Raw genomic sequence first — 55,883 nt, 5'->3', positions numbered from 1 at the left:
GCGGGCAACGCCATTGCGGTGCAGAACCTGGGCGAAAACGGCGCCATGCTGTTGATGCTGGCGCTCTACTCGCTGGCGGTGAAGGTCGGTGTGCCGGTGCTGGCGATCGGCGTCGGCTTCGGCGTGCTGTTCGCGCTCGCCATTGCCGGGCTGTGGGTCTGGGTGCAGGTCACCCAGTGGCGGCGTCGGCCGGAGACGGTGGTCACGCAGACCTCTGATGAAAGTGAATAACGGGAGGGGGGATGAGTCTGATTTGGCATGACTGGGGGGTGAAAGACCTGAACCCTTACGCGCTGTACGACATTCTGCGCCTGCGCAGTCAGGTATTTGTGGTCGAGCAGCAGTGCGCCTATCAGGACGCGGACGGTCTGGATCTGGTGGACGACAACCGTCATGTGACCGCCTGGCAAAACGGCAGGTTGATTGCCTGCGCGCGGCTACTGGCGCCCCATGACGGGCAGGACGCGGTGACCATTGGCCGGGTGGTGGTCGCCCCCGAGGCGCGCGGTCAACAGTTCGGGCATCAGTTATTGATGCATTCGCAGGCCGCCTGCGCGCGCCACTGGCCGGGACGGGCGCAATACCTGTCCGCGCAGGCGCATTTGCAGCATTTCTACCAGCAATTTGGATTTGTGGTGTGTGGCGATGGCTACGACGAGGACGGTATTCCTCACGTGCCGATGCGAACGGCGGGGTAATGGCTGTTCTGAAACGGTGGCCCCGCTGCCTGCGCGGCAAGCGGGGCGCCGGTCAACTGGCGGTATGGGAGATGGAACTGCCGAGTTTTTGCACGTCCTGACCAAATCCGCGAGCGGTGTTGCAGCCGCTCAACGCGGTCGCCATGAACAGGGTTGCGACCAGTAAAATAAGGGTTTTCATGGTGGTTTACCTTTTATAGCGGGGCAAATCCCGCCTTCACTTTGTCATAATCCCATGTAGGAATTCAACGTGTTGTCAGTCTGTTAAGCCAGATTTTTGTGCTGTGGCCGCATCTTCTCGCTACTCACTCCTCCGCCAGAAACAGCTCCAGCAACGAGTTGAGAAACAGTTTGCCGTGCTCGGTCACCTGCCAGTGCTGCCCGGTTTCGGTCAGATAGCCTTGCGCCAGCGCGGCGTCGATGTGCGGACGGATTACGCTTTCCGGCAACCCGGTATAGGCGGTGAAATCGGCGCGCGGCGCCGGCTCCAGCAGCCGGAAACGGTTCATAAAGAACTCGAACGGTCGGTCGGCCAGCGCTACCTCGCTGCGCTGCTGCAGGTAGTTGCCTTGCATATAACCGCGCGGGTGGCGGGTTTTTACCGTGCGCAGAATACGGCCGTCGGCGAAGGTGATTTTGCCGTGCGCGCCGCAGCCGATGCCCAGGTAATCGCCGAAGCGCCAGTAATTGAGGTTGTGCTGGCACGGGTAACCCGGTTTGGCGTAGGCCGAGGTTTCATACTGCTGATACCCGGCGTCGCTCAGCAAACGGTGACCCTGCTCGTAAATGTCCCACAGCGCGTCGTCGTCCGGCAGCACCGGCGGACGCGAACCAAACAGCGTATTCGGCTCGATGGTCAACTGATACCAGGACAGGTGCGGCGGGTTGAGCGCGATGGCCTGACGCAGGTCGTCCAGCGCCTCGTCCAGCGACTGCTCCGGCAGCCCGTGCATCAGGTCCAGATTAAAACTGCGCAACCCCAGGCCGGCGGCCAGCCGGGCGGCGCGTTTGGCCTCTTCCGGGCCGTGGATGCGGCCCAGCCGCGTCAGCTTATCCGGGCTGAAACTCTGCACGCCGATGGAAATCCGGTTAATGCCCGCCCGCTGGTAGCCGCTGAACCGGTCGGCTTCCACCGTGCCGGGGTTGGCTTCCATGGTGATTTCCGCCTCGGCCGGCAAGGACAATCGCGCCCGTACGCCATCCAGCAGCTGTTGCATCGCCTCGGCGCTGAGCAGGCTCGGCGTGCCGCCGCCGATAAAAATGCTGTGCAACGGCCGCCCGCCCGCCAGCGGCAGGTCGGCGTCCAGATCCGCCAGCAGGTGCGCCACGTAGTCGTCGTGCGGTACTTCGCATTTCAGCGCGTGGGAGTTGAAGTCGCAATACGGGCACTTCTGCACGCACCAGGGAATGTGGATGTACAGGCTGAGCGGCGGCAGATTAAGCATGTCGCAGGGCATCCAGCAACTGACGCAGCGCCTGACCGCGGTGGGAGAGGGCGTTTTTCTCTTCGCGGCTTAGTTCGGCGGCGGTTTTGCCGATCGACGGCACAAAAAACACCGGGTCGTAGCCGAAGCCGCCTGCGCCGACAGGCGTGCGGGCGATGACGCCCTGCCAGCTGCCGTGGCACACCAGCGGCGTCGGGTCGTCGGCGTGGCGTAGATACACCAGTACGCAATGGAAGCTGGCCTGACGCTGCTCGTCCGGCACGTTGTCCAGCGCCGCCAGCAGCTTGTCCAGATTCTGCCGGTCGCTGGCGTCTTCCCCGGCGTAACGGGCGGAATAGATTCCCGGCGCGCCGCCCAGCGCGTTCACCGCCAGACCCGAGTCGTCGGCGATGGCGGGCAGGCCGGTTTCACGCGCGGCATGGCGCGCTTTCAGAATGGCGTTTTCGATAAAGGTCAAACCGGTTTCTTCGGCGGAGTCGACGCCCAGCGCGGTTTGCGCCACCACGTCGAGACCGAAATCCGCCAGCAGACCGGCGAGTTCACGCACTTTACCGGCATTGCCGGTTGCTAAAACCACGTTTTGCATCTGTTGTTCCTGCAATTTGCTCAGGGTATTCGTTCAGAGAATAGGCTCAGGAGATGAGTTCCGCGACATCGGCCGGGATGGCTTGCGGGTTGACGATTCTAATCTGTTTGTGACGTCCAAGCTCGCCCTTTTCGATGGTCACCATGCCTTTGGCGACGCGAAACTGCCTGGCAAGAAATTTGATGAGGTGGGCGTTGGCCTGCCCATCCACCGGCGGCGCGGTGATGGCGACTTTAAGCTCGTCGCCATGCAACCCGACAATCTGATCCCGGCTGGCTTTCGGCTGAATATACAGCCGAATCACCAGCCCGTCTTCGCAACGGCTAACGGCACTCACAACAAGAACCACAGCCCCGGGAAAAAATCCATGCCGAGGTAGTTCAGCAGGTACAGCACCAGAATCACTATCATCGGCGAGAAATCCAGCCCGCCGGCCGACGGCAGAATGCGGCGCACCGGCCCCATCATCGGTTCGGTCAATTGGTGCAGCATGTAGTCCACCGGGCTGCGGCCCTGACTGATCCAGCTCATCAGCGAACGGATAATCACTATCCAGAACACCAGATAACCGGCGGATTTGACCAGCGCTAGCAGCCCCACCAGCAGGTTGATCGGGCTAAGCGACAGCGAGCCGACCTGAATCAGCAACAGTAACGGGTATTTCAGCGTGGTGAGCAGAAACGCCAGCAGCAGCGACGCGCTGTCGATCGGCCCCAGCGACGGGATGATACGGCGTAGCGGCCCGATGATCGGCTGGGTGAGCTTCACCACGAACTGCGCCAGCGGGTTATAAAAATCACTGCGCGCCCACTGCATCCAGATGCGCAGCAGCAACACCATTACGTACAGGTCAATCAGAGTTTTGACCAGAAAAGTCAGGGTCAGCATGAGACGGTCATTCCTTCAGTAAAAATCATGTTTCAGACGGCAATCAGAACAGCGATTCCATTTCCTTCGCCCGGTGCACGGCGGCCTGCATGGCGTCGGCCACAGTCTGGCTCAACTGGCGCTCGTTGAACACGCGCAGCGCCTCGGCGGTGGTGCCGCCTTTGGAGGTCACGTTTTCCCGCAATGTGGACAGCGGGGTATCTGGGCTGGCTTCCACCAGCGCCGCAGCGCCGCTGGCCGCCTGCTGTACCAGCAGCCGGGCGGTATCGGCGTCGAAGCCCTGACGCACGGCTTCCTGCTGCATGGCTTCCATAAACAGGAAGAAGTAAGCGGGAGCGCTGCCGGCGGCGGCAATCACGCCGTTAATCTGCGCTTCGTCGGCGACCCAACACAGCTTACCGACGCTCTGCATCAGGTCGGCGGCAAAGGCGCGGTCGGTTTCGCTGACCTCCGCCGGCGCGTACAAGCCGCTCATGCCCTGACCCACCAGCGACGGGGTATTGGGCATGATGCGCACGATGTTGAGCGAATCGCCCAGTAACTGACGGAAACGGGCCACGCTGACGCCGGCGGCGATCGACAGCACCAGTTTGCCGCTGAAATCCACCTGCTGCGCCAGCGCCTCGCAGACGCTTGCCATCAGCTGCGGCTTAACCGCCAGTACGATGACGTCGGCATCGCGGGCGCCGGCGGTATTGTCGCTCAGGCTGGTAACGCCATAACGGGCGGCCAGCGCATCCCGGTGGGTGGCGGACGGCGCGCTGACGCTGACGTGGCCGGCCGGGTAGCCGCCCGCCATCAGGCCGGCGATGATTGCCTGCGCCATATTGCCCGCGCCGATAAAGGCTATTTTACGGTGTTCCATCAGATTCTCGCTGTTCTCGTCTGTCCGTTAAGGTTAACTGGCCGGTGAACTGTAATCACGTACGCCAAAAATTGCGGTGCCGATTCGCACCAGCGTGCTGCCGGCCTCAATGGCGGCGGCCATATCGTCGGTCATACCCATCGACAGGGTATCCAAAGTGCCATAATCCGCTTTCAGTTGCAGGAAAAGTTCGGTCATCTGGCGAAATACCGCCAGTTGACGCGCGAGGTCCGTTTCCGGCGCGGGGATCGCCATCAGCCCGCGCAGCCGTAGATTCGGCAAGTGTGCCACGCTGGCGGCCAGTCCCGACAGGTCGCGGGCCAGAATGCCGGATTTGCTCTGTTCCTGGCTGATATTGACCTGCAATAGCACATTGAGCGGCGGCAGATGCGCCGGGCGCTGCTCGCTCAGGCGTTGGGCGATGCGCAGCCGGTCGATGGTGTGGCACCAGTCGAAATGCTCCGCCACCAAACGGCTCTTATTCGACTGCAACGGCCCGATAAAGTGCCATTCCAGCTGCGTATCCGGTTGAGCTGCCTGAAAATGGCGAACCTTGTCGACCCCTTCCTGCACATAGTTCTCGCCAAACGCGCGTTGCCCGGCGGCAATGGCTTCTTCGATCGCGCTCACAGGTTTGGTTTTGCTGACGGCAAGCAGCGTAATTTCTTCTGGCGCGCGCCCGCAACGTTCCGCCGCCGCCGAGATTCTCTGCCGAACGTCCTGTAGATTTTGCTGGACTACCGATGTAGTGACTGTCGATATCGTCATAATGGTTCAGGAGACCAATCAATGGATGTGAGTGAATGGGTGCGGTCTAGTGTAAAACAGAATGTGTCCGATCTGCACCTGTGCAGCGGTCATCCGCCGATTTGGCGTATCGACGGGCAACTGGTGGCGGATGCCGCGCAGCCGCCGTTGCACAACGCCGAACTGGAACAGTGGTGCCACAGTTGGCTGGAGCCGGCCTGCGAGCAGCAGCTACGGCAACGCGGGCAGACCGATTGCGCGCTGACGCTGCCGGAGGGCCAGCGGTTACGGGCTAATCTGTTTATGCAGCGCCATGGCCTGTCGGCGGCGTTACGTCTGATCCCGTCACACCAACCCGACCTGCGAACGCTGGGCGCGCCGCCGGTGGTGGCGGAGCTGGCCGAGCGCGCCGATGGCCTGATTCTGGTGACCGGCGCCACCGGCAGCGGTAAATCCACCACCCTGGCGGCGATGATTGCCGCGCTTAATCAACGCCGCGCGCGCCATATCATTACGCTGGAAGACCCGATTGAGTTCCTGCATACCAGCCAGCGCAGCCTGATCCAGCAGCGGGAGATCGGCCGTCACAGCGAAGGATTCGCCAGCGCGCTGCGGGCGGCGCTGCGCGAAGACCCGGACGTACTGCTGCTCGGCGAGTTGCGCGACAGCGAGACGATTCGGCTGGCGCTGACGGCGGCGGAAACCGGCCATCTGGTGCTGGCGACGCTGCATACCCGGCGGGCGGTGCAGGCGGTGGATCGGCTGGTGGACGTTTTTCCCGCCGAGGAGAAAGCGTTTGTCCGCGCGCAACTGGCCGCCAGCCTGCAGGCGGTGGTGGCGCAGAAACTGTTGCCGGGCGCGCAAGGCGGGCGCGTGGCGCTGTTTGAAGTGCTGCTCGCCACCCCGGCGGTCAGCAACCTGATCCGCGAAGGCAAAACCCACCAGTTGCCCAGCCTGCTGCAAACCGGCAGCCAGGTCGGTATGCAGACTTTTGAACAGAGTTACCAGCAACGGTGCCGGGAGGGGATGCTGCGGCCTGAGATCAATGCGGATTAACCCGGGCGCCAGTGAATGTCATGATGTGCTGCCGGAGACGGCAATGTGGCTAAAGAGACTTGGGTGGTTTCCTTTTGCTTTCAGGGCAGGATTACTTCATGCCAGGTTGCATGTATAATAAACGGACCAATATTGGGAGGACGATATGGCTGTCAACCAAAAGCGCCAGAACGAGCAGTATGTGATGCCTTCTCGCGAGCAAATCATTCGTACTGTGACGACATCGACGGCCATTGAAACCGGCCAGTCTTCCGGCAATATTGCCTCTTCTCTGGACGAGCAACGGGATAAGTTCGCTTACCTGAATCTGGCTGTTTATCCGCCTGTCAGTGCCTGATTAACCCAGTATTTCATCGGCTCATAATCCATTCCGATTCCGGCATGGATAGCACTGATGTATTGGTTCTTGTTCTGTTCCCATGGCTGATAGTCCAGTGGGGGATAACCGCCCTGAACGGCCATCACATCCGCTACCAGCCTTGATATACGCCCGTTTCCCTCACGAAAGGGGTGAATCAGTATCAACTCTACGTGGATAACCGCAATGGCTTCGACCAACCGATCGCGTGTCATGCCAGTGCAAGGTGTGTATCGGGGGAGGCATTTATCGTTGAATTTAGCAAGCAGGCTGGGGATTTGTGACGCACTGGCAAACAGGAATCCGCCTTTGCTGATATTGACGGACCTGTTCTGACCGGCCCAGTCATAGAGGTTGCCGAGCCAAAGCGCGTGCCATGCCCTGATCAGGTCGACACTCAACGGCTGGTTGGCGGGAAAGTGGTCTTCAAAGACGAAATGGTACAGTTTTTCCAGCAGCACCAGTTCAGCGCCGTCAATTTCATCAGGGGCGGCAATACCGAGTTTGTTTTTCAGCACCTGATCTTCCGAGCCTTGCGCGTACTGTCCTTCGCTGCTGAAAACATTATATCGTCCCATGATATCCTCCGACCTTCAGCATCACACCGCACTATTTTGTAGCGTGGAATGTATTGTAGCGTGGAATGTATAGCGTTGAATGAGCTCTATCTTGCGCGAGTGACGCGAAGAGCCTGCTTCAATAGGCTCTTCGTCACGCTCAGCGCGAATAGCGTTAAGCCGGTTGATAGCTCGGATACCGAATCAGCTCCGGTTCGCGCTGCATGATGATCTTTCCGTGGCGTATCGACAGGCGCGCTTTGGCCTGACGCCGCACCGCGTCGTAGTCGTTTTCCGCATCCAGAATCAGCAGGTTGGCGGGGCGGCCGACGGCGAGACCGTAGCGATCGCCCAGATGCAGCGATGTGGCGCTGTTGTCGGTCACGAAATCAAGGCAGCGCTGCAAATCCTGATACCCCATCATGTGGCAGATATGCAGCCCGGCGTCGAGGATGCGCAGAATGTTGCCGTTGCCGAGCGGGTACCAGGGATCTTTGATCGAGTCCTGCCCGAAGCAGACGTTCATGCCGGCACGGTCCAGTTCGGCTACCCGGGTGACGCCGCGGCGCTTGGGAAAGGTGTCGAATCGCCCTTGCAGGTGGATGCTTTCGGTCGGGCAGGAAATGAAGCTGAGGCCCGCGCGGCGCAGCAGGCGGAACAGTTTCGAACAGTAGGCGTTGTCATAAGACCCCATTGCCACGGTATGGCTGGCGGTGACGCGCGTGCCCATGTCCCGCACCCGCGTTTCTTCCGCCAGCACCTCCAGAAAACGCGAGTTTGGATCGTCGGTTTCGTCGCAGTGTACATCCACCAGACAACCGGTGCGTTCCGCCAGGTCCATCAGGAATTTCACCGAGCTGACGCCCTGTTCGCGGGTGTTCTCAAAATGGGGAATGCCGCCAACCACGTCGGCGCCCAGCGCGATGGCGCGTTCCATCAGTTGGCGGCCTGCCGGGTATGACTCGATGCCTTCCTGCGGGAAGGCGACGATTTGCAGGTCGATCAAACCCTTCGCCTCGTCTTTGACTTCCAGCATCGCTTCCAGCGCCGCCAGCGATGGATCGGTGACATCGACGTGGGTGCGAACGTGCTGGATGCCGTGGTCGCGCAACATGCCGATGGCGGTATGCGCCCGGTGCTTGGTGTCTTCGTGGGTGATCACGGCTTTGCGCTGGCTCCAGCGTTCGATGCCTTCAAACAGCGTGCCGCTCATGTTCCACTCCGGTTCACCGGCGGTCAGGACGGCATCAAGGTGAATATGCGGTTCCACCAGCGGCGGAATCGCCAGTTGCCCGGCGGCGTCAATGGTATCCGGCGCGGCGGGCAGTAAGGCAGGCTGGGGCGTTATCGCGGCAATCAGGCCGTCCTGCAGTTGCAGCGTGTGGAACCCGGCCTGATGACGCAGGGCGGCGTTGATAATTTTCATAATCACTCCTGTGATGTTGTCTTGACCGACGGCATGGCGGTTCCCTGCGTTTGCGAACCTGACAGGCGCCAGATTAATAGCGCGACGGAGGCGTTGAGACGAAACAGCGGATCGTTCAACGTGCCGCCCGACAGCTGTTCAATACGTTGCAGACGCTGATGCAGCGTATTGCGATGGATCGCCAGCCGCTCGGCGGCCTTGATCAGATTACCGTTTTCCTGCAATACCGCATCCAGTGTTTCAATCAGCAGATGGGGCGACTTGCGGTTATTCTCCACCAGATTACCCAGCGCATCGTGCATAAAGCAGGTGAGTAAGGCCGGGTCGCTGACGGAGGTCAGCAGTTGCAACACCCCCAGATCAGTGTAGTCGCACAGGCCTTTTTCCGGGCGCAGGCTTTCCGCTGCGTTAAGCGCCTGCCGGGCTTCGCTCAGCCCCCGTCGGTAGTGCTCGGCTGCGCTTACCGGGCCGGAGATGCCGCCAAACAGCGTCAGAGGCGCGATATCGGCGTTGATGGCCTGACGAAATGCCGTGAGCTTTTGGTGTCCCCGACTTAGCAACGGACTGTCGGTCGGCAGCACCAGCAGGCAGAGGTCGCCCAGCGTGACCGGCGGCAATTCCCCTGACATGAGCGCCTGTAGCTGTTGCTGCAACTGCCGGCGCGACTCGTGCAGTTGTGCTTCCGGGCAGCCGGAATAAGACGGAGAAAACAGCGACGGCATCCCGGACAGGCGCCATGCCGTCACCCGGTGCGGCCTATCCAGCGGCCATTGCAGATAGTCGGCACGCTGATGGAGGAAAGGCAGATCAGGACGATCGCAGGTCAGCAACTGGAGCAGAAAGTCGCTTCGCCACCGGTCCCGGTCACTTTCGGTATGATGATGAGGCCCGTTCCTGTGATGAAATGCCGTCATAGTGGTCCCTCTGGTTTCGCCCCGGCATGGGGAACAGCAATGTCCGTGGAATTACGTCCTTTGAACTACGTCCTTGAAACTACGCCTTTGAACTACGTCCTTGAAACTGCGTCTGAAAGAAACTACGTCTTTGAAAATACAGCAAGGAACGTGCCGCTTTTGCGGTTAGCGGTAGTAGGGTGGATAGGGGGATCTTGTGCAGGTTGCATGGTTTGGCGCCGAAAACAGGCATGCCGCGCCCGTTTGTTGTGCGTCATGCACTGAAAGCGTGAGCGGGCTTACCGGGCAGGAAAAGGCAGAACATTCGCTTAGGCAGGGAAGGCAGTGACCGGCGAGCGGTCACTGCCGAAGCAGGGATGAGAATCAGCGTGCCTGCAGCAGCGCGGTGTGGTCTTCGATACGGAACATGGCCATCGCCTGCACCAACTGGCGAGATTGCTCTTCCAGCGATTGGGTGGTGTCGGCGGACGCTTTAACCAGCGAGGCATTCTGCTGGGCTACTTTGTCTATCTGGGTGAAGGCGATGTTCACCTGTTCGATGCCGCGATGCTGTTCCTGAGAGGCGTAGGAGATCTCTTTCATCAGGCTGGTGATTCGGTTGATCTCTTCCGCCACGTCGTCCATGGTGGTACCGGCTTTGGCCGCCAGATCCAGCCCTTCCGACACATGGGACTGCGAATCCAGGATCAGGGTGCGGATCTCTTTGGCCGCCTGGGCGCTGTGCTGCGCCAGACTCCGCACCTCGCCCGCCACCACCGCGAAGCCTTTGCCTTGCTCGCCCGCACGGGCCGCTTCTACCGCCGCATTCAGCGCCAGAATATTGGTCTGGAAGGCGATGCCGTCGATAACGCCGAGAATATCGCTGATCCGTTTGGCGCTGGCGGCGATTTCACGCATTTTCTCCACCACGTAGTTAACGGATTCGTTGCCGCGATCGGTGGTGTCGGAAACCTGATTGGTCAACTGATGCGCCAGCTCGGCGTTGTCGGCGTTGCGTTTCACCGTCGCGCTCAGTTCTTCCAGGCTGGCGGCGGTCTGTTCCAGCGCCGCGACCGACTCTTCGGTCCGCTCCGCCAGATTGCGGTTGCCGCTGAACAACTCACGGCTGCCCTGATCGATCTGGTGGCTGGCGTCACGCACCTGGCTGACCGAATCCAGCAGAGCCAACTGCATGCGCTCAATGGCGTCGCTCAGCCGCCCCAGTTCATTGTTGCCCCCCTGGGTAATGCGGCGGGTCAAATCGCCGGAGGCCACGTGTTCCAGTTGTTCAATGGCGTGATCCAGCGGTTTGAGCAGCATGTGGCGCAACGCCAGCCAACCCAGCAGCACCAGCGATAGGGACAGCAGGCAGGCAAACGCGATCAGCATCAGCATCAGCCGTTCGTTGCTATTGGCCTGTTGGATATGTTGTGCGGAGAGTTGCTGGGAGTAGCTGCGGAAGTTCTGGATGGATTTATCAAATGCGTCGCTCAGGGGCGTCAGGTTGTTTTCCAGCAAGGTGTAATATTCGTCGGTGTACTGTTTTTTCAGGGAGTCCATCATCGGCTTTAGCCCCTGATTCAGGTAGTCCTGATAACTTTTTAACACCTGTTGCGCCAGTTTCTGCTCTTGCTCGCCGTTGGTTTCAACGCTGTTGAACTGACGAATATCCTTTTCCGACTGTTGCACATAGCCTTCCAGCTTTTCGGTCTCTTTGACGCCGACATCCAGCAAACCGATTTCGATTTTGCGCACCGCCAGCGTGGCGGAGGCTCTGGCCCGCAGCGTCAGGTTATAACCATTCATCAACGCGCCCAGTTGTTCTCCCTGAATCTGATTGAGCGCCGTCAGGGAGGCACGGCTTTTGTTGATGGCCTGAATCCCCATACCGCTGACCAGCAGTAACAATAGGGTGATGACGGTCAGCAATGTTAGCAGACCGGTGCGGATGGAGAGATTTTTCAAACGCATGGTTCATTTCCTAGTGTGTGCAGAGCAAAAAACCACTGACAGAGCCTGTTCCGGGCTCGCCGTACGTTAAGATGTTGTAGGGTTATTTTTGTTCAGAACATAACAGATGAAACAGCATGTTAGGAAGCACGATTCTCTTATCTTTTGTGAATGGAAATGCATGGACTCGGGGAATTCGGCTTTGGAAAGGATCGGTTGGCGCTAAATAAACTCGCCCGACGTTGATCACTGGTTTATCATCTGCTGATAAAAAATGAACATGATGGGCACGAATCAGGGCTAACGAGCGCCATCCCGGTTCCAGTCCGCGTTTTTTCGGGGCGGTCGTATGACTGTCCGGCAAGGTACCCAGAGGTTTCTGTGCAGTTAACAAGTTTTACAGATTATGGTTTGAGGGCGCTGATTTATATGGCGTCATTGCCGGAGGGCAAAATGACCAGCATCTCAGAAGTAACTGAAGTGTATGGCGTTTCACGTAACCATATGGTGAAGATCATCAATCAGCTGAGCCGCGCCGGGCTGGTTATGGCAGTACGCGGCAAAAACGGCGGTATCCGGCTGGGCCGTGATCCGTCCACCATTCGCATCGGGGATGTGGTGCGAGAGCTGGAGCCGCTGTCGTTGGTTAACTGCAGCAAGGAATTTTGTCATATCACCTCCGCCTGCCGCCTGAAGCAGGTGCTGCAGCAGGCCGTACAGAATTTCCTGAAGGAACTGGATAATTACACGCTCGCCGATATGGTGGAAGAAAACCCGCCCCTCTATAAATTACTTCTGGTTGAATAAGCTTGTTCAGCCGCCTGCTGATGACAACGGAGGAACCGCAATGTCACAAGATCCGTTTCTGGAACGCGAAGCAGAAAAATACGAATTTCCTATTCCCAGCCGCGAGTACATTCTTGAGCATCTGGCAAAACGGGACACGCCGATCAGCCGTGAGGAACTGGCCTCCGACCTGCAACTGACCAACGATGAGCAACTGGAAGCCCTGCGCCGCCGGTTGCGCGCTATGGAGCGCGATGGGCAGTTGGTGTTTACCCGCCGCCAGTGCTATGCGCTGCCTGAAAAGCTGGATCTGCTGCGCGGTACGGTGCTTGGCCACCGCGATGGCTACGGTTTCCTGCGGGTGGAAGGGCGTAAAGACGATCTTTACCTCTCCGCCGAACAGATGAAAACGGTGATTCATGGCGACGTGGTGCTGGCCCAGCCGTTGGGCGAAGACCGCAGAGGGCGCCGTGAAGGGCGCATCGTGCGTATTCTGGAACCCCGCACCAGCCAGATCGTCGGGCGTTATTTCACCGAGGCCGGCACCGGCTTCGTCGTGCCGGACGACAGCCGGCTGAGCTTCGACATCCTGATCCCGCCGGAATTTATCGCCGGCGCCCGTATGGGGTCGGTGGTCGTGGTGGAACTGACCCAGCGCGCGACTCGTCGTACCAAGGCTATCGGCAAGATCGTGGAGATCCTCGGCGACAACATGGGCACCGGGCTGGCGGTGGATATCGCGCTGCGTACCCATGAGATTCCGCACAGCTGGCCGCCCAAAGTGGAAGAGCAGGTTGGCGACCTTGCGGACGAGGTGCCGGAAGACGCCAAGAAAGGCCGGGTGGATCTGCGTTCTCTGCCGCTGGTCACCATCGACGGCGAAGACGCGCGCGATTTTGACGATGCCGTGTACTGTGAGAAGAAACGCGGCGGCGGCTGGCGGCTGTGGGTGGCAATCGCCGACGTCAGCTACTACGTGCGTCCCGGCACGGCGCTGGACCATGAAGCCCGCGCGCGCGGCACTTCGGTCTACTTCCCGTCGCAGGTGGTGCCGATGCTGCCGGAAGTGCTTTCCAACGGACTGTGTTCGCTCAACCCGCAGGTGGATCGCCTGTGTATGGTGTGCGAAATGACGGTTTCCACCCAAGGGAAACTGTCCGGCTATAAATTCTATGAAGCGGTAATGAGTTCGCATGCCCGCCTCACCTATACCAAGGTGTGGAGCATTCTGCAGGGCGACGAGGTGCTGCGCGAGCATTACCAGCCGCTGGTCGCGCCGCTGGAAGAGCTGCACCGGCTGTACAAGGTACTGGATCATGCCCGTGAGGTGCGCGGCGGCATCGCTTTTGAAACCGAAGAAGCCAAATTTATCTTCAACGCCGAACGCCGCATCGAGCGGGTGGAAGCGGTGGTGCGCAACGACGCGCACAAGCTGATTGAAGAATGCATGATTCTGGCCAACATCTCGGCGGCGAAGTTTGTCGAGAAGAGCGAAGAACCGGCGCTGTTCCGTGTGCATGACCAGCCCAGCGAGGATCATGTGCTGGCGCTGCGCAGCGTACTCGGCGAACTGGGGCTGACGCTGAAAGGCGGCATGAAACCGCAGCCAAAAGACTATGCCGAACTGATGGATTCCATCGCCGACAGGCCGGATCACGAAATGCTGCAAACCATGCTGCTGCGTTCGATGAAACAGGCGGTGTACGACCCCGAAAATCGCGGTCATTTTGGCCTGGCGCTGACCTCGTACGCGCACTTCACCTCGCCGATTCGGCGTTACCCGGATCTGTCGCTGCATCGCGCCATCAAGTACCTGCTCAGCGACCGCAAAGCCCGCTGGACGCACAGCGGCGGCTGGCATTCGGATTTCAACGAGATGCTGCAACTGGGTGAACACTGTTCGATGACCGAACGCCGGGCCGATGAAGCCACGCGCGACGTAGCCGACTGGCTGAAGTGCGACTTCATGCAGGATCATGTCGGCGAAGCTTTTACCGGTATTATCTCCAGCGTCACCGGTTTTGGCTTCTTTGTGCGTCTCAACGACCTGTTTATCGACGGTCTGGTTCATGTTTCGACGCTGGATAACGACTATTATCGTTATGACAATGTCGGCCAGCGGTTGATCGGCGAATCCCGTGGTCAGGTGTACCGGCTGGGGGACGAAGTGCAGATTCGCGTTGAGGCCGTGCATATGGATGAACGCAAGATCGATTTTGCGCTGCTGTCTTCCACCCGTAAGGTGCGCGGCGAAGGTAAAACCGCACGCGATCGGGCGAAGAAAGGCGGCGAGGCGGACGCAAAACCGCCGCGCCGTCGCCGTTCCGGTCAGCGCGCCAACTTTGAGCCGGATAGCGCATTCCGTAGCGAGGGTGACGGCAAGCGTCAGCCAGCCGGTGCCGGCAAGGGCAAGGATAAAGATAAAGCGAAAACCGGTGGCCGGAAGAAGACGGCAAAACCGCAAAAGAACGCCGAAAAAACGCGTAAAATTGCAGCCGCTACTCGCGCCAAGCGCGCCAGCAAAAAGAAGAAACCGGCGGAGCCCGCCTGATCCTCGCATCCGTATCATGGGCAGCCGGGCCGGCTGCCCCGTTAACCTGTTTGAAGCGTATTTTTGAAGAGTATTAATGAGCGAAATTATTTACGGCATCCATGCGGTGAAAGCGCTGCTGGAGCAAGACCCCCAACGTTTTCTGGAAGTGTTCACCCTTAAAGGACGTGAGGACCGCCGCCTGCAGCCGTTGATCGCTGAGCTGGAAGCCAACGGCATCGCGGTGCAGGTCGCCAACCGCCAGTGGCTGGACGACAAGGTGGAAGGCGCGGTGCATCAGGGGATTGTCGCCCGGGTGAAAGAAGGGCGTCAGTATCAGGAAAACGACCTGCCGGGGCTGCTGGCATCGCTGGATACCCCATTCCTGTTGGTGCTGGACGGCGTGACCGACCCGCACAATCTGGGAGCCTGCCTGCGCAGCGCCGACGCGGCGGGGGTGCACGCGGTAATTGTACCGCGCGATCGTTCCGCCCAGCTTAACGCCACCGCGAAAAAGGTCGCCTGCGGCGCGGCGGAAACCGTGCCGCTGATTCGTGTGACCAATCTGGCGCGAACGCTGCGTTTCCTGCAGGAGCAAAACGTCTGGATCGTCGGTACGGCGGGCGAAGCGGATCACACCCTGTATCAGAGCAAGCTCACCGGCCCGCTGGCGCTGGTGATGGGGGCTGAAGGGGAAGGGATGCGTCGTTTGACCCGCGAGCATTGCGATGAACTGATCAGCATTCCGATGGCGGGCAGCGTGTCGTCGCTGAACGTGTCGGTCGCCACGGGGGTTTGCCTGTTCGAAGCGGTACGCCAGCGTCAGGCGTAATCATGGCGCAGGCGCGCTAAAAGAAACCGGCATCAGGTATGGTGCCTGATTGACAGGGCAACCGAGGCGGGTTGCCCTGCTGCTATCAGGTGTCGGACAGGCGTTATTTTTTCAGGCCGGCGAGTTTCTGTTCTACGGCCGCGCACCACAGCACCGAATTACGCGATGGCCAGGACGCCGCAGGCAGTCGGCTTTCCACCGCCTGTTGCCAGACCAGCGAACCCACTTCGACATCGCCCAGCAGCCCGCGGGTATTCACCTGCATTTCGACCCAGACATTCCATTCCGGGCTGCGGCACGGGTATTCTGAGGCCGCTGCCACGCCGCTAGCGCCGGTTGTCAGCAGTAACAGGGCGATGGCGGCAATCTTTGTTTTCATCCTTATCCTCTCAATCTCTTTAGGGCACTGATTTGGCCGGTTGGTTCAAGGGGCGGTCGGCGGCAGGCTGCGGTCGATAGAAGATTGCATAGCCGCGCCAGCTATCCCGTCGCACATGTTCGTCTTCCGTCAGGCTGACCACCCGGTAATAAGGCATGCCGCGTGCATTGGCCTGACGTTGTATTTCCCGTACCGCATCATCCAGACTGCCGCGTACATCCACCGAAACCGAACCGGCTTTTTCCAGCAGATAGCTCTGTTCTCTGGACACTTCGACCGCCTGTTCCGCGGGCGGCGGCGGCGGGACCGGCTTACCGGCCAGTAGCGTACAGCCGCCGATCGACATCGACAGTACGAGGCTCAGCAACACTCGGTTCAACGGCGGAGCGCTTAATAGCCATGATGGGCGTGTCATAGGTGGTGTTCCGGTCAGTCCGGTACAGGGTAGAGGTAGTGTAACCCCTTGAGGCAAACAGGGATACTGCTGGCATGTAACGGAGGATAACCCGCCGAAGCGGACCTCTGCCGGCGGCCGGCAGAGGTGATGAAACGATCAGGGATGGATGCGGAACACGCTGACCACATCGCTCAGATGGTGGCCTTTTTCGCGTAACCCTTGCGCGGTGCTTTCCGAGTTTTGCACCAGCGAGGCGTTCTGGTTGATGGCCTGCCCAATCTGGTTGATAGCCACGTTAACCTGTTCGATTCCCAGCGACTGCTCGCGCGAGGCGATATCAATGTCATTGACGATAGTGCTGACCTGCTGGATGCGGTGCAGCAGATCGTCCATTACCGAACGGGTTTTTTCCGAGAAACGGTAGCCGGTTTCGATCTGATGCAATGATTCGGCAATCAGCGCCTCGATTTCCTTCACCGCCGAGGAACTGCGCTGGGCCAGCGAGCGGACTTCGGCGGCGACCACGGCGAAGCCTTTACCGTGTTCGCCGGCGCGCGAGGCTTCCACCGCCGCGTTGAGCGCCAGAATGTTGGTCTGGAAAGCGATAGACTGGATGGTGGTGGTGATATCGGCGATCTTTTGCGACGAGCGCTTAATTTCACTCATGGTTTCCACCGAGTCCGCCACCGTTTTGCTGCCGTTTTGCGCCGCGCTGGCGCTTTCCGCCGCCAGCCCTTTGGCGGAGGAGACGTTGTCGGCATTCTGTTTCACCGTCGAGGACAACTGTTCCATCGTCGCAGAGGTTTCTTCCACGCTGCTGGCCTGACGGGATATCTGCTCGCTGATGTTGCCGCTGTCTTCGGCCAGCGCGTCAGTCCCGGCGGCGATCTCTTCCGCGGCGTCGCGCACCTGAGACACCAGTCGGGTCAGGCCGTGGCCCATACTGTTGATGGCGTCCACCAGCCGTCCGACTTCGTCCTGACTGTTGGTGGTCAGCGTCGCCTGCAGGTTGCCGGCGGCGAACTGTTCCGCCACTTTAACCACTTCATCCAGCGGCCGGCTCAGCCAGCGGCGGGTCAGGTAGACAAAGAACACGGCAAACAGCACCACCAGCGCGATGCCGCCGCCCAGAAACAGATTGCGGATCGTCTTGATTTCCGCCAGCAGGCTGGCCTTGCTGATAGTGCCGACGACGACCCATTTCCACTGCGGTACGCTGCGATACACCATCACCTGGGTACGGTCATCGCCGCTCAGGCTGTTATCATCGTATTCCAGCCTGCCGCTGTCGTTTTTCAGCACCTGTTGCAGCACATCGCCAGACCAGTCCGGTTTTTGCCCGGCCAGCGTCGGGTGCACCAGATACGCGCCGGCCGTCGCGCCAGCTTTGCTGAGCACGACAAAGTGGCCGCTGTCGCCGATACGCTTATCCAGAATACGTTTTTGCATCTGGGCAAATTCTTTGCTGATATCAATCCCCACGAACAGAATGGCGATCACGCTGCCGCTGGCATCGGTGACCGGTTTGTACTGGGTGATGTATTGTTTGCCGAACAGCACCGCTAAGCCGCTGAAGGACTTGTTGCCGGAGACGGGAGCGAACGCCGGGCTGGCGCGATCCAGTTTGGTGCCGATGGCGCGCGAGCCGTCCTCTTTTTTGAGCGAGGTGGTGATACGCACGAAGTCGTCGCCGTCGCGCACGAAAATGGTAGAAATAGCGCCGGTGCGGCTGAGAAAGTCGTCGGTGACGGCGGTGTTCATGTTGAGGACGGTATCACCGGACTTCAGGGTCGGCGCGGTCGTGCCGCTGATGGGCAGACGTGCCTGATTGTCCACGGTAAAACGAGAAGGAAGAAAGCTGGCAAACAGATTGGTATAGCTGTCGACGCTGGCCTGCAGGCTGGTGTCGTACATGCCGATCATATCTGTAATACCCGTAACCTGACTTTCCATGTCATGCATTGTCAATGATTCCAGTTTCTCACCGGCCGAGCGCGTCAGGCTGAGGCTGAATGCGATAAACAGCACAGCCACACTCAGGGAGGCGATAACTGAAAGTTTGACACCGAGGCTCCAGCGTCTAAAAGCAAGCTGCATGATAATTCTCTTTATTGTGGGACATTATTAGGGAGTGACTAATGCCGTTAACGGCAAAAAAGTGCGAAATTTTACACTAATTGATGCTTTTGTAACTAATTTGATTGAGATCATTGCGATATATTTTTTTGTGTGTTGAGTGTTACTGATGGTTAAATGATATACAGAATAATTGTAGGCGTTTTTTACGGTTTTACCTGTCAATCAACAAAGGAAAGAGGGCGATGATGGTAGAAATGGGTAGTGAAAATGTTTCAGGGATAGAGGTGCTGCACGCTTTTCCATCCGGCGGCAGAACGCGACCGTTGCCAACCATTTTCTTCTTTCATGGCTATACCTCGTCGAAGGAGGTTTACGCGTATTTCCCCTACGCGCTGGCGCAGGCCGGGTTCCGCGTTATCGCGCCGGATGCGTTGATGCATGGCGCACGGTTTGACGGCGATGAGGCACGCCGCTGGCGCTGTTTCTGGGATATTTTCCTTAATAATGTTCGGGAATTGCCAGGCTATCTGGACTGGTGCCGTGAACAGGGATTGATTGACGGAGATAGGGTCGGGATTTGCGGCGCGTCCATGGGCGGCATGACCGCGCTGGCCGCCATGACGCAATATCCCTGGCTGCGGGCTACGGCCTGCTTTATGGGCTCCGGATACTTTTCATCGCTGTCGCAGACGCTGTTTCCACCGGTAACGCCGGAGGAACCGGGCGCACAGGCGCAGTTACAGGCGCTGGCTGAGCGGGTCGCGCCCTTTGATGTGCGTCATCAACTGGACACCGTTTCCGACCGCCCGCTGTTGCTCTGGCACGGCCTGGCGGATGAACTGGTGCCGGCGCAGGAGAGCGAACGATTGTACCGGGAACTAACCGCCCGCCAGTCCCATCAGCGCCTGACTTACCTGACCGAAGCCGGCATCGGCCACAAAATCACCCCGACCGCTTTACAGGCCGGTGCGGATTTCTTCTCGCGCTCGCTTTGATTTACCCGCTTCTAACCCGCTGCCGGCGGGCTATTTCTCCTTTTTCTGTCCCCTTTATCTGTTTCCTCATGGTGGAAATCGGCGATACGGCTTGTTTTCCCTTATGGTGGTCATTATAATTACGCGTCATTTTTTTCAGCCGTACACACAACACGTTCCTTGCTTCCATGGGCCGCGGCTGACCCTGACAGGAGGCTGAATAATCCGTAAGGAGCAATTCGATGCGTCATTACGAAATCGTTTTTATGGTTCATCCTGACCAGAGCGAACAGGTTCCGGGCATGATCGAGCGTTACACTGGTGCCATCACTGGTGCAGAAGGCACGATCCACCGTCTGGAAGACTGGGGCCGCCGTCAGCTGGCTTACCCGATCAACAAATTGCACAAAGCTCACTACGTTCTGATGAACGTTGAAGCCCCGCAGGAAGTGATCGATGAGCTGGAAACTAACTTCCGCTTCAACGACGCCGTTATCCGCAGCATGGTTATGCGCGTTAAGCACGCGGTAACTGAAGCATCTCCGATGGTGAAAGCGAAAGACGAACGCCGTGAGCGTCGTGACGAATACGCTGAAGCCGATGATGATGCTGAAGTTGGGGATTCTGAAGAGTAATTGTTGTGGTGACGGCGAATCGGCTGGAGTTGTCGGGCACAGTGTGCAAGACGCCCATTCGAAAAGTCAGTCCGTCGGGTATTCCTCACTGTCAGTTTGTGCTTGAGCACCGCTCAGTGCAGGAAGAAGCCGGACTTAGCCGACAAGCATGGTGCCGTATGCCCGTGATTGTCAGCGGACACCCGTCACAGGCATTTACCCACAGTATAACGGTCGGTATGCAACTCAGGGTTCAGGGGTTCATTAGTTGCCACCAAGGGCGCAATGGCCTGATCAAAATGGTGCTGCATGCCGAGCAGATTGAATTGATTGATTCTGGAGACTAGCCAAATGGCACGTTATTTCCGTCGTCGCAAATTCTGCCGTTTCACCGCGGAAGGCGTTCAAGAGATTGACTATAAAGACATCGCAACGCTGAAAAACTACATCACTGAAAGTGGTAAAATTGTACCGAGCCGCATCACCGGCACCCGTGCAAAATACCAGCGTCAACTGGCCCGCGCTATCAAGCGTGCGCGCTACCTGTCTTTGTTGCCGTACACTGATCGTCATCAGTAATCGGCCACTGTCCATTAACGAGACTTTGAGAGGATAAGGTAATGCAAGTTATTCTGCTGGATAAAGTAGCAAACCTGGGCAGCCTGGGTGATCAGGTTAACGTTAAAGCGGGCTACGCTCGTAACTTCCTGGTTCCGCAGGGCAAAGCTGTGCCGGCAACCAAGAAAAACGTTGAGTTTTTCGAAGCCCGCCGCGCTGAACTGGAAGCCAAACTGGCTGACGTTCTGGCCGCTGCTGAAGCCCGCGCTGAGAAAGTCAACGCGCTGGCTTCCGTGACCATCGCATCTAAAGCGGGTGACGAAGGCAAACTGTTCGGTTCCATCGGTACTCGCGACATCGCTGACGCGATCACCGCTGCTGGTGTTGATGTTGCCAAGAGCGAAGTTCGCCTGCCGAACGGCGTTCTGCGCACGCTGGGTGAGCACGAAGTGAGCTTCCAGCTGCACAGCGACGTATTCGCTAAGCTGAACGTCGTGGTTGTTGCCGAGTAAGTTTTACTTCGGTTGACCACAACAGGTAAAACGCTGGCCTTGTGCCAGCGTTTTGCATTGGTAAGCCAGCCAAAGCGGCCTATCATCAATTGTGTGTATCACTGAGCGACATACGAGATGAGCAAGCCTGTCCAACTGATGCGTGTCTATGATGCGCAGCCCCCTTTTTCTTCCCCCACGTTTCTGGTCGATCGACTGTGGCCGCGCGGCATCGCCAAAAGCCGTCTGCCCGGCGTCGTCTGGCTTAAAGACGTCGCGCCAGGCCATGAATTACGGCGCTGGTTTCACGCTAATCCGGTGGAATGGGAAACCTTTGTCGGGATGTACCGTGCGGAGCTGAGCCAGCATACCGAGTGGCGGCCGCTGGTGGCGTTACTGCGTCAGCCGCAGCCGATAACCCTGCTGTATGGCAGCCGGGATACGGAGCGGAATCATGCGATGGTGTTGCGTGATTTTCTGATGGAACAGGCGGCGCTCAGCGAATGCGAATGAAAGAACCGTCCTGCTGGCGAACGAACTGCACCTGTTGACCGTCCGGGGTGTCGATCTCAAGCTGGCTCACCATACCTTGCGTATTGAGCTGCAACCGGACCTTTTGCCCGGTCCGCAGATTGCTGAGCGGCTTGCTTTGTCCCTCCACCTGCGCCATGGCGAAGACATCGTTGACGGGAAGGTTGTTGTCGCGGAATAGCTGGGCCAGCGTCTGGCCGGACGCGATCTGATAGGCTTGCCAGTTGGCGCCAGACGTCGCCGGGCGCGGCGTCTGGCTGGCGGTGGCAGCGGGGTCCACCAGTTGCGCCTGTATCGGCGCGGTCTGCGAGCTGAGCGGCACGTCCACCTGACGGGAAGGCGCGGGAGCTGGTGGGGACACCGGCCACAACAGCACCAGCAACAGCAAACACAGCAAAATCAGAATACAACGACGGTGAAAATAGGGCAGCGGTTCCATCCAGCTGAAATCATCCGGCAGATGCCAAAGCGCCCGCAGCCAGGATGACTGTCTGCGATGCCGGCGGCGTGGCGCGGGGTCCGGGGTAACCGTCTCCGCTTCGTCTGCGCTTTCTTCCGGTTCACCGGGAATGTCCTTGCGTCGGCGCCATTGGGCCAGCCAGTTCTGGCAGGATTGCCATAGCGTCAGGTGATTCCAGGTGGATTGCTTTCTCCTGGGCGCGATTCTGCCCATGGTGACCTCTCTTAGAACCGTATAAAGGTGAAAACAACCTAATTATATCGGTAATCAACGGCAGATAACCAGTTAAGGTCATCGTCATTGGGTTCCGACGCCGCAAACATGAGCGATTTGACGCACCGCCGGCCGGCGAGGCGGCGAGATCGCGACAGAACGTTTTACCCTTAACCGACTCACTGCTATGCTGCGTTTTCGTATTTTACAGATTAAAGGAACATTCATGACAACGCCTTCTTATGACAGCGTCGAAGCGCAGGCAAGCTACGGCATTGGCCTGCAGATTGGTCAACAACTGCAGGAATCCGGCCTGGAGGGGTTGATCCCCGATGCGCTGGTGGCGGGTCTGTGCGATGCGCTGGCAGGAAAAGCGCCTGTGGTGCCGGTTGATGTGGTACATCGCGCGTTGCGTGAAGTGCATGAGCGGGCGGATGCGGTGCGTCTTGAGCGTCAGCGTGAGCAGGCGGCGGAAGGCCAGAACTTTCTGGAAGCCAATGCCGGTAAAGACGGCGTTAGCAGTACCGAAACCGGCCTGCAGTTCCGTGTGTTGACGCAGGGCGAAGGTGCGATCCCGGCGCGTCAGGATCGGGTTCGGGTTCACTACACCGGTCGCCTGATTGACGGCACCGTGTTCGACAGCTCGGTGCAGCGCGGCCAGCCGGCGGAATTCCCGGTTAGCGGCGTGATTCCGGGGTGGATTGAAGCGCTGACGTTGATGCCGGTCGGTTCGAAATGGGAGCTCTATATTCCTCAGAATCTGGCGTATGGCGAACGTGGCGCAGGCGCATCTATCCCGCCGTTCAGCACGCTGATTTTTGAAGTGGAACTGCTGGAAATCCTGTAAGTTTCCCCGTCGGGTCACGTTGTGGCCCGGCACGCTTTTTTCTGATCCCACATACTTTCTCCCGACCCATATACTTTCTCCCGACCCGTATGCTTTCTCCCGACCCGTATGCTTTCTCCCGACCCATATGCTTTCCCCTGACCCGTATGCTTTCTCCCGACCCATATACTTTCCCCTGACCTGTCATAGAGTTAGCCGCATCGGCTTCATCGTTTTTTATCAGCCTGGCACGCCGTGCCGGTTTGTCGATCCCGTGTTGTGTAACCAGTCGATACACCTGGTAAAGGCGGCCTGACGATTGCTCCGTTATGCTGACTTCGGCAAACGGCGCCAGACCTGAATTGCTTTCCTGAAGGTATTAATATTTAGCCATTTTCTGATAGCGGCTAATGGCGGCGCGCCGTATAAGTGAGTCATCCGCCGCATCGCGGTGAAGCAGAGGTTAGCATTATGATTAAGCCACTTTTATTAGGTGCCATTATGACGGGCGTACTGGTGTCGGCGATGCCCGCCGCGCAGGCCGACAGTCTGAGTCTGGCGCTGCCGGGTGTGTATCTTCACATCGGTGATCGTGACGATCGTGGCTATTACTGGGACGGCAACCGGTGGTGCGATCCAGATAGTTGGTATGAGCGCCGCCACCATCATGCCCGCCAGGTTTATTACTACGCACCGCCACCACCCCCGCCACGTGTTGTCGTGGTTGAACCACAACCGGTTTATGTTGTACCCGGTCCCGGACCGGGCGGCCCTGGCCCGGGATGGGGCTGGGGTCACCATCGCGGCGGTCCGCGTTGGTAACCAGAGGGTTGATGGCAAAGAAGCCAAACGGAAACCGCGCCAGTACGGCGCGGTTTTTTATTGTCAGCCCTAAACCATCGCCTCGGGAGGTGGTGATTGTTGCTGTGTATGCGATGACGACCAATCGGCAACGGACAACGGTCGTTACTCGCCTCGCAGCGCCCGTGGGAACAACTGGTTGTTTTCCAGATGGATATGCTCCATCAGGTCGTCGATAAACTCGTTGATGCCGGTATACAGCGCCCGCCAGGTGGTGCAGGCATTGTCTGGCGGTGTCACGTTGTTGGTGATGGTTTTGACCACTTCCAGTTGCTGACCGGCGTCATCATGTTCGTGTTCCATCATCGAAATCGGTCCGCCAGCTTGCGCACCCATACCGGACTGAATCATCGGGAACAGGATCCGCTCTTCTTTCATCATGTGCTGCGCCAGATCGTCGTGAATCAGCATCAGTTGATTAGTCAGTCCGTGCGGGCAGGCCGGTTTGTCGTGGTGCACGCGCTCTACTTTTTCGGCCATCCGGATCAGTTCCGGCAACTGCTCGCGGTGGCGATCGTGGAAGCGGCTGATGATGTGCTGGATCATCTCGCCCAGAGACGCCTGCTGCCAGTCTTTTTCCGTTGACGGTTGCGCCGCCAGCTCAGCCAGGCGAGATTCCAGTATCTCGATATCCAGCGCCTGTTTGCTGGCGGCACGCAGTAGCGTCTGTTTGCCGCCGCAGCAGAAATCGAGGTTGAATTCACGAAACAGCGCGGTGGCGCGCGGGATGGTGATGGCCAGTTCGCCTAATGATTGGTCGCGGTAATGCATGGTGGGTACCCCCTGAACGGTGTAATTTATAAAATGTATTTTAAATGCATCTTTTAGGATTAGCTATCCCTAAAAAGGATTACCGGGGAAGACGGCGAAAAAACCGCGCCGTGGAAGCGCGGTTGGATGGGGTTACTGTTTTTGTAGATCCAGACGGTAGACGGCAAAACCGATGTCGTCGTTACCCACCAGCGTTAGCGGGTACTGCGACTTTTCCTTGATGAACGCTGCCGCTTTCGGCGACGGTGATGTCTCGACCCGGATATCCAGCGGGGTATCGCTGACAATTTTCGCCAGACGCCAGTTGTTGTCCGCCGAGGGGGTTACCTCGCCGGCTTTTTTCGTTTCGGCGCTGATATAGGCGGCCAGCACCGCGCGGTTTTCATCCGGCGACGCAAACGCGACCTGTTTTTCACCGGTGCCGGCGAATTTCTCGCCGTAGGCGCGGTAGTTGTTGGTGGCGATCAGGAATGTGGCCTGCGGGTCGATCGGTTTGCCTTTGAAGGTCAGATCCTTGATGCGATGCGCATTGCCGTTGATCAACTGACACTCGCCGTCATAGCGGGCGGGCTGGGTGACGTCTATCTGATAGTTCACGCCGTCAATGACGTCAAAGTTGTAGGTGCGAAAGCCATCCCAGTTGATCAGCGACTGCGGCTCGCGTTTGTGCGCGTCAATCTGGTTGAACTGGCCGGCGGAACATTCCAGCCATTCCCGTACCTGCTCGCCTTTTACTTTTACCACCACCAGCGTGTTGGGATAGAGGTAAAGATCAGCGGCGTTACGGAAGGTCAACTGGCCTTTCTCCACTTCCACGTAGCTGGCCGGGTCGTTCTTGCGGCCGCCGGCCTTGAACGGCGCCGCTGCCGATAGCACCGGCAGCTCCGCCAGATCTGGGTCGCCCTGAATAAAGTGCTCGGCGTACGCGGTCTGCGCGTTGTTGACGATCTGGACCGTCGGGTCGTCCTGAATCAGCGACAGATAACTGTACATGTTGTCGGAAGCCTTGCCGATGGGCTTGCTGACAAACTCGCGGGTTTTCTGATGGGCGTCCGTCAGTACCTTAACCAACTGCGCATCTTCCGCCGCCAGCGATTTCTTCTGCGCTTTGTCGTAGATAGGGCGGGCTTCCGCCTTGCCTTCGGTTACTTTCCACTGGCCGCCGTCGTTGTTCAGTATCAGGTCCACCACGCCGAGATGGTCGCCCCACTGGCCGGGCATCACGGCGGGAACGCCGTTCAGCGTGCCTTTTGCGATGTCGGCGCCTTTGATGCCGGCGAAATCCTTGCTTGGGAACACCGCGTGAGCGTGGCCGAACATAATGGCGTCGATACCGGGGATCTGGCTTAAGTAGTAGACCGAGTTTTCCGCCATCGCTTTGTACGGTTCCGCCGACAGGCCGGAATGCGGGATGGCGATCACCACGTCCGCCCCTTGTTTGCGCAGTTCCGGCACCCATTTTTTCGCGGTTTCGGTGATGTCCGCCACCGTGACCTTGCCGCTCAGGTTGGCTTTGTCCCAGACCATGATTTGCGGCGGTACGAAGCCGATGTAACCGATGCGCAGTTCGTGGGGATTGCCGTCACGGTCTTTCACCGTTTTCTTTTCGATCAGGTAGGGAGTAAACAGCGGTTTGCCGGTTTTGGCATCCAGCACGTTGGCGTTGATATACGGGAAATGGGCGCCGGCCAGCGCGTTGTGCAGGTAGTCCAACCCGTAGTTGAATTCGTGGTTACCGATATTGCCGACCGCGTAATCCAACGTGTTCATCGCCAGATAGACCGGGTGCACGTCGCCTTTTTGCAGCCCTTTGGCGGCGACGTAGTCGCCCAGCGGGCTGCCCTGAATAATATCGCCGTTGTCCACCAGTACGCTGTTGACGGCTTGCTGTCGGGCAGCCTGAATCAGACTGGCGGTACGGACCAGTCCGAATTTATCCGTTGGACTGTCTTTATAGTAGTCATAGTCCATCATATTGCTGTGAAGGTCGGTGGTTTCCAGCACCCGTAAATCAACGGTGGCTGCCTGAGTTGCGGTAGCGATGGCTATCGCGAGCAGGCTCAGCACCAGCTTATGCTTCATATAAGGTCGCTCCTGTGAGAGGTATTGGCGTGGCGACGCCTGCGCAGTCGGGCAGTGGTCCGACAATGGCGGCGTGGCCAGAATGTATATCGCAGATTTTGATGAATATCGTGTTAAATATCAGCCTGAAGTGTGAAGCATGACATATACCCGTCATACTTCAAGTTGCAGGTGCGTTGGCTTTCTTGCTCGGCCCATCCATGGGCCACGCCCTTCGGGGCCAACGCGCTACGTTGTTCAACGCGCTACCAGCGTGTTGTCCTGCAACTTGAATTATTTTGGGTATAGAATTCCGGGGATAGACATAAAAATGGCCCGGTGTATGCGTTGTCGCGGTACCTGATACATGGCCTGTACGTATAACGAGGTGAAACGATGTTAGAACAGATCTGCCAACTGGCGCGTGAGGCGGGAGACGCCATCATGCAGGTTTATAACGGTCAGCAGCCGCTGAATGCGGCGCTTAAGAAAGACGACTCGCCGGTGACGGCGGCCGACCTGGCGGCGCACCGGGTCATTGCGCGTGGATTGGCCGAACAGTACCCCGAAACGCCGATGCTGTCGGAGGAGGACCCGCAGGCGTGGTCTGAACGTCAGCACTGGCAGCGTTACTGGCTGGTGGACCCGCTGGACGGCACCAAAGAATTTCTCAATCGCAACGGCGAATTTACCGTCAATATTGCGCTGATCGATAACGGCAAACCGGTACTGGGCGTGGTATACGTGCCGGTGACCGGGGTGATGTACGCTGCGGCGGACGGCAAGGCCTGGAAGGAAGAAGATGGGAAGCGCCGCGCCATTCGGGTAAAAGACGCTAGGCCGCCGCTGGTGGTGGTGAGCCGCTCCCACGCTGATGCGGAACTGGACGATTACCTGCGACAACTGGGCGAACACCATACCGTATCCATTGGCTCATCGCTGAAGTTCTGTCTGGTGGCGGAGGGCAAGGCCCAACTTTATCCGCGTTTCGGGCCGACCAACATTTGGGATACCGCCGCCGGACACGCGGTGGCGCTGGCAGCCGGCGCGCAGGTGCATGACTGGCAAGGTCGCTCGCTCTCCTATCTGCCGCGTGAATCCTTCCTGAATCCGGGCTTTCGCGTTTCACTATTCTGAGTTTCTTTCCGGCCGTTTTGGCCGGATTTTTCCTGATGATGGCAACGGCAGGCGATGAACCTGCCGTGCTCTTCCCGCTTTCCCGTTTTTATCTTTATGTCGCTGATGGCGCACTGTCGTTTTTTGGTCATATTTTCACGGTAGATTGGCGGCCGTTGATACGATCGACGCAGCGTGTGTGAGTTTGCGGCATATCGCACACACGGCAATAATTTGAAGGTTTATACTGATTTAGAAAGTATGGCATTAGTCTATTCGGTAAAAATATGTAAACGCCGTAAATAATTCTGTCATTGCGGGAACTAACCGCAGGATAAGGGCACTAACCAAGTGTGTGTGATCGATCAGTTGTGCATGATTGACCAACGGTACGTGATTGCCGCGCTGAGTATCATCCGATCCCCCAATTGGGAACGGGTAGCGTGGTGGAGAAAAAACGGGAGGAGAGAGGAAGACAATGAGGATCTTCGAACGTTATAACCCCTTGAAGGTCGCCAAGTATGTAAAAATCCTGTTTCGTGGAAGACTCTACATTAAAGGGATTGGCGCTTTTGAATTTGATCAGGGCCGCATTTTGTTGCCCAAAACGCAGGATAAACAGCATCTGGTGGTGATGTCCGAAGTCAACCGTCAGGTACTGAAGTTGCAGGCTGAATTGGGTTGAAGGAACATGCGCCCTGCGACAGGAAAACGGCCCGTTGACGGGCCGTTGCTATTTGTTGGGGTTTTATTATCTGTCGAGGTCAATGCGCGCAACGGCTTATGCCGGATGCGTTTCGGCGTTGGCCGCCGTTTTTTCTTCCAGCCGTGTGACCAGTAACTGGTCGATCTTGTAGCTGTCGATATCCACCACTTCGAACTTATACCCGGCGTAGCGCACAAAGTCGGTGCGTTTGGGGATTTTGCGCAGCGTGTACATCATGAACCCGCCGATGGTTTCGTAATTGTCGGAGTGGGGGAACTCATCGATGCTGAGCGCCCGCATCACGTCTTCTATCGGCGTGCCGCCCTCAATCAGCCAGGAATTCTCGTCACGGGCGACGATCTGCTCTTCCAGCCCTTGCCCGACCAGGTCGCCCATCAGCGTGGTCATCACGTCGTTAAGGGTGATAATCCCCACCACCAGCGCGTACTCGTTGAGGATCACCGCGAAGTCTTCGCCGGCGGTTTTGAAACTTTCCAGCGCTTCCGACAGCGTCAGGGTGTCCGGCACGATCAGCGCCGGGCGAATCTGTACGCCGCTGGTCAGTTCCAGACTCTGGTTGCCCAGTACCCGATTCAGTAGATCCTTGGAATCCACATACCCGACGATCTGATCGATGGTGCCGTTGCACACCAGAAACTTGGAGTGCGGTTGGTGCGCGATTTTCTCTTTGATCTGCGTTTCATCTTCATGCAGGTCGAAATAGACCACGCTTTCGCGCGAGGTCATTGAAGAAGGCACGGTGCGCGACTCCAGTTCGAACACGTTTTCGATCAGCTCGTGTTCCTGTTTACGCAATACGCCAGCCAGCGCGCCGGCTTCCACCACCGCATAGATATCGTCGGGCGTGATGTCTTCTTTGCGCACCATCGGCAGCTTGAACAGGCGGAAAATCAGGTTAGCCAGACCGTTGAACAGCCAGACTAGTGGGCGGAACACCAGCAGACAGAAGCGCATGGGGTTGATGATCCGAATGGCTATCGCTTCCGGGGCGATCATACCAATGCGCTTCGGCGTCAGGTCGCCAAACAGGATGAACAGGCTGGTAACCAGCACAAACGAGCAGATAAAACTGGCGCGAGCGACCATATCCTGCGGCAGAAAGCTGGCAAACAGCATTTCGAAGTAGGGCGAGAAGGCGGCGTCGCCGATGATACCGGCGAGAATGGCGACCGCGTTAAGGCCGATCTGAATCACGGTGAAGAAAATGCCCGGCGTTTCCTGAAATTTCAACACCAGGGCGGCGTTCAGGTCGCCTTCGTCGGCCATCAGCTTCAGCTTGATCTTGCGTGAAGCGGCCAGCGAGATTTCAGACAGAGAGAAAAACGCACTGATGGCGATAAGAAATAAAATAATTAACAGACTGTTTAACATGGTTTTTTCGCACAGTCGTCACGGACGGCGAACCTCTGAAAGGGAATAACATTATGGGTGCGGCATCGCCGCAAAAGGGGCCGGAAGCCGGCCCGTGGTCGCCCAGTATAGCAGGCGCGGTCAAATCGTCGCCAGTTTGGACGCAGGCGGCCTACAGACAACATACGACCCATGCTGGGTGGACAATCATCCGCCCAACCGCCCGTCCCTACAGGCAAGCGCAACGCGTACCCGTAATCGCCAGGGTAGCGGGCGTCGCGCTGGTCCAAAACGGCAAATAAAGTAGCCAGAGCGTTTAACCCTGCGGGGGCAGGCACACCCCGATGCCGCCCAGCCCACAATAGCCGTCCGGGTTCTTGTGCAGGTATTGCTGGTGCTCGTCTTCGGCGTAGTAAAACGGCCCGGCGGGCTGGATTTCCGTGGTGATGTCGTGGTCATTGCCCGCATCGCGCATGGCCTGCTGGAAGCGCTGGTAGCTCTCTTTCGCCGCGGTTTCCTGCTCTGTGGTTAACGTATAGATTGCGGAACGGTACTGCGTACCGATGTCATTGCCCTGTCGCATGCCTTGCGCCGGGTTGTGATTTTCCCAAAACAGTTGCAGCAACTGCGGGTAGCTCACCACCGCCGGATCGAACACGACGCGCACGGCTTCCGCGTGACCGGTCTTGCCGGTGCAGACTTCCCGGTAAGTGGGATTAGGCGTATAACCGCCGCAATACCCGGACGCGGTGCTGTACACCCCCGGCTGTTGCCAGAACAGACGTTCCACGCCCCAGAAGCAACCCATGGCGAAGATCGCCACTTCCATGTGGTCCGGCACATGGGTCATGGAATGCTGATTCACCACGTGCAGACGGGCGACCGGCATGGGGGTGGTGCGGCCCGGCAGGGCATCCGACTGGCCGATCGGCTGTGTCTTATCGAAATTCGCTATCACGTTTGGCTCCTGATTATCACCCTGTGTTTCATACTTTCAGAGCATAACCGAGTTAATGCGCTCTGTCTTTATGGCGAAATAGCATAGCAATATGACAGGGGTGTTGATGCCGAAACGTGTTTTACAACCACAGGTGCCGGCAGCAGAGAAACCGTCCGTTCGCTGGCGGACCATACTGTCATGAGCGATGGCGGTTTTCAGGGTGATAGCGTTGTCTGCATGACGACGACTATCTATAGTTAACAACAATAGTTAACAGCACCGTTACAGGCATACTTGTCTGTAGTTAATCAGAAAACACGTCGATTCTGCTGACACTGCCGGGAAGTTAAGTGACCATTTTTATCAGGACAAAAAACAGATTTTGCCGTCGTGGCGCCATGCTCTGCCGCACGTTGGGACTCGGAAGTCTGCTGCTGATGGCGGCGCCGGCGCTTGCCGCATCAAACGTGCGCCTGCAACTCACCGGACTGGAGGGCGAGCTGCAGAAAAATGTACGTGCCCGCCTTTCCACCATCACGCCGGATGAAGTCAACGCCGACGGTCGTTTCCGCGCCCGGGTCGATGAAGCGATCCGCAAAGGGCTGCGCGCACTGGGTTACTACGACCCGGAGATTCGCTTTGAGTTTATTCCGGCGCAGGGGCGCGGCCGCCCGGTGCTGAAGGTGACCGTCAAACCGGGGGAACCGGTGAAAATCGCCGGCTCCAGTATTGCCATCCGCGGCGGCGCGCAGAGTGATGAAGATTATCAAAAACTGGTGAGACAGCACCGTCCCGTTGAAGGCAGTATTCTCAATCACGGTGCTTACGATGATTTCAAAAGCCAGCTCAGTACCCTATCGATGCGAAAGGGGTACTTTGACGGCCGTTTTAATAAAAGCCAACTGGGCGTGATGCCGTCCACCCATCAGGCCTGGTGGGACATTGATTACGACAGCGGCACGCGTTACCGCTTCGGCAAGGTCAACTTTCGCGGTTCCCAGATCCAGTCGGCATATCTGCGGAATCTGGTGCCGTTTCAGGAGGGCGACGTTTACTCGGCGGAACAGCTGGGGGAGTTTAACCGGCGTCTGTCCGCCACCGGCTGGTTTAATTCGGTGGTGGTGGCGCCTGATTTTGAACAGGGTCGCCGGGGTAAAGTCCTGCCGCTGGATGCGGTGCTGACGCCGCGCACCCGCAACAGCGTGGAAACCGGGGTCGGCTACGCCACCGATGTCGGGCCGCGGTTGAAAACCACCTGGAAAAGACCCTGGGTTAATGCTTACGGCCACAGTCTGGAAAGCAGCCTGAGTCTGTCCGCGCCGGAGCAGCAACTGGATCTGAGCTACAAGATTCCGCTGCTGAAAAGCCCGCTGGAGCAATACTATCTGGTGCAGGGCGGCTTCAAGCGCGAAGACCTCAACGACACCCAATCCGACTCGACGTCGCTCAACCTGGCGCGTTACTGGGAACTGTCCAGCGGCTGGCAACGGGCGGTCAACCTGCACTGGACGCTGGATCACTTTACCCAGGCCAACGTCACCAACACCACCATGCTGATTTATCCCGGCCTCAGTTTTAACCGCACCCGGCAGCGGGGCGGGCTGATGCCCGACTGGGGCGACACCCAGCGCTATTCGGTGGATGTCTCCAATACCCTGTGGGGCTCGGATATCGATTTTGCGGTGTTTCAGGCCCAGAACGTCTGGATCCGATCGCTGGCGGAAAAACACCGCTTCGTGGCGCGCGCCAATCTGGGCTGGATCGAAACCGGCAGCTTCTCTCGCGTACCGCCGTCGTTGCGTTTCTTCGCCGGCGGTGACCGCAGCATTCGCGGCTATAAATACAAGTCCGTTTCTCCGCGCGACAGCGACGGCAAACTCACCGGGGCTTCAAAACTGGCTACCGGTTCGCTGGAATACCAGTACAACGTCACCGGGAAATGGTGGGGCGCGGTGTTTGTGGACAGCGGCGAGGCCGTCAACGATCTGGCGCGTACCAACCTCAAAACCGGCGCCGGTATCGGTATTCGTTGGGCATCGCCGGTAGGGCCGATCAAGCTGGATATCGCCCGGCCGATTGGGGATAACGACAAACACGGATTGCAGTTTTATATCGGGCTGGGGCCGGAGTTATGAGCAGGATGAAAAAAGCCGGAATTGGCCTGATGACCGGCGTGCTGGCGTTGTTGCTGGCGGTGGTTTTGCTGGTGACCACGACGCCGGGGTTGCAGCTGTTGCTCAGCGCCGCCGTGCGCTGGGTGCCGGGGCTGGAAATCGGGCAGGTCGAGGGCGGCTGGCGGGATTTGACGCTGAAAGCGCTACGCTATCAAATGCCCGGTGTGACCGTGCAGACGGACAATCTGCATCTGGCGCTGGCGCCGGATTGTCTGTGGCGCAGCCAACTGTGTCTGGACGACCTGTCGTTGCAGAACCTGACGGTGGCAATCAATACCGGCGACATGCCGCCGGCTGAACCCGAGCCTGCGGTGCAGGCGCCGCCGGTGGCCGAAATCAGCGCGCCCGTGGCGCTGGCGTTGCGTCGGTTAAACCTGAGCAACAGCCGTATTATTGTCGATGGCACCGATGTGTCGCTGTCGCTGCTGCAAACCGGCCTGAGCTGGCAGGGGCGGTCGCTGACGCTGCTGCCGACGCAGGTGTCGGGCCTCACCGTGGTGCTGCCTGCCGCACCGAAAACGCCGCCTACGCCGCCAGTTACGGCCAGCAAACCACCACCGCTGGGCGAAACGTTGCGCGCCCTGTTTGCCGCACCGTTGTTGCCGGCGATGCCTGAGTTTACGCTGCCGCTGGATATCACCATCGCCGATTTACGCGGCGAGTCCTGGCAGATTCAGGGCGACCAGCCGGTGACCATTTCCCGCTTTCAGTTGCAGGCCGTCACCCGGCAGCAGACGTTGACGCTGCAACAACTGACGCTGCAGTCGCCGCAGGGCGCGTTGTACGCCCATGGCGACGCCCGGCTTGCAGGCGACTGGCCGGTGACGCTCAACGTTAACGGTATGGTGAACATCGACCCGCTCAAAGGCGAACGGCTGCGGCTGACGGCCGAAGGCAGCCTGCGCCGGCAGTTGCGGCTGGCGGTGAACCTGTCAGGCCCGCAGCGGGCGCAACTGGATATCCAGACCGCGCTGGCCGAGCCGGGCCTGCCGCTGAACGTCAGCCTGCACAGCCCGCAACTGCGTTGGCCGCTGACCGGCGAGGCACAGTATCAGTTCAACGATGTGCAACTGAACATCGGCGGTAAAGCCACCGATTACTCGCTGTCCTTACGGGGCGATATTCGCGGCCGCGAGTTACCGCCCGGCACGCTGACGCTGGAGGGCAGCGGCAGCGAGCAGCAATTCGCGCTGACGCGACTGCGGCTGGCCGCGTTGCAGGGCACGGCGGACATAACCGGTCAACTGGACTGGCGCGATGCGATCAGCTGGAACAGCAACCTGACTCTGAAGGGTATCAATACCGCGCAGCAATGGCCGGAATGGCCGGCGCGGCTGGAGGGGACGTTGAGCACCCGCGGCAGTCTGGCGGGCGAGGCGTGGCAACTGGACGTGCCGCAGCTGGCGCTGGACGGGCAGGTAAGGCAGAACAAGGTGATGGTCAAAGGGGCGCTGAGCGGCAACGCCAGCGGCCAGTGGTCGATTCCGGGGGTTACGCTGGCGTTGGGGCGTAACCAACTGACGCTACAGGGCGAGCTAAGCGACCAGTGGCGGCTGAACGGCGATATCAACGCGCCGGCGCTCAACGGAATTCTGCCCGGTCTGGGCGGGCAGGTGATAGGCAAATTGCGACTGAGCGGCAAGCGTGATGCGCCGCAGTTGCAGACGGAAATCAATGCCACGGCGCTGCGCTGGCAGGAACTGAGCCTTGGCAAACTGACACTCAATGGCGATGTGCAGTCGGATAAGCAGGTGCACGGCACGCTGACATTGCAGCTACAGCAACTGACGCAGGGCAGCCTGCGTCTGGCGTCCCTGAATGTGCGTGCAGCCGGTGACGAGAACCAGCACCAGTTGCGTTTGACCATGAACGGCGAACCGGTGGGCGGTCAGCTGTTGTTGAGCGGTCATTTCGACCGGGGGCAGCAGCGCTGGCAGGGAGAACTCAGCGATACGCGGTTTGACACCCCAGTCGGCGAGTGGCGGCTGGCGCCGGCGATGTCGTTGGTTTATCAGGCGGCGGCGCAGAAGGTCACGGTGGGGGCGCATTGCTGGCGTAACCCGGATGCTGAACTGTGCGTACCACAGCCGATCGAGGCGGGAGCCAGCGGTAACGCGAGCGTCAATCTGAACCGGTTTAATCTGGCGATGCTGAAACCCTTTATCGGCCAGCAGACGGCGGTGAGCGGCACGATTACCGGTAACGCTCAGGTTAGCTGGCAGGCGAACGGCGGTCTGCCGGAGGCCCACGTCACGCTGGCCGGCAACGGCGTGACCGTGCGTCAGCAGGTGCAGGGCGGCACGCTGCCGGTGGCGTTTGATACGCTGACGCTGGAAGCCGGGTTGCAGCGAGGACAGGCGCGGCTGGCATGGCTGATGGGGATTCAGGGCAATGGCCGTTTTCGGGGCGACGTAGAGATTGCCGACCCGCAGCGACGCCGTAGCCTAAGCGGTACGGTGACGTTAAACGCCTTGTCGCTCGATCTGCTGCGGCCGATTCTGCGCCAGAACGAGAAGGCGGCCGGGGTGGTGAATGCCGACTTGCGGCTGGGGGGCGACTTGCAACGCCCGCAGGTATTCGGGCAGATGACGCTGGATAATCTTGACGTGGACGGCAACTGGATGCCGGTGGATTTGACCAGCGGACGGCTGGCGCTGTTGTTCAACGGTATGTCGTCGACGTTGCAGGGAGTATTTCGCACCACGCAGGGGCAGATTAATTTGGCGGGGAACGCCGACTGGTCGGTGCCTGAGGCCTGGCGGGCGCGCATTGCCGTCAACGGCGACCGCATGCGGGTGACGGTGCCGCCGATGGCGCGACTGGATGTGTCGCCGGATATCGTGTTCGAGGCGACGCCGCAGTTGCTGACGCTCAACGGCACGGTGACGATCCCCTGGGCGCGAATCGTGGTGCATGACATGCCGGCCAGCGCGGTGGATGTGTCGTCGGATGAGGTCATTCTGGATGAACGGCGACGTCCGATGTCGACCGCCGCCAGTTCGATTCCGATTGCCAGCAACCTGATCGTGCGGGTGGGCGATGACGTCTGGCTTGACGCCTATGGCCTGCGCGCCCGGCTGCGCGGCGATTTGAAGGTCACGCAGGACACGCAAGGGCTGGGTCTTAACGGCCAGATTTCGATGCCGGAAGGACGTTTCAAGGCGTATGGTCAGGATCTGCAGGTGCGTAAGGGACAGTTGCTGTTCTCCGGCCCGCCGACGTTGCCGATGCTGGATATTGAAGCGATCCGCAACCCGGACAACACCGCAGACAGCGTGACGGTCGGCGTGCGCGTAACGGGTACGGCCACCGCACCTAAGCTGGAAGTGTTCTCCGAACCGACTTTATCGCAGGAAGAAGCCTTGTCCTACCTGTTGCGCGGCCAGGGGCTGAACAGCAGCGGAACGGATAGTTCGATGATGACATCGGCTCTGATTGGTTTGGGGGTTGCACAAAGTGGTCAAGTTGTGGGTAAAATCGGCGAGGCCTTTGGCGTAAGCAATTTAGCTCTGGATACACAGGGGGTTGGCGACAAATCGCAAGTTGTTGTCAGCGGTTACGTCCTTCCGGGCCTGCAGGTCAAGTATGGTGTCGGCCTGTTCGATTCACTGGCAACGTTAACTTTACGTTACCGTTTAATGCCGAAACTATATCTGGAAGCGGTGTCTGGTGTGAATCAGGCGCTTGATGTGCTCTATCAGTTCGAGTTTTAGCAATGCGAATTATTGTCTACGGCAGTTTACGGCGCAAACAGGGAAACAGTCATTGGATGACCAACGCTCAGTGGTTAGGGGATTATCAGCTTGAAGGGTATGAGCTGTACGATCTGGGACACTACCCGGCGGCGGTTGCAGGCGACGGAGAGATTTACTGCGAAGTGTACCGCATCAGTTCGTCTATTCTGACCGAATTGGATGAACTGAAGCGGGGAGACGGCGTCTACCAACGTGAGCTTATCGCCACGCCTTTCGGTAGCGCCTGGATCTACCTGTATCAGCGCCCGGTCACCGGCCTACGCCGCATCGCCAGCGGCGATTGGTTGAAGCGTCAGGAATAACAGTAAAAAAAACACCGCCATCGGCGGTGTTTTTGTTGCTGGCCTTGCCGGTTCGCATTCGCTGCAAACGGCAGGTCGCCTTATTTATTTTTGGCGCGTTCGAAAGACGTCAGGATTTCAGCTTTCGCGGCGGCGGCGTCAGCCCAGCCGTCCACTTTCACCCATTTGCCTTTTTCCAGGTCTTTGTAGTGCTCGAAGAAATGGCCGATCTGGGCGCGCAGCAGCTCCGGCAGGTCGTTCACGTCTTTGATGTGATCGTACTCTTTGCTCAGTTTGGTGTGCGGTACCGCCACCACTTTAGCGTCTTCGCCGGATTCGTCGGTCATTTTCAGTACGCCAACCGGACGGCAGCGGATCACGGAGCCCGGCTGCAGCGGATACGGGGTCGGCACCAGAACGTCAACCGGGTCGCCGTCCAGAGACAGCGTGTTGTTGACGTAGCCGTAGTTGCACGGATAGAACATGGCGGTAGACATGAAGCGGTCTACGAACAGAGCGCCGGTTTCTTTGTCCACTTCGTACTTGATCGGATCAGCGTTGGCAGGGATTTCGATCACTACATAGATATCTTCCGGAAGGTCTTTGCCCGCCGGTACCGTATTCAAACTCATGTCGGTTTCCTTCTTCTTCAAACCAGAATGGAGTGGCGCTCATTATAGCCAACTGATGGCGAAAGTCGTGATTTTTTAGGCCGGGCGCATCGTGTCTGTCTGCCGGTTGCCATACCGGATTACCATAAGCCTAATCGATGGAAATTAAATAATTAATCTAATTAAAGAACAACGGCAGGATTCCGATAAACGTGGATCCTGAATCGTGTCACCCGGCGGGGTCCGCGATGCGCCGGCACGGTGCGTCGTACTGGACTGCGCCATCTTACTATTGGCTGTTTTTATTATTTTGAATCACAAGGGAGAGTACGGATGCTAAAGAACATTACGGTCAAGCATGGCCTGCTGGCGCTGGTAGGCATCATGCTGGTGCTGCTGGCGATTGTCGTTGGGATTGGCACCAGCGCCATCAGTCAGGGAAACCGTTCGCTGCTGTCTATCGATAAAATTCAGGGGAAAGAACTGAGCGCGCTGTCGTCAAGCTATACCGCTACGCTGCGTGCCCGTACCGCTGCGGCGCAGGCGGTCAGACTGTATGAAATCGGTTTGATCGACAAAGCGAAAGAAACCGCGGGGCGCGTGGCGAATTATGCCGAGGTGTCGCGCCGGGAGATGGCGCGGTTTCTGGCGTATGGTACCGTGACCAAACGCGGCGCTGAGCTGGCCGAACACATCAAAGTCGCCTATGACGCCTACGACCGTCAGGGAATGACGCCGATGATTGCCGCATTGAATAACGACAATCTCGATGACTACTATGCCCTGATGCAGGATACCCTGCCGGCGCTCAGCATCGGTATGGATACCGCCATCGCCGATTTCCGCGATTTTGCGCTGCAGGTGGGAGAAAATATGTTGCAGCAGGCGGACGAACTGGCTTACGGCCGTCTGTGGACGATGGGGATAGTATTTGCTGTGGCGCTATTGTTGGCGACGCTGGCATGGTGGGCGATCCGTCAGGTGGTTTTGCGCCCGCTGGACGGCGCGGTACAGCAGCTTGAGGTGATTGCGCAAGGCGATCTGTCCCGCACCATTGAAGACGGCGGCAACAACGAAATCGGCCGACTGATCCGGGCGATGAAATCCATGCAGCACTCCCTCGCCGTGGCGGTAGGGCGCGTGCGCGACGCTGGCAGCCAGATTGATATCGGCACCAGCGAGCTGGCGTCCGGCAACAGCCATCTGGCGGAGCGTACCGAAGAGTCCGCCGCGTCGCTGGAACAAACCGCCGCCAGCATGGAACAGCTGGCTTCCACCGTGAAGCTGAACGCCGATAGCGCCGATCAAGCTTATCTGCTGGCGCAGCGGGTATCCGATACCGCCACGAAAGGCAGCAAAGCGGTTGATCAGATGCTGGATAAAATGCAGATGATCTCCGCCACGGCGGCGCGGGTGGCCGACATTCTGACGATGATCGACGGTATCGCTTTCCAGACCAATATCCTGGCGCTGAATGCAGCGGTGGAAGCGGCGCGTGCCGGCGAGCAGGGCCGCGGCTTCGCCGTGGTGGCGGGCGAGGTGCGTAGTCTGGCGCAGCGTAGCGCCCAGTCGGCCAGAGAAATCAAGGTGCTGATGCAGGATTCGCAAACGCAGGTTGACGAAGGCGCCGAAATCGCCCGCGTCGCCGGGGAAACCATGAGTGACGTGGCGTCGTCGGTGTCGCAGGTGACCACCCTGATGCGTGAAATTTCCACCGCGACCCGTGAACAAAGCAATGGCATTGAGCAGGTAAATCTGGCGGTGTCGCAGATGGATTCGGTGGCGCAACAGAACGCATCGCTGGTGGAAGAGTCGGCGGCGGCGACCCGCTCGCTGGAAGATCAGGCGCGCGAACTGGCGGCCAGCATGGCTCAGTTCCGGCTGGAACAACAGGCTTTGGCGGCGCTGGGGCGTTACTGATCGTGACGTGAACGGTTCAGGTGAACTGGTGTGAGTACAAGACAAAGCGGCTCGTCGAGGCCGCTTTTTTTTACGCTCAGGAAGCGTCGTGTTTGTCTGGCGTATCGTCCGCCGAACGGCGTTTACGGCGCAGCTTTTTCCAGATCCTGCTTTCCTGACCACGCCACAGCCGCTGGATATTATCGTGATGCCGCATCAGGATCAGGCAGGAGAGCATAGCGACCGGAAAGGTGAACTGAGGCTTGAACCACCAGACGTAGAACGGCGCGATCAGCGCGCTGATAATCGCCCCCAGCGAGGAGTAGCCGCTCAACAGCACGGTCAGCAGCCAGGTGCCGGTCATCAGGCCGGTCAGATCCCAGCCGATAGGCGCGATGGCGCCAAACGCGGTGGCGACCCCTTTGCCGCCGTGGAAGCGAAAAAAAATCGGGTAAATATGGCCCAGACAGGCGGCGATGGCAGTCAGGCCGAGATACAGCGGCGAACTGCCCAGCGCATAAGCGCCCCATACCGGCAGCATGCCTTTAAGAACGTCAAAAACCAGTACGGCGGCGGCAGCGGTTTTACCGCCGATACGAAGCACATTGGTGGCACCGGGATTGCCGGAACCGTGTTCGCGCGGATCGGGCAAACCGGCGAGACGACAAATCAGAATCGCACTGGAGATCGAGCCACACAGATACGCGATGATAATCATTCCGGGCGCGATAACACTCATAAACGGCTTCCGTCCAATAAAGGTCGTTTTAAGTTCAGCATCTGTGGATAATACGCACTTTCTGTCGGAAGTGGTATCCGGCGGCGGCAAAAACAGGGGATGACGTGATGGATATCGTGTTTATTGAAGAACTGAGCGTAATCACCACCATCGGTGTTTATGACTGGGAACAGACCATCCAGCAGAAGTTGATGTTCGATATCGAAATGGCCTGGGATAACCGCCCGGCGGCGGCCAGCGACGACGTAGCGGATTGCCTGAGCTATGCCGATGTCAGCGAGGCGGTAATTGAACTGGTCGCCGGCGGGCGATTTGCGCTGGTGGAGCGGGTGGCTGAAGAGGTGGCGGCCAGGCTGATGCAGCGCTTCGGCATTCCCTGGCTGCGGCTGAAGGTCAGCAAGCCCGGCGCGGTGGCGCAGGCGCGCAGCGTGGGCGTGGTGATTGAACGCGGCGTCCGCCCGTCGGCATAAATCAGTTGGCGATCATTTCGGCGCAAACACAGACCCTTCTTAAGGTAATCAAAAGATAATATCTCTATTTTAAGCTGGTTCCTGAAAGCGTGGGACATCTTCGATGTGCTTTATACGTTGCGGCTTGCTGACAGCAAGGCCGCTTTTTTATGTGGCAGGTAGGGAGTTAACGGTCGATGGCGGATCTGCATTCGTTGCTGGTGGCGTTCATTCTAGGGGTGGTGGAAGGACTCACCGAATTTCTGCCGGTGTCATCCACCGGGCATATGATTATCGTCGGTCACTGGCTGGGGTTTGAGGGAGACACGGCCAAGACCTTTGAAGTCATCATCCAGTTAGGGTCGATCCTGGCGGTGGTGGTGGTGTTCTGGCGGCGAATGTTCGGGTTGATCGGCATTCACTTCGGGCAGCCGCCGCAGCATGAAGGGCGCGGCAAAGGCCATCTGACGCTGGTGCACATTGTGCTGGCGATGATCCCCGCCGTGGTGTTGGGGCTGGTGTTGCATGACTTCATCAAGTCGCTGTTCAATCCGGTTACCGTCACTTACGCGCTGGTGGCCGGGGGCGTGCTGTTGCTGCTGGCGGAGTGGTTCAAACCCAAAAAGCCGAAGGCGGAAGGGCTGGATGACATCAGCTATGTTCAGGCGTTCCTGATTGGCTGTTTTCAGTGTCTGGCGCTGTGGCCGGGGTTCTCGCGTTCCGGTGCGACTATTTCCGGCGGGATGTTGGTTGGGGTTAATCGCTACGCGGCGTCCGAGTTCTCCTTTATTCTTGCCGTGCCGATCATGCTGGGCGCAAGCGGGCTGGATCTGTATAAAAGCTGGCATTTTCTGTCGCTGTCCGACCTGCCGATGTTCGCTACCGGTTTTGTGACCGCGTTTGTGGTGGCGATGATCGCTATCAAAACCTTCCTGCAGTTGATTAAGCGCATCTCTTTCGTGCCGTTCGCCATTTACCGCTTTATCGTGGCGGCCGTGGTGTGGCTGGTGCTGATGTAATGCCGTCGGGATGAATCGATGCATCCCGACGATAACGGCGTTATGTGCTTATGACGACAGCCCGGCAGCTTCGGCGCGCCGGGCTTTCCATTCTTCCAGCGCGGCGCAGCGACGGCGCTGCAATTCTTCCCTGATCGCGGCATGCTGGAATCCGGCCGCCACCACTTCAGCGCTGGTTATCCGGCTGGCGGCAATAAAAGCTTCGCGCAGATAGTCTCCCTGAAGATAGGGTTGTTGCTCCAGACCGGCGCGCCCGCGTGCGTCCGCCTCGCTGGCGAGCAGCAACTGTTCCAGACGCTGGGGTTTGCGCCAGACATCGATGGCGTCAAATAGCTTAAGCAGGGTTTTGGGTTGCAGCATCTGCACAGTGTGGACCACATCATGGTACTCGGCCACCAGACAGGCCAGGTCGCGCAGCGCGTTAGGCACCCGTAACCGCTGGCACAACGCTTCCACCAGCGGTACGCCGGCCGGGCCGTGACCGTGATGGCGCGGCCACAGTTCAGGCGGCGTCAGTCCCTTGCCGAGATCGTGACACAAGGTGGCGAAGCGTACGTCAAGCGCCGGACTGAGGCGGGCGGCCATCGCCAGACTCATCATCACATGAATGCCGGTGTCGATTTCCGGGTGCCATTGGGCGGGAGCCGGCACGCCGTAAAGACGATCGATTTCGGGGAACAGCACCGCCAGCGCGCCACAGTCGCGCAGCACCTGAAAATAGACCTGCGGATCTTGAGTAGCGAGGGCTTTCTCTGTTTCTTTCCACACCCGTTCCGGCGTCAGGAAATCCAGCTCGCCGTTACGGGTCATCGCCTGCATCAGGTTCAGGGTTTCTTCGGCGATCAGGAAACCGAGATGGGCATAGCGGGCGGCGAAGCGCGCGACCCGCAGCACCCGCAGCGGATCTTCGCTGAAAGCGTCGGACACATGGCGCAGGAGCCGGTTTTGCAAATCACGCTGACCGTCGTAGGGGTCAATCAACTGCCCGTCTTCATCCTGCGCGATGGCGTTGATGGTCAGATCGCGGCGTTGCAGATCCTCTTCCAGCGTGATGTCCGGCGTGGCCTGGCAGGTAAACCCGGTATAGCCATTGCCGGATTTGCGCTCGGTGCGCGCCAGCGCATACTCCTCTTTGGTTTCCGGGTGCAGGAAAACCGGGAAATCCCGCCCAACCTGCTGGTAGCCTTGTTGCAACAGCATTTCCGGCGTGGCGCCGACCACCACCCAGTCGCGTTCGGTGACCGGCCTGCCCAACAGGCCGTCGCGCACTGCGCCCCCTACAAGGTAAATCTTCAAACCCGGCTCCCGATGTTAGGCTGTGTCGATAACTGGAATGATAGCCAGCCATAACCGAAATTATAGCTAACAATAATTTCGGTTATTGTTGATTAACATCCTCTTGAACACAATCTCGAACGCTATCCCGAAAACTATCTTTGAAAACTACCTTTGAAAGCCATTTCCGAAAACAGCGGGGGGACATCCGGGTGGTCGGCGAGCCGGTGTTCAGGAGTTACCCCATCCAGCGGTCGTTCTTTTTACGTCTGGGCAACAGGTGCGGCAGCAGTAGTCCCAGCACCAGACCCGCGCCCGCCACGCCTCCGCCGTACATAAACCACTGCATGATCAGCGTGCGCTGCTTGTCGTCCAGTTGCAGATTGGCTACCTCAAGCTTTTTCTGCGCCACCTCCAGCTGGCTCTTCAGCGCCTGATTTTCTTTTTGCAACGATGTGAGGGTGCCGTCACTGGCGGCGACTTTCTGGCGTAGGTCGACGGTGCGCTGGTTCCAGTCCTGATCGACGCTGTTAAGCTTGTCCGTCAGCGTTTTGACCTGATTCTCCAGTTCCGGCACCCGGGTTTTCAGGCTGGGTGTCTGGCTGAGCTGATCGAGCTGAATCCAACTGGTGCGGCCTTTTTCGTCACGGATCTGTGCGTAACCGGCACCGGCGTCGGCGCTGATAAGCGTGACGGCTTCACCGGCGTTCAACGTGCCGACGATACGGTACTGGTTGCCTGGACCGCTGCGGGTGTAGGTGGCAAGTTCATCGGAGATATAGCGTTTTTCTTCCGCATGCAGGCCCAATGTTGTGGACAGACCCAGGATCGCGGCAAGGAAAAAGGGTAATTTATTCATCATATTCAATATATTAAGTTCATAGAGGTTCTACGGTTCGCGCGCCCAGTCTGACGATGCCGCCGGCAAACCTGAATGGGAACAGTCTTACTCTTGGTTTTGTAAACTTGGTCCGGTAAATCAGTGCCTTGGTTAACTGGCGATGAGGACTCAAGCATAGTCAAAATTCGGCGAGGGAGAAAATCGGGTTGCACACGCCTTGTGAGAGCGCTCGCAGGGCGTGTGCGCCGCCATGCCGCAAAAGTGGCAACCTGAGATAAAATGTTATTTACTGGCGACATTTCCGCAATATCCGGTAGTGCAAGACTATGAGCGAAGAGATCGAGTTAAAATTTATCATTCACCCCGAGGCGTTGGCGGCGGTCAGGCAGGGCCTGAAAAACTGGCAGAGCGACGTGGGCCACAGCAACCATCTGCATACCCGCCAACTGGCGAATATTTATTACGAAACCGCCGACGCTTATCTGCGCCGGCATGGTATCGGGCTGCGTATCCGGGGCGAAAACGGCCGTTATGAGATGACGGTGAAAACCGCGGGGAAAGTGGTCGGCGGGCTCCATCAGCACCCGGAATACAACGTGGATCTGCCCGGGCCGCAACTGGATATTCGTCTGCTGCCTGCGGAGATTTGGCCGGAGGATTGCGATATCGACGCGCTGGCTCAGGCGTTACAGCCGCTGTTCAGCACTGATTTTCAGCGAGAAGCCTGGGTGGTGTCCCATCATCAGAGCCTGATTGAGATAGCCGTTGATCAGGGCGAGGTCAGCGCCGGCGAATTCATCGAACCGCTGTGCGAACTGGAACTGGAGCTGAAAAACGGTCGTACCGCGGATTTGCTGGCGTTCGCCAGCGAGCTGGCCGATATCGGCGGCTTACGGCAAGGGAGCCTGAGCAAAGCCGCCCGAGGCTATCATCTGGCGAAAGGCAATCCGGCCAGGCCGTGCAGTGAGCTGGGGTTCCTGCCGGTAGAGCCTAAAATGACGCTCGACCAGGGTATTGCCGCCGGGCTGGAATATGCATTTAGTCACTGGCAATACCATGAGGAACTGTGGGTGCGCGGCGATAATGCGGCGCGCCTGGCGTTGCTGGAGGCCGGTGCGATGATGCGGGAACTGCTGGTGCTGGCGGGGGGCGTGGTGCCGCGTAAGGTGACCTCGGAATTCCGCGCGGCGTTGACCCATCTCGAAGAGGGGATCGAACGTACGGAAACGGCGGATGCACTCTGCTACAGCGCCGATTACCTGAAGGGTAAACTGATTGTGACCTCGTGGCTGGTAAAACGCGGCTGGCGCGGCTACATGGACAACCGTGAGCTGATGCGGTTGCAAAGCTCCTGGAAACGCTTTGCCGATATCATGATGAGCCGCAGTCTGGCTGAATTGAAAGCTGTGTTCAGTCACGCGCTGGATGCGTTGCATTACACTCAGCAATTACCGCGGCTGCAGCGCGGCGTGTACGCCTTTTTACTGCTGGGCGGTTCCTACCCGCCGGAGGATACCCACCGCTATTTGCAGCCGTGGCGTGAGTTGATGCGGCTGATTGACGCGCTGTCCGCTGGCCAGAGTATACCCAGCGAGCTGGAGCACTGCCGTAAGCAGGCGATCGAACAGCCGCCGTTCTGGCTGCACAGCGGCCAATAATCCGCCTGTCGCGCTTCGGGGCTATCGCTTTTCCGGCGCCGGCAAGGCGATAACCCCGGTTCAACATTTATCGAAGCAACATTTATCGAAGCTGCCTGACGGGGCAGCTGTGCAAGGATATCGCCATGACCTGTCGTCCCGCATCGTTGTTTCCGCTCTCTGAACCACTGACCGAACAGGCACGCCATGAGGCGGAGCGCCTGTTGATTTCCGATCCGACGCCGCTGGACGATGAAGCGATGGCGGTACTGATTTGCAGCGAGTTCGTTAGCGACGCGCTGGCGCGCTATCCGGAGTGGCGGCAGGAGATGATGCAGCAACCGCCCCAGCCGGAGGAGTGGCGGCAGTATGCGGACTGGCTGTCGCAGTCGTTGAGCAGCGTTGGCGATGAGGCGGCGTTAATGCAGGCGTTGCGCCTGTTCCGGCGCCGCATTCTGACGCGCATCGCCTGGGGGCAATGGTTGCAGCTCAGTACCACCGAGCAGACGTTGCAGCAACTGAGCGTTTTGGCAGAAGTGCTGATCGTCGCTGCCCGCCAGTGGCTGTATGACGCCTGCTGCCGCGAGTGGGGCACGCCCTGCAATGCGGCGGGCGAGCCTCAGCCGTTGCTGATTCTGGGCATGGGCAAACTCGGCGGCGGCGAACTGAATTTTTCCTCGGATATCGATCTGATTTTCGCCTATCCGGAAAACGGCCAGACCCGCGGCGGACGCCGGGAACTGGATAACGCCCAGTTCTTCACCCGCCTCGGTCAGCGGTTGATCAAGGCGTTGGACCAGCCGACCGTGGACGGCTTTGTTTACCGGGTAGACATGCGTCTGCGGCCGTTCGGCGACAGCGGCCCGCTGGTGATGAGTTTCGCCGCGCTGGAGGATTACTATCAGGAGCAGGGGCGCGACTGGGAACGGTATGCGATGGTCAAAGCCCGGCTGATGGGGGGCGATGACGACCATTACAGCCAGGAACTGATCCGCATGCTGCGGCCGTTCGTGTTTCGCCGCTATATCGATTTCAGCGTGATTCAATCGCTACGCAACATGAAGAGCATGATCGCCCGCGAAGTGCGGCGGCGCGACCTGCGCAACAACATCAAGCTGGGGGCGGGCGGCATCCGCGAAGTGGAGTTCATCACCCAGGTGTTTCAGCTGATTCGCGGCGGCCGTGAGCCTACGTTGCAAGGGCGCGCTCTGCTGCCGACGCTGGCGCAGGTTGGCGAGCTGGGGCTGTTGACCCCGGCGCAGGCGGATCAGTTGCGCGAGGCGTATTTATTTTTACGCCGGCTGGAGAACCTGCTGCAGTCGATCGCCGACGAACAGACGCAAACTCTGCCGGGAGACCCGCTTAATCAGGCGCGGTTGGCGTGGGGGATGCGCTGTGACGACTGGTTGCAACTGAGTGAACGCTTACATCAGCAGATGCAGGCGGTGCGCGCGGTGTTCCATGAGCTGATTGGCGATGAAGCGCCCGACGGCAGCGAAACCCCGGAACACAGCCATTACAGCAGCCTGTGGCAGGATAGCCTGGATAGCGCGGACCTGGCGGCGCTGGCGCCTGACCTGACCCCGGAGGTATGCGAGCGGTTGCTGGCGCGGGTGACGGATTTCCGCGCTGATTTATCCCGTCGCACCATCGGGCCGCGCGGACGCGACGTGCTCGACCAACTGATGCCGGCATTGCTGGCGCAGGCCTGCGGCCATGCTAATGCCGACGTCATCGTGGCGCGCCTGACGCCGCTGTTGCTGGGCATCGTTACCCGTACCACCTATCTGGAACTGTTGCTGGAGTCGCGCCCGGCGCTGACGCAGCTGATCTGGCTGTGCGCCGTGTCGCCGATGATTGCCAGCCAACTGGCGCGTTATCCGTTGCTGCTGGATGAACTGCTGGACCCGGCCAGCTTGTACCAACCCACCGAGCTGAATGCTTACGCCGACGAACTGCGTCAATACTTAATGCGGGTGCCGGAGGAGGACGAAGAGCAGCAACTGGAAGCGTTGCGTCAGTTCAAGCAGGCGCAGCATCTGCGCATCGCGGCGGCCGATATCGTCGGCGCGCTGCCGGTCATGAAAGTGAGCGATCACTTAACCTATCTGGCGGAGGCGATAATTGCCGCCGTGGTACAGCAGGCGTGGAGCCAGATGGTGGCGCGTTACGGCCAGCCTGCCCACCTGCATGCTCAGTCCGGGCGCGGGTTCGCCGTGGTGGGGTACGGCAAGCTGGGCGGCTGGGAGTTGGGCTACAGTTCCGACCTTGATCTGGTGTTTCTGATTGATTGCCCGGATAACGTGGTGACCGATGGCGAGCGCAGCATCGACGGCCGTCAGTTCTATTTGCGACTGGCCCAGCGCGTGATGCACCTGTTCAGCACACGTACCTCGTCCGGTATTTTGTACGAGGTCGACGCCCGTTTAAGGCCGTCGGGAGCGGCGGGTATGCTGGTGAGCACCGTGGCGGCGTTCGAGGATTATCAGCGCAACGAAGCCTGGACCTGGGAGCATCAGGCGCTGGTGCGCGCCAGGGTAGTGTATGGCGAACCCGCCATTCAGCAACAGTTTGAGCAAATTCGTCAGCGGATTCTGTGCCGTGAGCGTGACGGCGACGCGCTGCGCACCGAAGTGCGCGAAATGCGGGAAAAAATGCGCCAGCACCACGCCAGCAAGGACTCGGGTTTTGATATCAAGGCCGACGCCGGCGGCATCACCGATATTGAGTTCATCGCCCAGTATCTGGTGTTGCGTGACGCGGCGCAGGAGCCGCGGCTGACGCGCTGGTCCGATAATGTGCGTATTCTGGAATTGCTGGCCCGCCACGGCGTGATGGCGGAGGACGAGGCTGATGCTTTACGGCTGGCCTACATCACCCTGCGCGATGAAATCCATCATCTGGCGTTGCAGGAACTGCCCGGTCGCGTCGGCCATGACCGTTTCAGCGCCGAGCGGCAGCAGGTGCTACAGAGCTGGAAAAAGTGGCTGGAATGAGACATGTCGCGCAAAACTGCCCCGCTGGGGCACTGTGGCTACCCGGTGAGTGTGGTAGTTGAGTGTGAGCGTGTGGTAGTTGAATGTGATGGTGTGGTAGTTGAATGTGATAATATAGCGCGCGTTAAAAATGAACCTGTTTTTGGAGCCAGGGAATGAAAGTAACGCTACCTGATTTTCGCCACGCCGGTGTTCTGGTTGTGGGTGACGTAATGCTGGACCGCTACTGGTACGGCCCGACCAGCCGTATTTCGCCGGAAGCGCCGGTGCCGGTGGTCAAGGTGGATACCATCGAAGAGCGTCCCGGCGGCGCGGCCAACGTAGCGATGAACATCGCCGCGCTGGGAGCGGGGTCGCGTCTGGTGGGGTTGACCGGTATCGATGATGCCGCCCGCGCCCTGAGCGCCAAACTGAACGAAGTGAACGTCAAGTGCGACTTCGTTTCCGTTCCCACCCATCCGACCATCACCAAGCTGCGTGTGCTGTCGCGCAACCAGCAACTGATCCGCCTCGACTTTGAAGAAGGGTTCGACAGCGTGGATCCGCAACCGATGATTGAACGCATCCAGCAGGCATTGCCGAAAATCGGCGCGCTGGTGCTGTCCGACTACGCCAAAGGCGCGCTGGTACACGTACAGAGCATGATCCAGACCGCCAGAGCCGCCGGCGTGCCGGTGCTGATCGACCCGAAAGGCACCGATTTCAACCGTTATCGCGGTGCGACGCTGCTGACGCCGAACCTGTCTGAGTTCGAAGCGGTGGCCGGGCGTTGCAAAGATGAAAACGATTTGGTGGAACGCGGCGCGAAGCTGCTGGCGGATCTGGATCTGTCCGCGCTGTTGGTAACCCGTTCCGAGCAGGGCATGACGCTGTTGCAACCGGGCAAAGCGCCGTTGCACCTGCCGACGCAGGCGCAGGAAGTGTATGACGTTACCGGCGCCGGCGATACCGTGATCGGCGTGCTGGCGGCGGCGCTGGCGGCGGGCAAGCCGCTGGAGGAAGCCTGCTTCCTGGCCAACGCGGCGGCCGGTGTGGTAGTCGGCAAGCTCGGCACCTCGACGGTAACGCCGATCGAGCTGGAAAACGCTATTCGCGGCCGTGCCGACACCGGCTTCGGCGTCATGACCGAAGCGCAACTGAAAGACGCGGTGGCGCTGGCGCGTCAGCGCGGTGAAACGGTGGTGATGACCAATGGCTGTTTCGACATTTTGCACGCCGGGCATGTCTCTTATCTGGCCAACGCGCGCCGTCTGGGCGATCGTCTGATTGTGGCGGTGAACAGCGATGACTCCACCAAACGCCTGAAAGGGCCGAGCCGTCCGGTCAATCCGTTAACGCAGCGTATGATCGTGCTGGGCGCGCTGGAAGCTGTGGACTGGGTGGTGCCGTTCGAAGAGGACACGCCACAGCGGCTGATTAGCGAAGTCCTGCCGGATATTCTGGTGAAGGGCGGCGATTACAAACCGGAAGACATTGCCGGCAGCAAGGAAGTGTGGGCCAATGGCGGCGAGGTGCGGGTGCTGAACTTTGAAGACGGCTGCTCGACCACCAATATCATCAACACCATTAAAGCCAGAGACTGACGGGCGCGTTTATGTTGGAAAAAGAGTCGAAGCCTGCCGACGATATCTCCACCGTGTCGGTGCAGATTGAAGCGCTGCGCGCTCAGTTGCGCTATCACGAGTACAAATATCATGTCGAAGATGCGCCGGAAATTCCCGACGCGGAATACGACAAACTGATGAATGCGCTGAAAACGCTGGAGCAGGCGCACCCTGAGCTGGTGACGCCGGATTCGCCGACCCAACGCGTCGGCGCCGCGCCGCTGGATGCGTTTGACACGATAGCGCATGAAGTGCCGATGCTGTCGCTGGATAACGTCTTCGACGAGACGAGTTTTTTGGCGTTCAGCAAGCGCATCAACGACCGTCTGAAAAACGATGGCGAGCTGACCTTTTGCTGCGAGCTGAAGCTTGACGGGCTGGCGGTTAGCCTGCTGTATGAAAACGGTCTGCTGGTGCGCGCGGCGACGCGCGGCGATGGCACCACCGGCGAGAATATTACCGCCAATATCCGCACCGTCGGCGCGATCCCGTTGCGTCTGCGCGGCGACAATATTCCGCAGCGGCTGGAAGTGCGCGGCGAAGTGTTCATGAAACACAAGGGTTTCGAAGCCCTGAACGAGGAAGCGCGCCGCACCGGCGGCAAGGTGTTCGCCAACCCACGCAACGCCGCGGCCGGTTCGCTGCGCCAGTTGGACCCGCGTATCACCGCCACCCGCCCGTTGACCTTCCTGTGCTACGGCGTTGGGCTGGTGGAAGACGGAGCGCTGCCGGATACTCACTGGCAACGGTTGATGCAGTTCCGTGACTGGGGTCTGCCGGTCAGCGATCGTATTCGCCTGTGCACCGGCAGCGACGCGGTGCTGGATTTCTACCGTCAGGTGGAGCAGGAGCGCGAGACGCTGGGATTTGATATCGATGGCGTGGTGATCAAGGTCAACGAGCTGACGTTGCAGGAGCGGCTGGGGTTCGTCGCCCGTGCGCCACGCTGGGCGGTGGCGTTCAAATTCCCGGCGCAGGAACAGTTAACCTGGCTGCGCGACGTGGAATTTCAGGTCGGCCGCACCGGCGCGATTACGCCGGTGGCGCGGCTGGAGCCGGTCGCCGTCGCCGGGGTGGTGGTCAGCAACGCCACGCTGCACAATGCCGATGAAATCGAGCGTTTGGGGATTCAGATTGGCGACCGGGTTGCAGTAAGACGCGCCGGTGATGTTATCCCGCAAATTGTCAGCGTGGTGTTGTCCGAACGCCCGGCGGATGCCCGCCCGGTGGTGTTCCCTGATCAGTGCCCGGTGTGTGGTTCAGAGTTGGAGCGGGTGGACGGCGAGGTGGTGACCCGTTGCACCGGCGGCCTGTTCTGCGGCGCGCAGCGTAAAGAGGCGTTGAAGCACTTCGTTTCCCGTCGTGCGCTGGATGTGGAAGGGATGGGCGATAAAATTATCGACCAACTGGTGGAAAAAGAGTACGTCAAGACGCCGGCGGACCTGTTTCGCCTGAGCGCCGGTATCCTTACCGGACTTGACCGTATGGGGCCGAAATCGGCGCAGAATCTGGTGAATGCGCTGAATAAAGCCAAATCCACCACCTTTGCCCGTTTCCTGTATGCGTTGGGGATCCGTGACGTGGGGGAAGCGACCGCCGCCAGTCTGGCATCGCATTTCGGTACGCTGGAGGCATTGCAGTCCGCCGATCTGGAGGCGCTGCAGCAGGTGCAGGACGTCGGCATCGTGGTGGCGACCCATGTGCGCAATTTCCTCGACGAAGCGCACAACCAGCAGGTGATTCAGGAATTAATCAGCGAGAATATCGGTATTCACTGGCCGGCTCCGGTGGTGGTGGATGTTGAAGCTTCGGATAGCCCGTTCGCCGGGAAAACCGTGGTGTTGACCGGCTCGCTGACGCTGTTGTCCCGTGACGAAGCCAAAGATCGCCTCACGGCGCTGGGCGCGAAGGTCAGTGGCAGCGTGTCGAAGAAAACCGATCTGGTGATCGCGGGCGAAGCGGCCGGCTCCAAACTGACCAAAGCACAGGAACTGGGTATTGAAGTCATTGATGAAGCGGAAATGATGCGTCTGCTGGGGTGAAGGCAAGATGGAAAAAGCGGATCTGCTGGCGATAGCCAATACGCCAATGCCGTTTGGCAAATACAAAGGCCGGATGCTGATCGACTTGCCGGAAGAGTATCTTCTTTGGTTCGCCCGCAAGGGCGAATTCCCGGCGGGGCGGTTAGGGGAACTGATGCAGATTACGCTGGCGATTAAGATGGAAGGGTTGCAGGGGTTGGTTAAGCCGCTGCGCCGTCCCCAGCCCTGATGCGTTGTTGTTTCAGATACATTGTTGTTCCAGATACATTGTTGTTTCAGATACAATTGTTGTTCCAGATACATTGTTATCTCAGGTACATAGCTATCTCAGGTACATTGCTATCTTGATACCTTAATAGCGGGAGTCAATGGCTGATGACCGCATTCTTTGCTGCTCTCTGGCGTCGCTATTATTTGCCTTCCGCACAGGCTTTCACCCAATAAAAAAGCACCATTAATCATATCGATAAATGATGCTTTCATTCATTTCAGGCGATAATCAGCCAGACACGGGATTAGATGTAAATATTGATGCTGTTCTCATCCGTCGGCGCGTTAACGCCTTCCTGAGGCTTGGTTGATTGAATGGAGGAAACCTCCGACGGCTGATTCTGCTGAGCCTGTTGTGTTTTTTGCTGCTGCAACTGCTGAATTTGCGCCTGCAGTTGCTGGATCTGCGCCTGAATCATCTTTTGCTGCTGTTCAAGCAATTTACGTTCTTCATCTGTTGTTGCGTCTTTCACCTGCTGAGTCAGCTTAACCGCTTGCTTGGACAGCGTTTGAATTTCCTTATTTAACTGGGAAATCTGCTGCTCAATACTGGCGCTACCGCTGCCTGATGACGCAGAAACGGCTGATGTTGCCGAGCCGATAGAGCTTGCCATAAATTCCTCCTGAAAATAGCCACAGTGGCTATGCCGTTATCGGCATAGCACAGTGGTATCTTTATTGGCTTTTCGCTTTCCTGACAAAGACCATACAAATGCGTCAGCAGGAATAATGGTCTATCAGATATAGATATCGACCGAACGGTCAGCGGCAAGCGGATTACTCTTTTCCTGCTGAGCGGACGAGGTGATGTCCGTTGCTTGTGATTGCTGCTGGGCTTTTTGCTGTTGCAGTTGCTGAATCTGCTGCTGTAATTGCTGGATCTGCGCCTGCAGCATTTTCTGCTGCTGCTGAAGCAACTGGCGCTCTTCATCCGTCTTAGCTGCGAGCATTTTTGCTGCCACTGTACCCAGCTCTTTGGTCAGGGACTGAACCTGCTTGGTGAGTTGCACGACCTTTTGTTCAACGCCTGCGGTGCTGGTGCTTGCTGCTCCCGGAGTTGATGTTGCCGAACCAACTGAACCTACCATACGTATCTCCTTGAAATCGTGATACCCGTGATGTTGTTATCGGTGCAGCTTACGAGGTGATTTTAATGATTGAGATTGCCTTCACCCTGAAAAACAAAACCCGCTGGGTTGGTAGCGGGCTTGGCTATGTGATTTCACGTTCCGACCGATCAGATGTAAATATCAATCGCGTGTTCGGCCGACGGGCGATTGACGCCTTCAACCGGCTTGACCAGCGGTTTGCTTTCCTGCGGCGGCGGCACTTGCTGGGTTTGCAACTGTGCGATTTGACCCTGCATCACGACAATCTGGGCCTGCATCGACTGCTGCTGACCGTTAATCGTGGTTTCCTGCTGCTTTTTCGTGCTTTCGCCAGATGTCTCGGCGGCTTTCAGGTTTTGCAGATTGCGATCGGAAACCTTCTGTTCAGTGTTGGTTTCGACGCTGGTGGATGCTGGCACCGGCATCACTGCAAACGCAGAGCTGGTAATTGGACTCAGCATACATCCTCCTGATTATGTCGTCTGGGCAGGGGACTGTCCCTGCTATCTCTGTTATCGGCACCTGGCGCGATCTTATGAGTGATTATTAACCAAAAAGCGAATTCTATCTACCCTTTGCTCGGGGCAAGGCGTAAAGAATTGTATCTTTGCGCCAACCATTATTTCCCGTAGACATTAATCATTTCCCGTAGACATTAATCGCATCGGTCAACCGCAGCGCTTGCCTGCTGAGGCTGGTGGCGAACTCGGCTGACTGATCGACCATACCGGTATTGCCGGCGGTCATCTGCTCGATCTGGGCAATGGAGTCATTAATCAGCGACAGCGCGGCGGTTTGTTCGCGGGTGGCGTTGCTGATCTCGCTGATCATGGTCGCGACCTGTTGCACGTCGTTGACGATGTCCTGAATATGCAGACCGGCTTTGTCCACCAGCGCGCTGCCGTTTTCAACGCTGGTCATGTTGGCATCGATCAGCGTTTTGATTTCGCGGGCGGCAGACGCGGAATGCTGCGCCAGGCTACGTACTTCCGCCGCTACGACGGCAAAGCCGCGTCCTTCCACACCGGCCCGCGCCGCTTCCACCGCGGCATTGAGCGCCAGGATGTTGGTCTGAAACGCGATGCTGTCGATGACGCCGATGATATCGACGATTTTGCGGCTGGCGTTCGAAATCGCCTCCATCATGCCCACTGCTTCAGCCATGATATCGCCGCCTTTACTGGCGGACAGGCTGGCGTTTTGCGCCATTTGGGTCGCCTGTGTGGCGGTGTCCGCGCTCTGTTGAACCGCGACGGTAATCTGCTCGATGGCTGCCGCTGTCTGTTGCAGATTGGCGGAGGTTTCCTCGGTGCGCGCGCTCAGATCGCCGTTGCTGTCGGCTAACTGCTGGCTGACGCTGTTGATGCCCGCGACCTGCGTGCCGACGTCGTCCACCAGCGAATGCAGGTTCAGCCCGAACTGATTGACCACCCGCAGCAGCAGGCCGATTTCATCCACCCGGTTGAGATGAATGCTGTCCGCCCGGCGACCTGACACCACCTGTTGCGCCTGGCGCAGAATCAAACGCAGCGGATGCGCGATTTGCCGTTGCAGAAACCGATCGATCGTTACCATCAATAGTAGGGTAGCGACAATCGACGTCGTCGCGCCGCAACCCAGTAAGGTCAGCGCCAGCGGCACCAGACCGCCAAGCAGGACCGCGAGTCGTAACCGTGAGCGTACCGATAGCCGCTGGAACAGCGACAGAACCGAGAACACACCGGTTCGAACCACCAGTCCTTTATAAAACCGAAGATGGCGCGCCTGCTTACTTTGTACTGCTTCGTACAAGGGTTCCGCCGCCTGAATTTCTTCCGCTTTGGGGGTATTGCGCACCGAAATATAACCGGCGAGCTGATTATGGTGATAAACCGGCGTGACGTTGGCGCGTACCCAGTAATGATCGCCGTTCTTGCGACGGTTTTTAACCAGACCGGTCCAGCTGTCTCCCTGCTGCAGCGTGTACCACATGTCGGCGAAGGCTTCGACAGGCATATCCGGATGACGCACAATATTGTGCGGCGTTCCCATCAATTCATGTTCATCAAAACCGCTGACGCGGATAAAGGCGGAATTGGCGTAAGTGATGTGGCTTTTAACATCCGTGGTCGACATTAATGTAGTGCCGTCATCCAACAGGTATTCCTGTTGTGTAATAGGTGCATTAACCCTCATTGGAAACCCCGATGCTGTGTATCAATAATATATCGTGAGAAT

At 58.5% G+C, this 55,883-nt stretch carries 56 protein-coding genes (1 of these 56 only partly in view); 29 read left to right on the top strand and 27 right to left on the bottom strand.

Features of this window, described 5'->3' with window-relative positions:
• Positions 1–231, top strand: partial view of a lysophospholipid transporter LplT gene (gene lplT / locus DDA898_RS17395; RefSeq protein WP_013319320.1) — the 3' end only. 1,017 nt of this gene lie to the left of the window's left edge; 231 of the gene's 1,248 nt are visible here — the last part of the coding sequence; its start codon lies off the left edge, out of view; the stop codon is at positions 229–231.
• An 11-nt stretch (positions 232–242) separates the two neighbouring features.
• A complete protein-coding gene (locus DDA898_RS17390; protein ID WP_038911865.1) occupies positions 243–698 on the top strand; it encodes a GNAT family N-acetyltransferase in 456 nt (151 codons plus the stop codon).
• A 52-nt stretch (positions 699–750) separates the two neighbouring features.
• Here the strand turns inward: DDA898_RS17390 and DDA898_RS17385 are convergent, their stop codons facing one another.
• From DDA898_RS17385 to DDA898_RS17355, 7 genes are all read right to left on the bottom strand, one after another.
• Positions 751–879: an entericidin A/B family lipoprotein gene (locus tag DDA898_RS17385; RefSeq protein WP_013319318.1), complete on the bottom strand. Its 129-nt coding sequence runs from the start codon at positions 877–879 to the stop codon at positions 751–753.
• 124 nt (positions 880–1,003) lie between these two features.
• Positions 1,004–2,143: a radical SAM family heme chaperone HemW gene (gene hemW, locus DDA898_RS17380; protein WP_038911864.1), complete on the bottom strand. Its 1,140-nt coding sequence runs from the start codon at positions 2,141–2,143 to the stop codon at positions 1,004–1,006.
• Complete coding sequence (locus DDA898_RS17375) at positions 2,136–2,729, bottom strand: XTP/dITP diphosphatase (protein ID WP_013319316.1); 594 nt, start codon at positions 2,727–2,729, stop codon at positions 2,136–2,138. The genes hemW and DDA898_RS17375 overlap by 8 nt, the downstream gene beginning before the upstream one ends.
• Before the next feature lie 46 nt (positions 2,730–2,775).
• Positions 2,776–3,066 carry a DUF167 family protein YggU gene (gene yggU / locus DDA898_RS17370; RefSeq protein WP_033112045.1) on the bottom strand — a complete coding sequence of 97 codons (291 nt, stop codon included), beginning with the start codon at positions 3,064–3,066 and terminating at the stop codon, positions 2,776–2,778.
• Positions 3,063–3,617, bottom strand: coding sequence for a YggT family protein (locus tag DDA898_RS17365; protein WP_013319314.1), 555 nt, complete (start codon positions 3,615–3,617; stop codon positions 3,063–3,065). The genes yggU and DDA898_RS17365 overlap by 4 nt, the downstream gene beginning before the upstream one ends.
• Positions 3,618–3,660: 43 nt before the next feature.
• On the bottom strand, positions 3,661–4,482 hold the full coding sequence (gene proC / locus DDA898_RS17360) for a pyrroline-5-carboxylate reductase (protein WP_013319313.1): 822 nt from the start codon (positions 4,480–4,482) through the stop codon (positions 3,661–3,663).
• Between the two features lie 33 nt (positions 4,483–4,515).
• Positions 4,516–5,250 (bottom strand): YggS family pyridoxal phosphate-dependent enzyme, encoded by a 735-nt coding sequence (locus DDA898_RS17355; RefSeq protein ID WP_038911863.1) that lies wholly within the window; start codon positions 5,248–5,250, stop codon positions 4,516–4,518.
• 21 nt (positions 5,251–5,271) lie between these two features.
• On the opposite strand from DDA898_RS17355, the gene DDA898_RS17350 reads away from it, so the two are divergent.
• Positions 5,272–6,285 carry a type IV pilus twitching motility protein PilT gene (locus tag DDA898_RS17350; protein WP_038911862.1) on the top strand — a complete coding sequence of 338 codons (1,014 nt, stop codon included), beginning with the start codon at positions 5,272–5,274 and terminating at the stop codon, positions 6,283–6,285.
• A gap of 145 nt (positions 6,286–6,430) precedes the next feature.
• Positions 6,431–6,622 (top strand): hypothetical protein, encoded by a 192-nt coding sequence (locus DDA898_RS23415; protein ID WP_033112044.1) that lies wholly within the window; start codon positions 6,431–6,433, stop codon positions 6,620–6,622.
• Here the strand turns inward: DDA898_RS23415 and DDA898_RS17340 are convergent.
• The 4 genes from DDA898_RS17340 to DDA898_RS17325 form a co-directional block, all read right to left on the bottom strand.
• Positions 6,601–7,221, bottom strand: a complete 621-nt coding sequence (locus DDA898_RS17340) for a Fic/DOC family protein (RefSeq protein WP_038911861.1) — start codon at positions 7,219–7,221, stop codon at positions 6,601–6,603. The genes DDA898_RS23415 and DDA898_RS17340 overlap by 22 nt on opposite strands.
• A 154-nt stretch (positions 7,222–7,375) precedes the next feature.
• Positions 7,376–8,626: a cytosine deaminase gene (codA, locus tag DDA898_RS17335; protein WP_038911859.1), complete on the bottom strand. Its 1,251-nt coding sequence runs from the start codon at positions 8,624–8,626 to the stop codon at positions 7,376–7,378.
• A 2-nt stretch (positions 8,627–8,628) separates the two neighbouring features.
• Entirely contained in the window at positions 8,629–9,540 is a 912-nt protein-coding gene (locus tag DDA898_RS17330; protein ID WP_038911858.1) for a PucR family transcriptional regulator, read from the bottom strand.
• A 363-nt stretch (positions 9,541–9,903) separates the two neighbouring features.
• Positions 9,904–11,490, bottom strand: coding sequence for a methyl-accepting chemotaxis protein (locus DDA898_RS17325; RefSeq protein WP_013319307.1), 1,587 nt, complete (start codon positions 11,488–11,490; stop codon positions 9,904–9,906).
• Between the two features lie 360 nt (positions 11,491–11,850).
• Here DDA898_RS17325 and nsrR point away from each other — a divergent pair, with 360 nt between their 5' ends.
• The 3 genes from nsrR (at position 11,851) to rlmB (ending at position 15,617) form a co-directional block, all read left to right on the top strand.
• Positions 11,851–12,276, top strand: a complete 426-nt coding sequence (nsrR, locus tag DDA898_RS17320; protein ID WP_013319305.1) for a nitric oxide-sensing transcriptional repressor NsrR — start codon at positions 11,851–11,853, stop codon at positions 12,274–12,276.
• 40 nt (positions 12,277–12,316) lie between these two features.
• A complete protein-coding gene (rnr, locus tag DDA898_RS17315) occupies positions 12,317–14,806 on the top strand; it encodes a ribonuclease R (protein WP_033112042.1) in 2,490 nt (829 codons plus the stop codon).
• 76 nt (positions 14,807–14,882) lie between these two features.
• Positions 14,883–15,617, top strand: coding sequence for a 23S rRNA (guanosine(2251)-2'-O)-methyltransferase RlmB (rlmB, locus tag DDA898_RS17310; protein ID WP_013319303.1), 735 nt, complete (start codon positions 14,883–14,885; stop codon positions 15,615–15,617).
• A gap of 103 nt (positions 15,618–15,720) precedes the next feature.
• Here the strand turns inward: rlmB and DDA898_RS17305 are convergent, their stop codons facing one another.
• The 3 genes from DDA898_RS17305 to DDA898_RS17295 all read right to left on the bottom strand — a co-directional run bounded on the left by DDA898_RS17305 (position 15,721) and on the right by DDA898_RS17295 (position 18,490).
• A complete protein-coding gene (locus tag DDA898_RS17305) occupies positions 15,721–15,996 on the bottom strand; it encodes a hypothetical protein (RefSeq protein ID WP_033112041.1) in 276 nt (91 codons plus the stop codon).
• A 19-nt stretch (positions 15,997–16,015) separates the two neighbouring features.
• Positions 16,016–16,411, bottom strand: a complete 396-nt coding sequence (bsmA, locus tag DDA898_RS17300) for a biofilm peroxide resistance protein BsmA (RefSeq protein ID WP_038911856.1) — start codon at positions 16,409–16,411, stop codon at positions 16,016–16,018.
• A 138-nt stretch (positions 16,412–16,549) separates the two neighbouring features.
• Entirely contained in the window at positions 16,550–18,490 is a 1,941-nt protein-coding gene (locus DDA898_RS17295) for a methyl-accepting chemotaxis protein (RefSeq protein WP_038911855.1), read from the bottom strand.
• Between the two features lie 227 nt (positions 18,491–18,717).
• Between DDA898_RS17295 and yjfP the strand changes: the two genes are divergently transcribed.
• The 6 genes from yjfP to DDA898_RS17265 all read left to right on the top strand — a co-directional run bounded on the left by yjfP (position 18,718) and on the right by DDA898_RS17265 (position 21,622).
• On the top strand, positions 18,718–19,467 hold the full coding sequence (gene yjfP, locus DDA898_RS17290) for an esterase (RefSeq protein WP_038912629.1): 750 nt from the start codon (positions 18,718–18,720) through the stop codon (positions 19,465–19,467).
• A 221-nt stretch (positions 19,468–19,688) separates the two neighbouring features.
• Positions 19,689–20,081, top strand: coding sequence for a 30S ribosomal protein S6 (gene rpsF / locus DDA898_RS17285; protein ID WP_013319296.1), 393 nt, complete (start codon positions 19,689–19,691; stop codon positions 20,079–20,081).
• A gap of 5 nt (positions 20,082–20,086) precedes the next feature.
• Entirely contained in the window at positions 20,087–20,407 is a 321-nt protein-coding gene (priB, locus tag DDA898_RS17280) for a primosomal replication protein N (protein ID WP_013319295.1), read from the top strand.
• A 4-nt stretch (positions 20,408–20,411) separates the two neighbouring features.
• The gene (gene rpsR / locus DDA898_RS17275) at positions 20,412–20,639 is read left to right on the top strand and encodes a 30S ribosomal protein S18 (protein ID WP_000135199.1); all 228 of its coding nucleotides are present in this window, start codon (positions 20,412–20,414) and stop codon (positions 20,637–20,639) included.
• Between the two features lie 41 nt (positions 20,640–20,680).
• Positions 20,681–21,130: a 50S ribosomal protein L9 gene (gene rplI, locus DDA898_RS17270; protein WP_013319294.1), complete on the top strand. Its 450-nt coding sequence runs from the start codon at positions 20,681–20,683 to the stop codon at positions 21,128–21,130.
• Between the two features lie 117 nt (positions 21,131–21,247).
• Positions 21,248–21,622, top strand: a complete 375-nt coding sequence (locus DDA898_RS17265; protein WP_038911853.1) for a DUF488 domain-containing protein — start codon at positions 21,248–21,250, stop codon at positions 21,620–21,622.
• Here DDA898_RS17265 and DDA898_RS17260 read toward each other — a convergent pair.
• On the bottom strand, positions 21,606–22,313 hold the full coding sequence (locus DDA898_RS17260; RefSeq protein WP_038901963.1) for a LysM-like peptidoglycan-binding domain-containing protein: 708 nt from the start codon (positions 22,311–22,313) through the stop codon (positions 21,606–21,608). The two genes, DDA898_RS17265 and DDA898_RS17260, sit on opposite strands and share 17 nt — an antisense overlap.
• A 226-nt stretch (positions 22,314–22,539) precedes the next feature.
• On the opposite strand from DDA898_RS17260, the gene bamJ reads away from it, so the two are divergent.
• Both bamJ and DDA898_RS17250 read left to right on the top strand, forming a co-directional pair.
• Complete coding sequence (bamJ, locus tag DDA898_RS17255) at positions 22,540–23,160, top strand: BamJ family beta-barrel-assembly machinery protein (RefSeq protein ID WP_038911852.1); 621 nt, start codon at positions 22,540–22,542, stop codon at positions 23,158–23,160.
• Positions 23,161–23,610: 450 nt separating this feature from the next.
• Positions 23,611–23,961 carry a DUF2502 domain-containing protein gene (locus tag DDA898_RS17250; protein ID WP_071604560.1) on the top strand — a complete coding sequence of 117 codons (351 nt, stop codon included), beginning with the start codon at positions 23,611–23,613 and terminating at the stop codon, positions 23,959–23,961.
• A 144-nt stretch (positions 23,962–24,105) separates the two neighbouring features.
• Here the strand turns inward: DDA898_RS17250 and ytfE are convergent, their stop codons facing one another.
• Together ytfE and DDA898_RS17240 are read right to left on the bottom strand one after the other, a co-directional pair.
• Positions 24,106–24,771 carry an iron-sulfur cluster repair protein YtfE gene (gene ytfE, locus DDA898_RS17245; protein ID WP_013319289.1) on the bottom strand — a complete coding sequence of 222 codons (666 nt, stop codon included), beginning with the start codon at positions 24,769–24,771 and terminating at the stop codon, positions 24,106–24,108.
• A gap of 132 nt (positions 24,772–24,903) precedes the next feature.
• Positions 24,904–26,853 carry a bifunctional 2',3'-cyclic-nucleotide 2'-phosphodiesterase/3'-nucleotidase gene (locus DDA898_RS17240; protein ID WP_038911849.1) on the bottom strand — a complete coding sequence of 650 codons (1,950 nt, stop codon included), beginning with the start codon at positions 26,851–26,853 and terminating at the stop codon, positions 24,904–24,906.
• A 375-nt stretch (positions 26,854–27,228) separates the two neighbouring features.
• Here DDA898_RS17240 and cysQ point away from each other — a divergent pair, with 375 nt between their 5' ends.
• The 3 genes from cysQ to DDA898_RS17230 all read left to right on the top strand — a co-directional run bounded on the left by cysQ (position 27,229) and on the right by DDA898_RS17230 (position 28,633).
• Complete coding sequence (gene cysQ, locus DDA898_RS17235) at positions 27,229–27,969, top strand: 3'(2'),5'-bisphosphate nucleotidase CysQ (RefSeq protein WP_013319287.1); 741 nt, start codon at positions 27,229–27,231, stop codon at positions 27,967–27,969.
• Positions 27,970–28,004: 35 nt separating this feature from the next.
• The gene (locus DDA898_RS23355; protein WP_154657526.1) at positions 28,005–28,151 is read left to right on the top strand and encodes a hypothetical protein; all 147 of its coding nucleotides are present in this window, start codon (positions 28,005–28,007) and stop codon (positions 28,149–28,151) included.
• A gap of 275 nt (positions 28,152–28,426) precedes the next feature.
• The gene (locus DDA898_RS17230) at positions 28,427–28,633 is read left to right on the top strand and encodes a DUF1107 domain-containing protein (RefSeq protein ID WP_012768543.1); all 207 of its coding nucleotides are present in this window, start codon (positions 28,427–28,429) and stop codon (positions 28,631–28,633) included.
• Between the two features lie 96 nt (positions 28,634–28,729).
• Here DDA898_RS17230 and paeA read toward each other — a convergent pair whose 3' ends face one another.
• Both paeA and msrA read right to left on the bottom strand, forming a co-directional pair.
• On the bottom strand, positions 28,730–30,046 hold the full coding sequence (paeA, locus tag DDA898_RS17225; RefSeq protein WP_013319286.1) for a polyamine export protein PaeA: 1,317 nt from the start codon (positions 30,044–30,046) through the stop codon (positions 28,730–28,732).
• A 295-nt stretch (positions 30,047–30,341) separates the two neighbouring features.
• Positions 30,342–30,980 (bottom strand): peptide-methionine (S)-S-oxide reductase MsrA, encoded by a 639-nt coding sequence (msrA, locus tag DDA898_RS17220; protein ID WP_171849479.1) that lies wholly within the window; start codon positions 30,978–30,980, stop codon positions 30,342–30,344.
• 383 nt (positions 30,981–31,363) lie between these two features.
• Here msrA and tamA point away from each other — a divergent pair, with 383 nt between their 5' ends.
• Genes tamA through DDA898_RS17205 form a run of 3 tightly spaced genes read left to right on the top strand, consistent with a single transcriptional unit; the run spans position 31,364 to position 37,196 of the window.
• Positions 31,364–33,100 carry an autotransporter assembly complex protein TamA gene (gene tamA, locus DDA898_RS17215; protein ID WP_107768370.1) on the top strand — a complete coding sequence of 579 codons (1,737 nt, stop codon included), beginning with the start codon at positions 31,364–31,366 and terminating at the stop codon, positions 33,098–33,100.
• Positions 33,097–36,852: an autotransporter assembly complex protein TamB gene (tamB, locus tag DDA898_RS17210; RefSeq protein WP_038911847.1), complete on the top strand. Its 3,756-nt coding sequence runs from the start codon at positions 33,097–33,099 to the stop codon at positions 36,850–36,852. Before tamA ends, tamB begins: the two co-directional genes overlap by 4 nt.
• Positions 36,853–36,854: 2 nt before the next feature.
• Positions 36,855–37,196, top strand: coding sequence for a gamma-glutamylcyclotransferase family protein (locus DDA898_RS17205; RefSeq protein ID WP_013319281.1), 342 nt, complete (start codon positions 36,855–36,857; stop codon positions 37,194–37,196).
• 80 nt (positions 37,197–37,276) lie between these two features.
• Here the strand turns inward: DDA898_RS17205 and ppa are convergent, their stop codons facing one another.
• A complete protein-coding gene (ppa, locus tag DDA898_RS17200; protein WP_013319280.1) occupies positions 37,277–37,807 on the bottom strand; it encodes an inorganic diphosphatase in 531 nt (176 codons plus the stop codon).
• A 312-nt stretch (positions 37,808–38,119) separates the two neighbouring features.
• On the opposite strand from ppa, the gene DDA898_RS17195 reads away from it, so the two are divergent.
• Positions 38,120–39,706, top strand: coding sequence for a methyl-accepting chemotaxis protein (locus DDA898_RS17195; RefSeq protein ID WP_038911846.1), 1,587 nt, complete (start codon positions 38,120–38,122; stop codon positions 39,704–39,706).
• A 76-nt stretch (positions 39,707–39,782) separates the two neighbouring features.
• Here DDA898_RS17195 and plsY read toward each other — a convergent pair whose 3' ends face one another.
• Positions 39,783–40,424, bottom strand: coding sequence for a glycerol-3-phosphate 1-O-acyltransferase PlsY (plsY, locus tag DDA898_RS17190; protein WP_013319278.1), 642 nt, complete (start codon positions 40,422–40,424; stop codon positions 39,783–39,785).
• Between the two features lie 107 nt (positions 40,425–40,531).
• Here plsY and folB point away from each other — a divergent pair, with 107 nt between their 5' ends.
• The gene (gene folB, locus DDA898_RS17185; protein ID WP_033112038.1) at positions 40,532–40,894 is read left to right on the top strand and encodes a bifunctional dihydroneopterin aldolase/7,8-dihydroneopterin epimerase; all 363 of its coding nucleotides are present in this window, start codon (positions 40,532–40,534) and stop codon (positions 40,892–40,894) included.
• Positions 40,895–41,070: 176 nt separating this feature from the next.
• Positions 41,071–41,892: an undecaprenyl-diphosphate phosphatase gene (gene bacA, locus DDA898_RS17180; protein ID WP_013319276.1), complete on the top strand. Its 822-nt coding sequence runs from the start codon at positions 41,071–41,073 to the stop codon at positions 41,890–41,892.
• 48 nt (positions 41,893–41,940) lie between these two features.
• On the opposite strand, the gene DDA898_RS17175 is transcribed toward bacA, so the two are convergent.
• Both DDA898_RS17175 and DDA898_RS17170 read right to left on the bottom strand, forming a co-directional pair.
• Positions 41,941–43,188 (bottom strand): multifunctional CCA addition/repair protein, encoded by a 1,248-nt coding sequence (locus DDA898_RS17175; protein ID WP_013319275.1) that lies wholly within the window; start codon positions 43,186–43,188, stop codon positions 41,941–41,943.
• Between the two features lie 217 nt (positions 43,189–43,405).
• Positions 43,406–44,026 carry a TIGR04211 family SH3 domain-containing protein gene (locus DDA898_RS17170; protein WP_038911845.1) on the bottom strand — a complete coding sequence of 207 codons (621 nt, stop codon included), beginning with the start codon at positions 44,024–44,026 and terminating at the stop codon, positions 43,406–43,408.
• 308 nt (positions 44,027–44,334) lie between these two features.
• Here DDA898_RS17170 and DDA898_RS17165 point away from each other — a divergent pair, with 308 nt between their 5' ends.
• The 5 genes from DDA898_RS17165 to DDA898_RS17145 all read left to right on the top strand — a co-directional run bounded on the left by DDA898_RS17165 (position 44,335) and on the right by DDA898_RS17145 (position 52,516).
• Positions 44,335–45,666, top strand: a complete 1,332-nt coding sequence (locus DDA898_RS17165; RefSeq protein ID WP_038911843.1) for a CYTH domain-containing protein — start codon at positions 44,335–44,337, stop codon at positions 45,664–45,666.
• Positions 45,667–45,791: 125 nt separating this feature from the next.
• A complete protein-coding gene (glnE, locus tag DDA898_RS17160) occupies positions 45,792–48,641 on the top strand; it encodes a bifunctional [glutamate--ammonia ligase]-adenylyl-L-tyrosine phosphorylase/[glutamate--ammonia-ligase] adenylyltransferase (protein WP_038911842.1) in 2,850 nt (949 codons plus the stop codon).
• Between the two features lie 155 nt (positions 48,642–48,796).
• Positions 48,797–50,224: a bifunctional D-glycero-beta-D-manno-heptose-7-phosphate kinase/D-glycero-beta-D-manno-heptose 1-phosphate adenylyltransferase HldE gene (gene hldE, locus DDA898_RS17155; protein ID WP_013319271.1), complete on the top strand. Its 1,428-nt coding sequence runs from the start codon at positions 48,797–48,799 to the stop codon at positions 50,222–50,224.
• 11 nt (positions 50,225–50,235) lie between these two features.
• The gene (gene ligA, locus DDA898_RS17150) at positions 50,236–52,287 is read left to right on the top strand and encodes an NAD-dependent DNA ligase LigA (protein WP_038911841.1); all 2,052 of its coding nucleotides are present in this window, start codon (positions 50,236–50,238) and stop codon (positions 52,285–52,287) included.
• A gap of 7 nt (positions 52,288–52,294) precedes the next feature.
• The gene (locus tag DDA898_RS17145) at positions 52,295–52,516 is read left to right on the top strand and encodes a DUF3820 family protein (RefSeq protein WP_013319269.1); all 222 of its coding nucleotides are present in this window, start codon (positions 52,295–52,297) and stop codon (positions 52,514–52,516) included.
• A 286-nt stretch (positions 52,517–52,802) separates the two neighbouring features.
• Here DDA898_RS17145 and DDA898_RS17140 read toward each other — a convergent pair whose 3' ends face one another.
• From DDA898_RS17140 to DDA898_RS17125, 4 genes are all read right to left on the bottom strand, one after another.
• Positions 52,803–53,171: a FlxA-like family protein gene (locus DDA898_RS17140; protein ID WP_013319268.1), complete on the bottom strand. Its 369-nt coding sequence runs from the start codon at positions 53,169–53,171 to the stop codon at positions 52,803–52,805.
• Positions 53,172–53,294: 123 nt separating this feature from the next.
• Positions 53,295–53,645, bottom strand: a complete 351-nt coding sequence (locus DDA898_RS17135) for a FlxA-like family protein (protein WP_038911840.1) — start codon at positions 53,643–53,645, stop codon at positions 53,295–53,297.
• Positions 53,646–53,794: 149 nt separating this feature from the next.
• Positions 53,795–54,127: a FlxA-like family protein gene (locus DDA898_RS17130; protein ID WP_022634696.1), complete on the bottom strand. Its 333-nt coding sequence runs from the start codon at positions 54,125–54,127 to the stop codon at positions 53,795–53,797.
• 178 nt (positions 54,128–54,305) lie between these two features.
• Positions 54,306–55,841, bottom strand: coding sequence for a methyl-accepting chemotaxis protein (locus DDA898_RS17125; RefSeq protein WP_013319264.1), 1,536 nt, complete (start codon positions 55,839–55,841; stop codon positions 54,306–54,308).
• Between the last annotated feature and the right edge of the window lie 42 nt (positions 55,842–55,883).

It is taken from the genome of Dickeya dadantii NCPPB 898, assembly GCF_000406145.1.
In the GTDB taxonomy this organism is placed as follows: Bacteria; Pseudomonadota; Gammaproteobacteria; order Enterobacterales; family Enterobacteriaceae; genus Dickeya; species Dickeya dadantii.
The sequence above is the reverse complement of the archived record's forward strand: the minus strand, read 5'-3'. Positions and strand labels throughout refer to the sequence as shown.

Excerpts from the sequence above, each read along its gene's own strand:
- DDA898_RS17355 (WP_038911863.1), bottom strand. The coding sequence starts at position 5,250 with ATGACGATATCGACAGTCACTACATCGGTAGTCCAGCAAAATCTACAG.
- DDA898_RS17365 (WP_013319314.1), bottom strand. The coding sequence starts at position 3,617 with ATGCTGACCCTGACTTTTCTGGTCAAAACTCTGATTGACCTGTACGTA.
- glnE (WP_038911842.1), top strand. The coding sequence starts at position 45,792 with ATGACCTGTCGTCCCGCATCGTTGTTTCCGCTCTCTGAACCACTGACC.
- yjfP (WP_038912629.1), top strand. The coding sequence starts at position 18,718 with ATGGTAGAAATGGGTAGTGAAAATGTTTCAGGGATAGAGGTGCTGCAC.
- paeA (WP_013319286.1), bottom strand. The coding sequence starts at position 30,046 with ATGTTAAACAGTCTGTTAATTATTTTATTTCTTATCGCCATCAGTGCG.
- DDA898_RS17140 (WP_013319268.1), bottom strand. The coding sequence starts at position 53,171 with ATGGCAAGCTCTATCGGCTCGGCAACATCAGCCGTTTCTGCGTCATCA.
- tamA (WP_107768370.1), top strand. The coding sequence starts at position 31,364 with ATGCTCTGCCGCACGTTGGGACTCGGAAGTCTGCTGCTGATGGCGGCG.
- DDA898_RS23355 (WP_154657526.1), top strand. The coding sequence starts at position 28,005 with ATGATGGCAACGGCAGGCGATGAACCTGCCGTGCTCTTCCCGCTTTCC.
- DDA898_RS17165 (WP_038911843.1), top strand. The coding sequence starts at position 44,335 with ATGAGCGAAGAGATCGAGTTAAAATTTATCATTCACCCCGAGGCGTTG.
- bsmA (WP_038911856.1), bottom strand. The coding sequence starts at position 16,411 with ATGACACGCCCATCATGGCTATTAAGCGCTCCGCCGTTGAACCGAGTG.
- codA (WP_038911859.1), bottom strand. The coding sequence starts at position 8,626 with ATGAAAATTATCAACGCCGCCCTGCGTCATCAGGCCGGGTTCCACACG.
- DDA898_RS17195 (WP_038911846.1), top strand. The coding sequence starts at position 38,120 with ATGCTAAAGAACATTACGGTCAAGCATGGCCTGCTGGCGCTGGTAGGC.
- DDA898_RS17375 (WP_013319316.1), bottom strand. The coding sequence starts at position 2,729 with ATGCAAAACGTGGTTTTAGCAACCGGCAATGCCGGTAAAGTGCGTGAA.
- DDA898_RS17295 (WP_038911855.1), bottom strand. The coding sequence starts at position 18,490 with ATGCAGCTTGCTTTTAGACGCTGGAGCCTCGGTGTCAAACTTTCAGTT.
- DDA898_RS17265 (WP_038911853.1), top strand. The coding sequence starts at position 21,248 with ATGAGCAAGCCTGTCCAACTGATGCGTGTCTATGATGCGCAGCCCCCT.
- DDA898_RS17135 (WP_038911840.1), bottom strand. The coding sequence starts at position 53,645 with ATGGTAGGTTCAGTTGGTTCGGCAACATCAACTCCGGGAGCAGCAAGC.
- DDA898_RS17330 (WP_038911858.1), bottom strand. The coding sequence starts at position 9,540 with ATGACGGCATTTCATCACAGGAACGGGCCTCATCATCATACCGAAAGT.
- DDA898_RS17250 (WP_071604560.1), top strand. The coding sequence starts at position 23,611 with ATGATTAAGCCACTTTTATTAGGTGCCATTATGACGGGCGTACTGGTG.
- bamJ (WP_038911852.1), top strand. The coding sequence starts at position 22,540 with ATGACAACGCCTTCTTATGACAGCGTCGAAGCGCAGGCAAGCTACGGC.
- rpsR (WP_000135199.1), top strand. The coding sequence starts at position 20,412 with ATGGCACGTTATTTCCGTCGTCGCAAATTCTGCCGTTTCACCGCGGAA.
- rplI (WP_013319294.1), top strand. The coding sequence starts at position 20,681 with ATGCAAGTTATTCTGCTGGATAAAGTAGCAAACCTGGGCAGCCTGGGT.
- hldE (WP_013319271.1), top strand. The coding sequence starts at position 48,797 with ATGAAAGTAACGCTACCTGATTTTCGCCACGCCGGTGTTCTGGTTGTG.
- DDA898_RS17240 (WP_038911849.1), bottom strand. The coding sequence starts at position 26,853 with ATGAAGCATAAGCTGGTGCTGAGCCTGCTCGCGATAGCCATCGCTACC.
- cysQ (WP_013319287.1), top strand. The coding sequence starts at position 27,229 with ATGTTAGAACAGATCTGCCAACTGGCGCGTGAGGCGGGAGACGCCATC.
- folB (WP_033112038.1), top strand. The coding sequence starts at position 40,532 with ATGGATATCGTGTTTATTGAAGAACTGAGCGTAATCACCACCATCGGT.
- rlmB (WP_013319303.1), top strand. The coding sequence starts at position 14,883 with ATGAGCGAAATTATTTACGGCATCCATGCGGTGAAAGCGCTGCTGGAG.
- DDA898_RS17260 (WP_038901963.1), bottom strand. The coding sequence starts at position 22,313 with ATGGGCAGAATCGCGCCCAGGAGAAAGCAATCCACCTGGAATCACCTG.
- DDA898_RS17390 (WP_038911865.1), top strand. The coding sequence starts at position 243 with ATGAGTCTGATTTGGCATGACTGGGGGGTGAAAGACCTGAACCCTTAC.
- DDA898_RS17205 (WP_013319281.1), top strand. The coding sequence starts at position 36,855 with ATGCGAATTATTGTCTACGGCAGTTTACGGCGCAAACAGGGAAACAGT.
- DDA898_RS17125 (WP_013319264.1), bottom strand. The coding sequence starts at position 55,841 with ATGAGGGTTAATGCACCTATTACACAACAGGAATACCTGTTGGATGAC.
- tamB (WP_038911847.1), top strand. The coding sequence starts at position 33,097 with ATGAGCAGGATGAAAAAAGCCGGAATTGGCCTGATGACCGGCGTGCTG.
- ytfE (WP_013319289.1), bottom strand. The coding sequence starts at position 24,771 with ATGCATTACCGCGACCAATCATTAGGCGAACTGGCCATCACCATCCCG.
- DDA898_RS17340 (WP_038911861.1), bottom strand. The coding sequence starts at position 7,221 with ATGGGACGATATAATGTTTTCAGCAGCGAAGGACAGTACGCGCAAGGC.
- DDA898_RS17305 (WP_033112041.1), bottom strand. The coding sequence starts at position 15,996 with ATGAAAACAAAGATTGCCGCCATCGCCCTGTTACTGCTGACAACCGGC.
- DDA898_RS17170 (WP_038911845.1), bottom strand. The coding sequence starts at position 44,026 with ATGAATAAATTACCCTTTTTCCTTGCCGCGATCCTGGGTCTGTCCACA.
- DDA898_RS17145 (WP_013319269.1), top strand. The coding sequence starts at position 52,295 with ATGGAAAAAGCGGATCTGCTGGCGATAGCCAATACGCCAATGCCGTTT.
- ppa (WP_013319280.1), bottom strand. The coding sequence starts at position 37,807 with ATGAGTTTGAATACGGTACCGGCGGGCAAAGACCTTCCGGAAGATATC.
- ligA (WP_038911841.1), top strand. The coding sequence starts at position 50,236 with ATGTTGGAAAAAGAGTCGAAGCCTGCCGACGATATCTCCACCGTGTCG.
- DDA898_RS17325 (WP_013319307.1), bottom strand. The coding sequence starts at position 11,490 with ATGCGTTTGAAAAATCTCTCCATCCGCACCGGTCTGCTAACATTGCTG.
- DDA898_RS23415 (WP_033112044.1), top strand. The coding sequence starts at position 6,431 with ATGGCTGTCAACCAAAAGCGCCAGAACGAGCAGTATGTGATGCCTTCT.
- plsY (WP_013319278.1), bottom strand. The coding sequence starts at position 40,424 with ATGAGTGTTATCGCGCCCGGAATGATTATCATCGCGTATCTGTGTGGC.
- proC (WP_013319313.1), bottom strand. The coding sequence starts at position 4,482 with ATGGAACACCGTAAAATAGCCTTTATCGGCGCGGGCAATATGGCGCAG.
- rnr (WP_033112042.1), top strand. The coding sequence starts at position 12,317 with ATGTCACAAGATCCGTTTCTGGAACGCGAAGCAGAAAAATACGAATTT.
- DDA898_RS17385 (WP_013319318.1), bottom strand. The coding sequence starts at position 879 with ATGAAAACCCTTATTTTACTGGTCGCAACCCTGTTCATGGCGACCGCG.
- hemW (WP_038911864.1), bottom strand. The coding sequence starts at position 2,143 with ATGCTTAATCTGCCGCCGCTCAGCCTGTACATCCACATTCCCTGGTGC.
- rpsF (WP_013319296.1), top strand. The coding sequence starts at position 19,689 with ATGCGTCATTACGAAATCGTTTTTATGGTTCATCCTGACCAGAGCGAA.
- DDA898_RS17230 (WP_012768543.1), top strand. The coding sequence starts at position 28,427 with ATGAGGATCTTCGAACGTTATAACCCCTTGAAGGTCGCCAAGTATGTA.
- bacA (WP_013319276.1), top strand. The coding sequence starts at position 41,071 with ATGGCGGATCTGCATTCGTTGCTGGTGGCGTTCATTCTAGGGGTGGTG.
- DDA898_RS17350 (WP_038911862.1), top strand. The coding sequence starts at position 5,272 with ATGGATGTGAGTGAATGGGTGCGGTCTAGTGTAAAACAGAATGTGTCC.
- DDA898_RS17130 (WP_022634696.1), bottom strand. The coding sequence starts at position 54,127 with ATGCTGAGTCCAATTACCAGCTCTGCGTTTGCAGTGATGCCGGTGCCA.